Genomic DNA, 50564 nt, shown 5'->3' with positions numbered 1-50564 from the left:
CGCCCGACCCGCCCCATGGCGGGTTGCTCGGCGAGATTGTCCGCGGAGGAAACGATGCGGGCAACAACCCTCGCCGCGGCTGTTGGATTGTCCTTTTCGATGAAAGCGCCAATCTGGTCGAGACGGCGCACGGCGCGCTGGGTCCAGCGGATCCGCTTCATCGTTCGGACTTGACGTATTTCGCTATGACGCCGGCCAAATCCTTCTCACTTGCAAATTCTCCTCGATCGGCTTCATCAAGGCCGGCCTCGATCTCGGCAAGCTGCCATTCTTCCCTGGCGACATAGTCTTCGATCGCTTGAGCAGCGACGTAGGAACGGGAGCGATCCACCTTTTCGGCCAATTGGTCGAGCTTGGCCACGGTCTCATCAGGAAGCCGCACGGTAAAGGCACTCATCATCCTGTCTCCATTCTGGTTCACTCTGAATGTGATGGAACCAAAATGGTTCGTCAAGAACCCGCCTGGACTGCCTGCGTTGCGCGCCGCGCATGGCGGCCATGCAGCCCTTTGTGAACCGACTGTCGTCACCATCTAGGTTGCAGTGCAAAAGAAAGGACGCGCGGTGGCGCGTGAAGCTGATCATATGGACCGTGGATTGTTTTTCGTCATCGGCGATTTCTTCAACACATTCGGCAGCGCGGCAACGGCGGCGCGAGCCGTCGAGGCCGAGCGCAAGCCGCGCCGCAGCGCCCTGAAGAAGCTCGGCATCGATCCGGCCGCTTTCGATCGGATAGGCCACTTCTAGCCTCATAAACGGAAGCCCGACCGTCAACATCTCGCTGAATGGCGGTGGGCGTCCACCAGCGACGCGGCGATTGCCGCGATCGAACGAAATAAGGTGAGCGGATCGTCTCTCGTCGGGAGAAATCCCCCGCGCTGCCAGAACTGCGCCGCTTCCACATCGACTGCAATGATCATCAGCGCACGCCCTCCGATCAGTTCCGCCGCCTGAACGCAGCGCTGAAGGGCATGCTTTACCAAGCCGGTGCCGATGCCGCGCCCAGCCCAACCGGTATCGGTCGCAAGCTGGCCGAGGAGCAGGCACGGCACCGGGTCGGGCGGTTGCCCGTGCGGACTGACCGGGGCAGGATCGAAGGCACGACGGCCGTCGGCGCCAAACCGTAATATCCAATCACGCGGCCGGCTTCGTGGACGACGAGAACGGCCGTGAAGCCCTTCTCCTGATTGGAAAACGCGTGAGTTTTCAGCCAGTGATCAAGCGCAGGCTTCCCACAGGAGAATCCGGACACGCCGTGAGCTGCCGTAAGCGGTTCGGGCGCCGATAAGACCACCAGTCAGCGCTTCGTCGTATAACCAGCTTCCCAAGGCGCTGACCGCTTTGCCAATTCCACCATGTCGGGGACCGGCGCGGCCGGGGCCGACAGAACCTCCATGAACTCCGCGAACCCTTCCGGGCTCATGCGGACAGGACGGTTATCCATCAGCACATCCTCGGCCGCGCGCACGGCGGCATCGCGCACGAAATCCGTGCGGGACCGGCCGCGCGGAGTGGCGGCACGATCGATCATCGCCACGTCCGCTTCCGGCAGGCGCATCGAGATCGGATATTCCTTGCGTTCAACCGAGGCGGCCATAGCTGCCTCCTGCCTGCAATGCAGCGATCTGTAGCGCTATGTGCAATACAGATCGCCGATTACTTCCGGATGAACGTCAGATAGGCGGGTCGCCGCCCCTCGCGGATGGCCTTGGCCTCATAGCGCGTGCCGGGCCAACCTTCATAGGGCCGGTGCCAATCGGCGGCATCCCGCACCTGCCATTCAAAGGTGCCGCTGGCGCGGCAGGCAAGCAGCGTCCAGTTCACATAGCTGTCGATGTCGGAGGCGAAGCGGAACCTGCCGCCCGCTTTCAGCACCCGGGCGAAGCGGCCGAGATTGGCGGCGCCGACGAAGCGTCGCTTCCAATGCTTCTTCTTGGGCCATGGATCGGGATAGAGCAGATCGATGCCGTCGAGCGAGGCTTCCGGTAGCCAGTCGAGCAGGCGCGTGGCGTCGTCGTCATAGACTCTCAGATTGGCAAGCGGCGTCTTGCCAAGCGCCGTCATCATCTTGGCCATGCCGTTGACGAAGGGTTCGACGCCGATGAAGCCGGTTGCCGGCGCTTCCGCGGCGCGATGCAACAGATGCTCACCGCCGCCGAAGCCGATTTCCAGCTGGAGCGCCGAAACCTGTGCCTTGAACAAGGTCCTGAGATCAGCCGGCGCTTGCGCCGTCAGGTCGACCCGGTATTCGCGCAGGCCGCCTTCGAGGGCGATCGCCTGCTGCGGGCGTATAGTCTTGCCGTGCCGGCGACCGAAGAAGCCTTCGGTCGCCCGGCTCGGCCTGTCCTTTGCGTCCGCTGGCGTCAGGCGGCGACGGCGTCCTTGAGCGCCTTGGCGAGATCGGTCTTTTCCCAGGAGAAGGAGCCGTCGCGACCGGCCTTGCGGCCGAAATGGCCGTAGGACGAGGTTTTTGCATAGATCGGCTTGTTGAGGTCGAGATGACGGCGGATGCCCGACGGCGACAGGTCCATGACCTTGCGCAGCGCATCCTCGAGCTTCGATTCGTCCACCTTGCCGGTGCCGTGCAGGTCGACATAGACCGACAGCGGCTGGGCGACGCCGATGGCGTAGGAGAGCTGGATGGTGCAGCGGTCGGCAAGCTTGGCCGCCACCACGTTCTTGGCAAGGTAGCGCGCCGCATAGGCGGCCGAGCGGTCGACCTTGGTGGTGTCCTTGCCCGAGAAGGCGCCGCCGCCATGGGGCGCCGCGCCACCATAGGTGTCGACGATGATCTTGCGGCCGGTGAGGCCGGCATCGCCGTCAGGCCCGCCGATGACGAACTTGCCGGTCGGGTTGATGTACCAGTTGCAGTCCTCGGCGATCTTCAGGTCGCCAAGCGCCTCGCGGATATAGGGCTCGACCACCTTGCGGACCTTCTTGGAGTCCCAGCTCGTATCGAGATGCTGGGTGGAGAGCACGATCTGCGTGACTTCCGCCGCCTTGCCGTCGGCATAGCGCACGGTGACCTGGCTCTTGGCGTCCGGGCCGAGCTTGCCCGCCTCGCCATTGCCTTCATGGCGTGCCGCCGCCAGCAGTTCGAGAATCTTGTGGCTGTAATAGATCGGCGCCGGCATGAGGTCGGGCGTCTCGCGGCAGGCGTAGCCGAACATGATGCCCTGGTCGCCCGCGCCTTCCTCGCCCTGGCGGTCGGCGGCATTGTCGACGCCCTGGCCGATGTCGGGCGACTGGCCATGCAGCAGCACGTCGATCTTGGCGGTCTTCCAGTGGAAGCCGGATTGCTCGTAGCCGATCTCGCGGATCGCCTTGCGGGCAACCGACTTGAACTTGGCCGGGTTGACCACAGGGTGGCCGGATGCATCCTTGAGGACGTTGCCCGCCTTGTCCTTCTTCAAAAGCGTGTCGGGGACGCGGACCTCGCCGGCGATGACGACGCGGTTGGTGGTGGCCAGTGTCTCGCAGGCGACGCGCACCTTCCACGGATCCATGCCCGTCTTCTTGGCTTCGCGATAGACCAGATCGACGATCTCGTCCGAGATGCGGTCACAAACTTTGTCGGGATGACCCTCGGAGACGGATTCCGAGGTGAAGAGATAATTCTGCCGCGTCACGGGTGTCCCCTCTTGAAAAAAGATCGGCAGGCTGCCGATTTTGGCGCGCCACGTGTTAGCGGTGCCGGGCGCCGCTCGTCAAGCGGCGCGACGGATCTGGCATGAATGTAGGTAAGGCCGGCTATGCCACCGGCGGCAGAGCGCCGCCGGTGGCATAGATAAAATCAATCGGCGTCTTCCGCGGAGAGCGCCTTGACCAGATCGATGATCCGGCGGCGCACCTTGACGTCGCCGATCTTGACGAAAGCCCGGTTGAGCTGAAGCCCCTCGGGACTGCCGCAGAATTCGATGGCGAACGCCATCGAGGAGTCTTCCGCAAATCCTCGATTGCCGGCGCCGGCCTCCTCGCCCGGGGCATCCTCGAAGAAGAAGGCGACAGGAACGCTCAGGATGGAGGCGATCGCCTGCAGACGGCTGGCGCCAACCCTGTTCGTGCCCTTTTCGTACTTCTGGATCTGCTGAAAGGTGATGCCGAGATTTTCACCCAGCTTTTCCTGGCTCATTCCAAGCATATTGCGACGCAGCCGGATGCGACTCCCGACATGGATGTCGATCGGATTCGGCTTCTTCTTGTTCTCTTCTGTCATTTTTTCCTCGCCGAATTTTTCCGGCTTTTTCTATTTTGTTCCGCCCATATGAAGCCGGAGCCACCTGCCCCAACAGAACCCTCCAACCGACTTCGAGAAAATTTTAGGCGTTACAGTATGAGTTTCTAATGTGCCGACTGTCAATTCACCCGTAGCCGCTGCCTTACATTCAATGTGAGGGCAATCAGCGCTAACAGCAACATGATCAGCAATCCGTTAATGCGCCGCTGTTTCGCAGACAGGAGGGCGCGCCCAGAAACCGGCACATGCGCGTCGATGGCGCCGCGCGCGTCGACGGCAAGCGCGTCGACAATGCGCCCGCGCGAATCGACGACTGCGGAGATGCCGTTGTTGGCCGCGCGCAGCAGCGGCAATCCATTCTCCACTGCCCGAATCTGCGCCTGCCTGAAGTGCTGATACGGGCCTGGCGTGTCGCCAAACCAGGCGTCGTTGGTGACGTTCACGATTACGTCAGATGACGCAGAGTCGGCGGCGACGAGATCGGGAAAGATAACCTCGTAGCAGATGAACGGCGCGGCACGCAGGCCGCCCGGCACGGCGATCGGATGGCGCTCGTTGCCGGCGGCGAAATTCATCGGTCCGGCGACGAGCTGGCCTATGCCGAAGCGTTCGAACAGGTCGGCGAAGGGCAGATATTCGCCGAAGGGCACCAGATGCACCTTGTCGACGGCATCGACGATCTCGCCCTTGTCGTTGATCGCCACCACGGAATTGTAATAACGGCTGCCGGCATTCGCCGATCCGCCCTCCTCGCGCACGACACCGGCAATCAGCATCTGGCCGTCGGCCAGCATGTCGCCCAGTGCCGTCAGCGCGTCCGGACGCTCGGTGAAGAGAAACGGCACCGATGTCTCCGGCCACAGAATGAGCTGGGGCTTGGCGTGACTTTCTTCGGGTGCTTTCCCCGATATCCCCAGCAAAGTCGCGAAGATGCGGTCGCGCACCGAGGCGTCCCACTTTTCGCTGAGGTCGACCGCGGGCTGGACGATGCGGACGTCGATGGATCGTGTCGCCGGCTCGGCGGGCATGGCGAGCCTGAAATAGCCGAAGCCGACATGGGCGGCGGCGAGGACGACGAACAGGGCAACGCCCAGCCTCAGATGCCGGCGCGCCGCGACCAGCGCCGGCAGCGAAAACAGGAAGACCGCGAGCGCGTTCATGCCGATCATGCCGGTCACCGACACGCTCTGCATCAGAAGCGGCACCGGCATCGCCGCGTAGCCGACGGCGTTCCAGGGAAAGCCGGTGAAGAGGAAGTCGCGCAACCATTCGGCAAGGCCGAACCCGAAGGCAAGGGCGGCGATGCGGCCGATATCGCTGCTCCAGAACAGCCGCGCCACCACGGTGGCAAAGCCGTAGAAAAAGGCCAGCGCGAAGGGGATGCCGACGACAGCGAAGGGCAAGGCCCAGGCGAAATTGTCGGCCTCGACCAGCAAGGCCTGGCCGATCCACCAGAGACCGGCGAGGAAGTAGCCGAAGCCGAACCACCAGCCTGTTGCGAAAGCCGGCCGCAGGCGCCGGAACCAGCCATCGGAAGCCTCGCCGGTGGCGCCGTCGAGCAGCCAGATGAGGACCGGGAACGAAACGAAGCAGACGGCGAAGAAATCGTAAGGCGCCTGGGCAAGCACCGCCAGCGCTCCGGCGGCAAACGCCACCAGCGCCCGCCGCCACCCCCACAGCAGAATTATCCGGCCGGCAAAGCGCTGCATCCAGCTTCCCAAGTCGCGCGAATCAGGGAGCTAGAGGTTTAACAGGCTGGGCCCGGCGTTCCAAACCCAGATAAGCGCGGCCTGACACACGGTCGCGCTATCGCGGGAATCCCGCCATAGCCCTTTGTTTAGCCGCATTTCCGCAACGCCAAGCGGTTCCGCTTGGTTGCAAAAGCTCAGCGGTGCCAGCCCTGGATGCGCAGGCCACTCAGTCGCTCAGCCTCGTCCTTGGGGACAACGCGCACGGTGCGGGTGAATGTCCAGACATGACCTTCGAGGTCACGAGCGCGGTATTGGCGCTCGCCGTAGAAATGGTCGGCGGGCTCCTCGACGATCTGCGCGCCCGCCGCGCGCGCTTGCTCGCAATGCGCGTCGATATCTTGCTGCAGGCGCACATAGACGGCCTGCGTGTTCTTGCCGCCGACGGAGGCCGGGCTGGCGATATGCTCATCCCATTCGGAATCGACGATGATATAGCCGTCGCCAAAACGCATTTCGGCATGCACCAGCCGACCCTCGGCATCGCTCACCAGCATGCTCGGCTCGAAGCCGAAGGCCGCCTGCAGCCAGATCAATGCCGCGCGTGGATCCTTGTAGAAAACACCCGAACCCAGAACCGCGTGCTTGAACGGATCGTCTATCGCCATCGGACCGCGATATCAGGCCTGTTCGGTGCGGGCCGCGCGGCGGCGCTGGCGCTCGCCCTTCTGGCTCTGCACGATGCGCACGCGCTTGACGCGGCGCGGGTCGGCGTCGAGCACGTGGAACTCGAAGCCGGGAATGGCCTGCACGACTTCGCCCCTGGCCGGGACGCGGCCGAGCGTGTTGAAGATCATGCCGCCGATCGTGTCGACATATTCGCCATGCTCGCCGGCGGCGAAATCCTCGCCGATCATCTTGGCGACCTCGTCGATCTCGGCCTTGCCGTCGACGACGAAGACGCCGTCGCCGGTCTGCGTGACCATCGGCTCGTCATCGTCATGCTCGTCCTCGATGTCGCCGACCACCATCTCGACGATATCCTCCAGCGAGGCGAGACCGTCGGTGCCGCCATACTCGTCGATGACCAGCGCCATCTGCGTGCGGTTCGTCTGCATGCGCCCCATCAGGTCGGAGGCAAGCATGGAGGGTGGCACGAACAGCACCGGGCGGATCAGGCTGAGATCGCCGATGGTACGCGCAAGGTCGACCTGGGCAAGGTCGAGCGCGGTCGACGCCGGCGTCTTCGCTCTGCTGCGGCCCTTCTTGACGCGAGCGAGCTTGGTGATGTGGGCGAGCACGTCGCGGATGTGGACCATGCCACGCGGATCGTCCAGCGTCTCGGAATACACCGGCATGCGCGAATGGCCGGACTGCTCGAACAGGCCGAGCAGATCGCCAAGCGTCGTGTTGATCTCGACCGCCTCGATATCGGCGCGCGGCACCATGACATCCTCGACCCGGACTTCGCGCAGGCGAAGGATGTTGTTGAGCATGGCGCGTTCGCCGGGCGAGAAGGCGCCGGCATCGGTCGCCGTTTCCGCGAGCGCGCCGGCAATCTCTTCGCGCAGGCTGGTGCCGTTGCGGTGCCGGAACAGGCCGAGCACGCGGTCGAAGAGCGAAGGACCGGCATGCGTCGGCTCTGCGGCCGCGCTGCCGGCGGGAATACTCGGACTGGAGCCCTCTTCCGTCTTTTCGGAAGGCTTGGCAGCACTGCCGGCGTCCGGACGGGCGGCAGTTTCTGGTGTGTCGTTCATCGCCATCGGGTCAATTGAGCTTTTTTGTTACGCGTAGGGATCGGGAATGGCAAGCCTCGCAAGCGCCGCGCGCTCGATCGCTTCCATCTCCTCCGCCTCGGCGTCGGTCTCGTGATCATGGCCCAAAAGATGCAGCAGGCCATGGATAACGAGATGGGTGATATGGTTTTCAATCGGCTTGTCTTCCAGAGCGGCCTCGCGCGCCACCGTCTCGGAAGCCAGCACGATGTCGCCCAGCATCGGCGGCAGCTTGCCGCCTTTCGGAAAGGAAAAAGCCGGGAAAGACAGGACGTTGGTGGGCTTGTCCTTGCCGCGCCACTCGGCATTGAGCGTCCGGATATGGGCGTCGTCGGAAAAGACGACGCTGAGCTCGGAGGCGCCGCCCGCGTCGGTTTCGGCAAAAGCGGCTGCAACGGCGCGATCGACGAGACGCGTCAGTTCGGCTTCCGCGGGCCAAGCGCCTGCCTCGACGAAAATATCGATATCGACCGGCGCTTCGCCGCCAAATTCCGGCTTCTGAGCCATAGGGCCTATGGTCAGCTTTCGGCGCCCAAGCCTCGCGCCAGCTTGCCGTCGCGGTCATAGGCCTTGACGATCTCGGCGACCAGCGGGTGGCGCACCACATCGCCCTCGTTGAAGCGGACGGTGACGATGCCGGGCACGCCGTCGAGGACGCGCAGCGCCTCGACCAGACCCGACTTGGTGTTGGGCGGAAGGTCGATCTGGGTCGGATCGCCGGTGACGATCATGCGGGAGTTCTCGCCGAGACGGGTCAGGAACATCTTCATCTGCATCGGCGTGGTGTTCTGCGCCTCGTCGAGGATCACCGCCGCATGCGCCAGCGTGCGGCCGCGCATGAAGGCCAAGGGCGCGATCTCGATCACTTCGGCGGCGATCGCCCGCTCGACCTTGTCGGCCGGCATCATGTCGTAGAGCGCGTCGTAGAGAGGCCTGAGATACGGGTCCACCTTCTCCTTCATGTCGCCGGGCAGGAAGCCCAGCCGCTCGCCGGCCTCGACGGCCGGACGCGACAGGATGATGCGCTCGACCATGCCGCGTTCCAGCAGCATCGCCGCATGCGCCACCGCCAGATAGGTCTTGCCGGTGCCGGCGGGACCGATGCCGAACACCATTTCGGAGCGTTCAAGCGCCCGCATATAGGCATCCTGATTGAGCGAGCGGGCATAGATCGTCTTCTTGCGCGTCGCGATCTGGGCGGCCGAAACCTTGCCCTTGCGCTCCATCGTCGGCAGGGTCAGCTGGTCGTCGGCGGCAATCGCCATGCGCACGGCGCCGTCGACATCCGACTGGCCAATGTCGACGCCCTTCTGCAGGATGCCGTAGAGGGTGTCCAGCGCGCGGCGCGCCTGTTCGGCGGCGGCGGCGGAGCCCTTGATCGTCAGCTGATTGCCGCGCGAGCGGATGTCGACGCCGAGCTTCTGCTCGAGCCGGGCGAGGTTCTCATCGAACTGGCCGTAAAGGGCGCTGGCTAGCTTGTTGTTGTCGAAGGTCAGTACGATGTGCGCCATGTCGGAAGCCCCGGACGCCTGGTTCTGGGGCGGATTCTTCAGTTCAGCAGCGCTCAACCGTCTCTCCTCATCTGCCGAGGTCGTCAGACCAATTCGGCGAACAGGCTGTTGTAGCCCGTCCTTGTGATTCGTACGTCGATAATGTCACCGATTCCGCCGGCCTTGTCGTCAACAATAACCGGCTGCAGCCACGGTGAACGGCCTACTTTCTGGCCGGCCTGTCGGCCAGGCTTCTCGATCAGCGTGCCGATGGTCTTGCCGACCAGGCTCGAGCCGAAATCCTGCTGCTGCCTCAAAAGTAGGGCCTGCAGCCGCTGTAGCCGCTCGTCCTTGACCGCCTCGGCCACGTGGTCGCTCATCTCAGCGCCCGGCGTGCCGGGGCGAGGCGAATATTTGAACGAGAAAGCCGAGGCATAGTTCACTTCGCGCACCAACTGCAGCGTCGCTTCGAAGTCAGCATCGGTCTCGCCGGGGAAACCGACGATGAAGTCGCCGGACATGGCGATGTCGGTTCGGGCGGCGCGGATGCGCTCGATAAGCGCGAGATAGTCGCGCGCCGTATGCCTACGGTTCATCGCCTTGAGAATGCGATCCGAGCCGGACTGCACCGGCAGATGCAGATAGGGCATCAGCGCCGGCAGATCGCGATGCGCGGCGATCAGTTCGTCGTCCATGTCGCGCGGATGGCTGGTGGTGTAGCGCAGTCGCGCCAGGCCGGGGATTTCCGCCAGGCGGAACAGCAGGCGGCCGAGCCCCCATTCCTTGCCATTTTCGCCGACACCATGCCAGGCGTTGACGTTCTGGCCGAGCAGCGTCACCTCGCGCACGCCGGCCTCGGCCAGACGCTCGGCCTCGGCGACGATCTGCGCCACCGGCCGCGAAACCTCGGAGCCGCGCGTATAAGGCACGACGCAGAAGGTGCAGAACTTGTCGCACCCCTCCTGCACCGTCAGGAAGGCGGTGACGCCGCGCTTTGCCAATTCGGCGCGCTTGGGCTGCGGTAGATGCTCGAACTTGTCCTCGATGGCGTATTCGGTCTCGACGATCTTTTCGCCGCCGCGGACCCGCGCCAGCACATCCAGCAGCCGGTGATAGGTCTGCGGGCCGATGACCAGATCGACCGCCGGCGCACGGCGGATGATCTCGGCGCCTTCGGCCTGCGCCACGCAGCCGGCGACGCCGATCAAGAGCTCGCGGCCGGCCACGGCGCGTTCGGCTTTCATGTCGCGGATGCGGCCAAGCTCGGAATAGACCTTTTCCGCCGCCTTTTCGCGGATATGGCATGTGTTGAGCAGCACCAGATCGGCGTCTTCGACGGCGTCGGTGGCGACATAGCCGTCGGCGGCCAGCGCATCGGTCATGCGCTGGGAATCGTAGACATTCATCTGGCAGCCATAGGTCTTGACGAAGACCTTTTTCGCCGTGCGGACAGTGCCGGGCGAGTGCTCGGCCGCAGTGCCGATGCCGTGGCTTTCAATCGTGTTCAATTCCATCGGGCGGCTTCTAGCGCCTTTCCGTGACAAAAAACAGACGATTCTGCCCGCGGCGCGTCGCGCCGCCTTGTTCCAAAATCGCTACAGGCCCTTGGGCGACATACCAATCAGCGGCTCTTTGCCGGGTCGGCGAGGATGGCCTGCATCATCTCGCGCACCTTGGCTTCCATCAACCTTGCCGTCTCCTTGCGGTTCGAACCCTTGGAGAACGGCACCGGCTCGCCGAAATGCACCTCGGCATCGATCGCCCCTTCGGCAAGCAAGGTTTTCAGGTGCGGCATCAGATCCTGGTCGCCGATCCAGGCGGTCATCGGCCGATGGCGGCGCCCCATGGGCATGCCGTGCAGTCGCGTGTAGGCGATCGCCACGGGCTGGATGAAGACCTGTTCGGCCGCCCCTTCCGAAATCGCCATGGAGGCCGCGCCGAACAGCGTGCTCTTGAACGGCAGCACGAGGTTGCCGTCGCCGGTCGAGCCTTCGGCGAACAGCACCATGGCATCGCCCTTGGCCATGCGCCTGGCAATCTGGCTTGCTTGGTCGCCGGAAGTGCGCTTGCGCTCGCGCTCGATGTAGACGGTGCGCTGCAGCTTGGACAGCATGCCGATCAGCGGCCAGCCCTTCATGTCGGCCCGGGCGATGAATTTCACATCGACGAAGGAGCCGAGCACCATGATGTCGGTCCAGGAAATGTGGTTGGCCGCGACAAGCAGCGGACGTTCCCTGGCCAGCGCGCCCTTAACATGCACCCGCATGCCGAGCGCCCGCAGGATCATGCTGTGCCAGATTTTGAGAATGAAGGTTTCGGGCCACAGCCCCGTCTTCATCGACAGCATCTGCAGCGGCACCAGCACCAGCGAACAGACGACGACATAGGCGAGCGCCAGGAAAATCCGCAATTTCTTGATCATTCGCTCCGGCCCTATCGCGCGGACTGGCTAGCGAAGATCGCGGCGCATGACAAGCGCGCCGGTCGGGCCGTGCTCGGTCGAGCGATAATAGTTCGGCCGATGGCCGACCTGGCGGAAGCCGAGCCTGCGGTAAAGCCCGATCGCCGGCGTGTTGGTCTCGTCGACCTCGAGGAAGAGCGCCGCGGCGCGCTGCGTATGCAATTCGCGCAGCACCGCGTCCATCAATTGCCAGCCGAGCCCCTGGCGGCGATGCGTGCGGGCGACGGCCAAGGTCAGGATCTCGCCCTCGCCGGCCGCCAGCCGCGCGAGCACGAAGCCGACCGGCGGCTTGGAGCCTTGGCCGGTCTCACGCGCGGCATAGCCGAAGACCGTGTCCTGCTCGAGAAGTGCTGCGAATTCGCCGTCGGTCCAGGGCCGCACGAAATCCTCGCGATGCAGCACCGAAACAGCGGCGCTGTCGGCGACCGTCAACGGTTCCAGCGCATAGTCCCTGCGGCGCGGCTGAAAGAACGGTATGCGCATCAGGAATCGTTTCCCCTGTCCTGCCTTGGCAGAATGAAACCCGCCTGCGGCTTGGCGTCGGCGCCGCGCAGATAAAGCGGTTTGGGCTTTTCGCCCGGTTCCCTGGCCGAGGCCAGCCTGGCATAGGTCGCGATGTCGGCTGTGGCGGCAACCGGACCAGTTTCGAAGGCACGACCCGCCGCCTTGGCAATCTGCGGCGCGGCGGTCCCGACCAGGACCGCGTCGGCGCCGATGGCCATGGTCACTGCATCGGAAAGCGCAGCTACGGAAGGTCCGTAAGTCTCGACTAACGCTTTATCATAGAGCGCCGCATGGATTTCCTCGCGGCCGGCATCGAGCGCGGCAAGCACCGCGCGCCCGGGAAACGCATTCGCAGCCTCCGCCGCCAGGGCTTCCAGCGTCGTCACGCCGATCGCCGGGATTTTCAGCGCCAGCGCCAGGCCGCGCGCTGCCGATACGCCGACGCGCAGGCCGGTGAAGGAGCCCGGTCCGATCGAGACGGCAACAGCGTTGAGGTCAGGGTAACCGACCCCGCCGGCTTGCAGGGCTGTCTCGATGACGGCCATCAGATGCTCCGCATGCCCCTTGCCGAGGTCGCGCACCTCACGGCCAAGCTCCTTCCCCGCGCCTGCATCATAGACGCAGGCAGCGCAGAGACTGGCGGCGCAGTCGATGGCGAGCAGCTTCATATAGGCAACTTCATATGGCCATTAATCAACTGGATCGAAACACAATTCCCTCTGCCCGGCATAGGCCGCCGCCGCAAGAGCCAGGGCGGAGAAATGTTAAGCGGCTTTGCTTTCCGGCAGCGCCAGGACCTTGTTGTCAGGCGGAGACCGCGATGCGCAGCATGTGGTTGTCCCAGACATAGTCCGGCTCGGAACGAGTCGAGCCGGTGCCGCCAACGATCTCGCCGGCGCCGGTCGTTGCCATGAAGCCAGCGCCGTCGGGCGCGAGGCCGCAGACCTCGACCAGCGATCTGGTCGCGACCACGCGTCCGCTGGCGGCGTCGAGGACGGCCAGCGAATTGCCTTCCGGCGAAGTGATGGCGACCGTACCTGTGGCGGCATTGGCGGCGACCGAACCGATATAATTGCGGAAGCCGGAGAGCACATCCTGCGGCATCTCCAAGAGCTCGAGGTCCTTGCCGCGCGCGGCGCGGCCGACCAGCGCGGGGCGGTCGGTCGCCGGCCCGCGATATTGGCAGCCGAACCAGACGGTGCCCGCCTGGTCGCGATCCATGTGGCGGATCGACAGCTGATGCAGCGCCGGCGGCAATTCATGTTTTTCGATGAGGTCGCCGGTGACGCGGTCGACCAGCGTATAGGACGGCTTCATCGTCGCGATGTTGAGCTCGGCCCGGCCATAGTCGGGATGGGTTTCGATGCCGCCATTGGCGATGGCTAAAGTGCGGCCATCGCCGAGCAGGAGCAGCTCATGCGGTCCCATGCCATAGGTCGGGAATTCGCCGATGCGATTGAATTTCTCCCGCGCATCGTAGACACCGACGACACCTGCCGCATTGTCGAAATCGTTCTCGGTCGCATAGAGCAAGGCGCCGTCGGGCGAGAACACGCCATGGCCGAAGAAATGCCGGCCGGCGATGCTGGCGATGGTCAAGGGCTTGTCGCGGCCGGCTTGGTCGAAGACAACCGCGAAGGTGCCGGGCTGACGGGCGAAGACCACCGAACGCTTCGACACCGGATCGAAGGCGACGTCATGGCCGCGATCGGGCAGATCGACCGTATGCAGGATTTTTCCCGCCTCGGAGAGCACGGCGGCGCCGAAGCTGCCGTCACGCTTGACGAAGGCCGTGGCAAACACCGCGTCCGCGGCAAGCGTGTCGGCCCAGGCACGCGGCGCCATGGCGGCGGCAAAGCCCGCGCCCGCGGCCCGCAGGAAATCGCGGCGATCGATGAGCTTTGTACCTGTCCACGCCATCGATCAGTCTCCGTCCAGCGACGAGAAGCCGGCGGTCAGGCCGAACTCGGCGGTCATCCTGGTGCCGATCAAGGTCGACAGGCTCGAGGTTATCAGCGCGAAATGCTCGAGCTTGCCGCGCAGCGCGGGGTCCGCGAGCGCCTTGTCGATCGGACCGGCGATCGACTTCGCCGTCGCCACGCCGTTGCTGAGCTGGATGTGGATGGATTCGGCCATCCATTGCGCATCGGCTGGCAGCGCGTCGCCGAGCTTGGAAGCCTGGAACAGTTGGTCGATGCCGGACAGGTTTGCGGCCAGCGAAGCCGTCGTGTTCCGCGAGCGCCAGTAGATCGCCTGCTTCGGCTTGTCGGCATCGGGCCTGGCGCCGAGAAAACCTTTCAGCCGCACGTCGCGGATCATGTCCAGCTCGTTGATAAAGACACCGACCAGTTCCGTCACCGCTTCGTTGCCGTCTCGGTAGAGCGGGTTCTTCGGTCCTGGGTTGGCCCAGAGCGACGCAAAGCCATCGGGCTTTTGCCAGGCATCGCGTACCTCGCCGGCCATCGCTTCGACATTGCCGGCAACCGCCTCACCATAGGCGCAGCGGTAAGGATCGTCTTTCCCGACAAGCGTTTCGGCGCCGTCGCCGTAAAGCACATATTCGAGTGCGCCGAGGCCCTGCATGGCGACACTCTTTTGTGCCAGTTGCGCCGGATTGGTGGCTGACGGATCCTTGGACGCCAGCGTGGCCTGCACTTGCCTCAGGCCGATGCTCTTGCGGTCCGGCCAATAAAGCATGCGCTCCAGCCGGTTGTTCTCCTTGATCGGCCCGAAGGCGATGATCTCGGCCACCGACCAGGCCTCCACCGTGCCTGAAAACGCCGCGCGCGCCGCTTCGAGATTCTTTTCGGACGGCGTTTCGCAGAGCTGGTGCATCGCCTTGGTCAGGCCCGCCGCATGCTCGTCGAGGCTGGAATAGGCCGGGCGGACGAAACCATCGATCGCGCGGCCGATGACATCGGAAGCCTTGACCGCGGCCGATGCCGGCAGGGAGATCGCCAGGAAAAGCGGAAGGGCAAGGGCGGCGGCCAGGCGTTTCGACATCAAAGCGACTCCAGGAATTTAATCAGCGCGTCACGATCGGCCGCGGCGGCCCCGGCAAAGCGACCGCGCGCCTTCTGGCTTTCGCCGCCATGCCACAGGATCGCCTCGGCAAGCGTGCGGGCGCGGCCGTCATGCAGATAGAAGCTGTTGCCGTTGACTGTCGCGGTGAGCCCAATACCCCAGAGCGGCGGGGTGCGCCACTCGCTGCCGCTCGCTTCGCCTACCCGTTGCCCGTCGGCAAGGCCCTCGCCCATGTCGTGCAGCAGGAAGTCGGAATAAGGCCAGATCAGTTGGAAGGCCTGCGCCTTGTTGGGTGTGCCGCGCATGGTGACGAATTTCGGCGCGTGGCAGGAGATGCAGCCCATTTCGTAGAACTGCTTCTTGCCGGCGAGCACGTCAGGTTTGTCGAGATCGCGCCGCGCCGGCACGGCCAGATTCTGCGAATAGAAGGTGACGAGGTCCATGACAGGGGGCGGCGCCTCGGCCGTGCCGAGGCGTTGCTGCACGCCGCTCGGCATGGCAAGGCAATCCGTCTGCGCCTTGGTGCAATCGCCCCAATGCTTCGGCATTTCCGGCGTGGAGATGCCGATATCGCCGGCAAAGGCATCGGCCGCCTGCTGGCGGATCGAGGCGGTCTGCGCCTTCCAGCCGAAGCGGCCCATGGTCACCGCGCCGCTCAGTTCGTCGCGCACGATGTTCGGCCGGCCCGAAATGCCGTCGCCGTCGCGGTCATCCGCATCGGCATGGGCGAGAATATCGGCCGGCGCGATCTGCTCGATCAGGCCCAGCCCGATCATCGGCGGCGTCAGCCGAGGCGAGAGCGTGGTGCGCGGATCGAGTGGGCCGTAACCGAGATTTTCGACGGAATAGCTTGGCTTGCGCAGCGCAACAATGGCGCCGTCGCCGAGCGTCACTTTTTGCTCCTGGTAATCGACGCGTATCCGGCCTTCGCCTTTGAGGCCCGGAACCGCAAGATCCTGCAGTTGCGCGCCATAGATGGAGTCGGGAAAGTTCAGCACCTTGTGGTCGGCAAGCGCGGCCTTTTCCTCGGCGCTGGCGGCGTCGCGCGCCAGCCGCAGGAACATAGACGTCGATCCGGCATCGCCTTCCGGCGGACGGCCGCGCCCGTCCTTCAAATGGCAATTCTGGCAGGCGCGCTCGTTGAACAGCGGGCCGAGCCCGTCCGAAGCCTGGGTCGAGGATGGCGACGACACCCAGTTCTTGCGGAACAGCGCGTTGCCGAGCTTGAAGCTGCCCTCTTCCTCAAAGGTGATGTTGGCGGAGGATTGCGAAAAGGCATCGCGGTTGACGTCCTTCCGCGACGTGCCGGCGCCGCCCTGCATCAGCTCGAACGGTTCGGGCCTGGTAAAGTCGGTCGTTGGCCTGGTGACTGCCAGAACCCGCGCCTGATCCTTCGGCGTCAGGTCGGTGCGGCTCGTCGGGAGAGCGGCTGGCTCACCGGCCATGGCGGGCGCGGAAAGCATGACCGCCAGCAAAAGCGACGCCCCGCTGCCGATCCGGTATCGTGGGGTCTTCCGAAGCGGCAGGCCGTCGATTGCTGCCCGCAGCGCGCGGCGCGAAAAATGATCTACGGGGCGCCGCATTCCCGCATGTCCTTACTCCGCCTCGTTGGCCGAGTCGGCGTTGAGCTGGCCGTACTTTTCCTCGCCGATCGAGGCAAGCAGGTCGAGCTGCGTTTCCAGGAAGTCGATATGTCCTTCCTCGTCGGTCAAAAGGTCCTCGAACAGCTTCATCGAGACGAAATCGCCTTCCTCGTGGCAGATCTCGCGCGAGCGTTTGTAAGCGGTGCGCGCGTCATATTCGCCGGCCAGATCGGATTCGAGCACTTCCTTGACGTTCTGGCCGATGCGCAACGGCGCGACGGACTGCAGATTGGGATGGCCTTCGAGGAAGATGATGCGCGCGATCAGCCTGTCGGCGTGATGCATTTCCTCGATCGATTCCGCCCGCTCCTTCTTTGCCAGCTTGGTGTAGCCCCAATCCTCGAGCAGACGATAATGCACCCAGTACTGGTTGACGGCTCCAAGCTCCAGAAACAGAGCTTCATTAAGCCGCCCGATGACCTGCGGTTCGCCTTTCATGGGGTCTGCTCCCGTATTGAACGCGCAAGCCTCTCACGCGGTCCAGGTGTGAAACGATATCCACGCCGCCCACCTCTGAGCGGGCGTGGTAGTTCTCGGTGACCCGAATGATCGTTTCCACCACATTTGGGAAACAGCCGCAACAGCGACCGCGCTTGCGCATCGCATGATAGACCTTCGCGGGCACGATCAGCTGCCAGGGATCCTCATCCAGCAGGCCGACGATCGTCTGCTCGATCTCCTTCTCGGTGATGATGTTGCAATGGCAGATCAGCATTCACTTGCTCTGGCTGACGGCGCCGGCCACGGCGCCGCTTGGCTGGGATGTGTCTAGTCCTACTTGAACACCTTGTCGGGGGCGTCCAGGCTGTCGGAGCCCTCGAAGGCGATCTGGTTCAGCTTGAGCGAGCCGACGGCGCGTTCGATCGACTTGGTCTGGTCGATCAAGGCGTCGATTGCCGCCTGGACGGTAGCGTTGCCTTCGGTGTTGCCCTCGGCGATCTGCTGGTCATAGGCCTCGCCGGCCAGCGCGCGTGCCTGGATGGCTTCCATCTTGGCGACGGTGGTGTCGAGCTTGCCCGACAGTTCCTTGTCGATCGCCGGATCGGCGGCCTTCACCATGTCGGACACCGACGGACCCGAAACCACGGAGCCGTCGAGCCGCTTGTAGCTGGCACGGTAGGCGTCGCGGATGCCGACCGCGTCATAGAGATGCGAGATGTAGGTGTTGTCGGAGAAGCAGTCGTGCTCCTCTTCCGGATCGTGCAGCAAAAGGCCGAGCTTCATGCGCTCGCCGGCCAGCTCGCCATAGGAGAGCGAGCCCATGCCGGTGAAGATGGTGGAGATGCCGGCATTCGCATCGCCGTCGGTCAGGTTCTTGCGCGCGGCGCCGTCCTCCTTCCAGTTGCCGACCATTTCCTGCAGGTCGGACACCAGAAGATCGCTCGCCGACTTCAGATATTCGGCGCGACGGTCGCAATTGCCGCCCGTGCAGTTCTTGAGATCGTAGTCGGTAAAGGGCCGCTCGCCGGCGCCCGGGCCTGTGCCGTGCAGGTCCTGGCCCCAGAGCAGGAATTCGATGGCATGATAGCCGGTCGCGACATTGGCCTCGACGCCGCCGGCCTCCTGCAGCGTGCCCGAAAGGAACTCCGGCGTCAACTTCGAGGCGTCGACCTTCTTGCCGTTGATCTCGATTTCCTTGTTGGCGATGACGTTGGCCGTATAGAGCGCGTTTTCGTCGGACTCGGTGCCATAGCTCTTGGCGACATAGTCGATCAGGCCCTCATCCAGCGGCCACGAATTCACCTTGCCTTCCCAGTCGTCGACGATCTTGTTGCCGAAGCGGTAGACCTCGGTCTGCTGGTAGGGAATGCGCGCGGCCTTCCAGGCTTCGCGCGCGGCGTTCAACATGTCGGCCGAGGGGCTGGCGATGAGTGCGTCCACCGTCTTGTCCAGCGCCTGCGCCGTGGTCAGCGAATCCTCGTATTTGGCCAGTGCGATGTCGGCATAGGTCTTGATCACCGCCTTCGCGTCGGTCTCGGCCTTCGCCGGCAACACGAAAACCGCCGCCGTCAGTGCAGCCGTGGCGCAGATCGCAGCCAGCCTGCCGCCATTACGTGCCGTCATTATCCTTCTCCAGTTCCTTGGAAATTCAACAATAGGCGCATGTGTCCACCCGCGCCGAGGCATGAGCATGCCCGGAAAAATGGTGGCCGCGCCGATGCGCGGTTCGCGATAAAAAGACACCCACTTGCCTCCAATCGAAAGGGTTCAAGGCCCAGCCATCAAAGGGATGCGCTTCGCGCGCAGCTCTCCATAAAGCGATGGAGAGGCCGGGAGTCAACTGGCGCGGCAGAAAAAATTCAATTGAAACAATAGTTTAGAATTATTCTAAACTAGGATTATCAACTTTAACACGATCGCCCGACCGGGAGACAGGATTGACAGGCAGCCGTTCTGGGTGCGACCCGAACGCCTACCCTTGCGGCGGTGGCAGACAATCGCCACTTGGCGCAAGAGCCTAGATTTCCAAGACAAAAGGATTGCGATGACGAACGGGGTTGTGATTGTCGGTGCCGGCCATGCCGGCGTGCAGGCGGCAGCCAGCCTGCGCGAAGAGGGCTATGAAGGGCCTGTCGTCCTGATCGGCGACGAGAAGGAATTGCCCTATCACAAGCCGCCGCTGTCCAAGACCTTCATCAAGGACGCCGAGGCCAAGCCGCAGCCCCTGCGCGGCGAAGCGTTCTACACCGGCAACAACATCGATTACCGGCCGGGCGTGCGCATCGAGAGCATCTATGCCCGCGCGGGCCAGCTGAATGTCGCAGGCGGTGGAACGCTCGGCTTCGACCGGCTGGTGCTTGCAACCGGCTCGCGGCCGCGCCTGCTTAAGCTCGACGGCACGGGCCTTGCCGGCGTGGTCTCGCTGCGCTCGCTGGCGGACGCGCGGGCGATCCGCGAGCTCAGCGCGCAAACCGAGGACGTGGTCATTCTCGGCGGCGGCTTCATCGGCCTGGAGATCGCGGCGACGCTGAGAGCCGCTGGCCGCAACGTCACCGTCGTCGAGGCCGTCGGACGGCTGCTTGGCCGCGCCGTGGCGCCTGTCATCGCCGCGCATGTGCGTCAGCGCCTGGAAGCGATCGGCGTGCGCATCCTGACCGGCACCACCATCGTCCGCCTGGAGGGCGAAAACGGCCGCGTCTCGGCCGCGATCACGTCCGGCGGCGAGCGCCTGCCGGCGCAGATGGTCATCATCGGAATCGGCGTGGTGCCCAATGTCGAACTGGCCGAGGCCGCCGGAGTCACCACCGCCAACGGCATCCGCGTCGACCAGCATATGCGCAGCTCAATCCCCGAAATCCTCGCCGTCGGCGATGCGGCCTCCTACCGGCACTGGTTCACCGGCGGCGACGTGCGGCTGGAATCGGTGCAGAACGCCACCGACCAGGCGCGGCTTGCGGCGCGCACGATCGTTGGCCACGCGGAGCCTTTTTCGGCCGTGCCGTGGTTCTGGTCGGATATCGGCGACATGAAGCTGCAGATGGTGGGGCTGACGCAAGGCGGGGACAGCCACGTTGTGCTCGGCGATCTCGCCGACAACAAGTTCTCGATCTACCATTATGCTGGCGACCGGCTGCTCGGCATCGAATCCGTCAACCGTCCGGCCGACCATGTGCTCGGCCGCAAGATGCTCGGCGGCGGCTTCTCGCCGACGCCGCAGACGGTGGCAGGCGGGCCAGATGCGCTGAAGGCGGCTCTCGCGGACTTCAGTCAGGACGAACCGACCAGGGCGGCGGGCTGATTGTTCAATCCACTATGATGATAACAACGCTCGGGGGCGCGAAAGGACGCACCCACCAAGCCTTGGCAAAAGGCCATCGCCGAATTATCATAAATTGATAATTTCGGATAAAGCGAAAGATTTGCTCCGTGCCTGCAAGCTACAGCATTGGCTCCCGCTACGAGGCATTCGTGCGCGAGCTTGTCGAGAGTGGCCGCTACGCCAGTGCAAGCGAAGTCGTGCGCGATAGTCTGCGCCTGCTGGAGGAGCGTGAAGAGCACCGGCAGGCTAAGCTTGCTGCACTGCGTGAAGACATCCGCAAGGGTGTAGAGAGCGGACCAGCTATAACAGCCGATGATGTTTTCGATCGGCTGGAGAAAAGATACGCGGCGGAAAGCCGCAAATAATGGCTCTCAGTTTCGCGCCTGCCGCCGTGCAGGACATCGAAGAGATTGGCGATTACATCCAAGCTGAAAATCCGGCGGCCGCCTGCCGCTTGATAGCGGCACTTCGAGTGCGATGCGACACCATCTTGGATGCACCACGTGGTGGCGCTCCCCGTTCCGAACTCTGGCGCGGCCTGCGTTCCGTCGCGTTCCAGAGATATGTCATCTTCTATACCGTCGAGCGTAACAATGTGCGCGTTGAGCGCATCCTGCATGGCTCGCGCGACATCCAGGGCATTTTCGATGAAAGGAAAATGCCCAAGGATAGTTGAAGCCGACACTCTGACAACTTCGATCAGGCCGCCCGTGCGTCGCGGATCGAGGTTTCCAGGATATCCAGCGCCTCGGTCATGACTCCGTCCTGGATGGTGATCGGCGACAGGAAGCGGATGACATTGGCGTAGACGCCGCAGGTGAGCAGGATGAGGCCCTTGTCCAGCGCCTTCAGCCTGACCGCGTTGGCGAACTCCGCCGACGGCAGGCCCTTCTTCACGTCGTTGAACTCGACGGCGTTCATGAAGCCCGGACCGCGGATGTCGACGATCTCCGGCACGTCGTCACGGATCGAGTCCAGCCGCTGCTTCAGCCTGGCGCCGAGCGCGTTGGCGCGGTCGCAGAGCTTTTCCTCGTCGATGACGTCGAGCACGGCGTGCGCCGCGGCGACGCCGATCGGGCTGCCGCCATAGGTGCCGCCGAGCCCGCCGGGGCCGGGCGCGTCCATGATCTCGGCGCGGCCGGTGACGGCCGAGAGCGGAAAGCCGCCGGCGAGGCTCTTGGCCATGGTGGTGAGATCGGGCGCCACGTCATGATGATCCATGGCAAACATCTTGCCGGTGCGGGCAAAGCCGGTCTGCACCTCGTCGGCGACAAGCAGGATGCCATGCTGGTCGCAGATCTTGCGTAGTGCAGCCATGAAGTCGCGCGGCGCTTCGTAGAAGCCGCCCTCGCCCTGCACCGGCTCGACGATGATGGCGGCGACGCGGTTCGGATCGACATCGGCCTTGAACAGCTTGTCCAGCGCGGCGAGCGAATCCGCGACCGAAACGCCGTGCAGCGCGACCGGGAACGGCGCGTGGAAGACATCGGCAGGCATGGCGCCGAAGCCGACCTTGTAGGGCACGACCTTGCCGGTCAGCGCCATGCCCATGAAGGTGCGGCCATGGAAGCCGCCGGAAAAGGCGATGATCGCCTGACGGCCGGTGGCGCTGCGGGCGATCTTGATGGCGTTCTCGACCGCCTCGGCGCCGGTGGTGACGAAGATCGTCTTCTTGTCGAACTTGCCGGGCAGCATGCCGTTCAGCCGCTCGGCGAGATGCACATAGCTCTCGTAAGGCACGACCTGGTGGCAGGTGTGGGTGAAGCGGTCGAGCTGCGCCTTGACGGCCTCGATCACCTTCGGATGGCGATGGCCGGTGTTGACCACGGCGATGCCGGAAGAGAAGTCGATGTAGCGGCGGCCCTCGACGTCCCAGATTTCCGAATTCTCGGCGCGATCGGCATAGATCTGCGTCGTCATGCCGACGCCGCGCGAGATCGACTGGTTCTTGCGTTCGGAAATGGCTGAATTCTTCATCTCATCCCTCAATCGGGCCATCCTTCATAGAGACTGGCCCGTTCTTGTTGGTGCCGCTGCAGGCCTCTTCTGACCTTATTTCACGTTTTGCTCAAGTCGGCACCATGGCCCAGTCGATTGGGCCTGCACCAGACCCCGATAACACCTGGGCAGGAACGCGGCTTGGCAATTGAGAGCTAGACCCTCACAAACCCTTCACTCGCCCTGAGCAGATTGCGCGTATAGTCCGCACTGACGCGATGCCCGATCAACTGGCTCGCGGTCAGCGTCTCCACCGCCTCGCCATTCTGCATCACCATCAGCCGCTCGCACATATGGGTGATGATGGCGAGGTCGTGGCTGACCATCAGGAAGGTCAACTTGCGCCGCCGCCGCACTTCTTCCAGAAGGTTCAGTACCTCGGCCTGCACCGAGGCGTCGAGCGCCGAGGTCGGCTCGTCGAGCAGCAGGACCGAGGGTTCGAGGATCAGGGCACGGGCAATCGCCACGCGCTGGCGCTGGCCGCCGGAGAGCTGGTGCGCGTAGCGGAAACGGAAGCCAGTGCCCAGACCGACCTCGTCCAGCGCGCGCTCGATGCGCTTCTCGCCGTCGGCAATGCCATGGATCGCGAGGGGCTCCTGCAGCAGGCGGTCGACCGTCTGGCGCGGATGCAGCGAGCCATAGGGATCCTGGAACACCATCTGCACATCGCGGTAAAAAGCCTTGTCGCGGGTCTTGCCAAGGGGCTTGCCGTTGACAGAGATGGTGCCGGAAGAAACCGGCGCCAGGCCGGTGATGGCCCTCAGCAGCGTCGACTTGCCGGAACCGCTCTCGCCGACGAGACCGTAGGATTCGCCTTCCCTCACTTCGAGGCTTACGCCCTTCAGCGCGCGAAATCGGTCGAAGACCACTTCCAGCCCTTCGACAGCGATGGAAGCCGTCATGCTGCCCACTCCGGCTTGCGGTCGAGCACCGGCAGCGGATGGCGCTCGAAGCCGATCCTCGGCATGCAGTTGAGCAGGCCGCGCGTGTAGGGATGGCGGGCGTCGCGGAGTTCGGAAGCCTTGATCTGCTCGACCACCTTGCCGGCATACATGACGACGACGCGGTCGCAGAAGGAGGAGACCAGGCGCAGATCGTGCGAGATGAAGATCAGCCCCATGCCGCGCTCGGCGACGAGCTTGTCGAGGATCTTGAGCACGTCGAGCTGCACGGTGACGTCGAGCGCCGAGGTCGGCTCGTCGGCGATCATCAGCTCCGGCCCGGCGATCAGCATCATGGCGATCATGGCGCGCTGGCCCATGCCGCCGGAGACCTCGTGCGGGTAAAGGTCGAAGACGCGGGCCGGATCGCGAATCTGCACCGCCCGCAGCATCTCCAGCGCGCGCTCGCGCGCCTCGGCCTTGGAGACCTTTTCATGCGTGCGCAGCGTCTCGACGATCTGTCGCCCGATGGTCATCACCGGATCGAGCGAATATTTGGGATCCTGCAGGATCATGGCGATGCGGTTTCCCCGCAGCGCGCGGCGCTGGCGGGGCGATATGGAGAGCAGATCGATGCCGTCGAAGGCAAGCTTCTTCGCCGAAACCTCGGCCTGCGGCGGGGTGAGGCCCATGATGGCGCGACCGGTCTGCGATTTCCCGGAACCACTCTCGCCGACGATGCCGAGACGCTCGCGGCCGAGCGAGAACGAGACGCCGCGCACGGCCTGCACGAGGCCGGTGCGGGTCGGGAAGGTGACGCGCAGGTCGTCGACTTCGAGGAGCGTGTCGCCGCTCATTGGTCACCGCTCCGGGGGTCGAGCGCGTCGCGAAGGCCGTCGCCCAGCAGGTTGAAGCCGAGGCTGACGACAAGGATCGCGGCACCAGGTGCGGCGGCAACCCACCACTGATCGAGGATGAAGCGGCGGCCGGACGCGATCATCGCGCCCCATTCCGGCAGCGGCGGCTGCGCGCCGAGGCCGAGGAAGCCGAGACCCGCGGCGGTCAGGATGATGCCGGCCATGTCGAGCGTGACGCGGATGATCAGCGAGGAGATGCAGAGCGGCATGATGTGGCGCAGCACGATGCGGAAGGGCGAGGCGCCCATCAGTTGCACCGCCTTGATGTAGTCGGAGTTGCGCACCGTCAGCGTTTCCGCACGGGCAATGCGCGCGTAAGGCGGCCAGGAGGTGATGGCGATCGCGATTACCGCGTTCTCGATGCCGGGACCGAGCGCCGCGACGAAGGCGAGCGCCAGCACCAGCTTCGGAAAGGCGAGAAAAATGTCGGTGATGCGCATCAGGATCGTGTCGGTCCAGCCGCCAGCGTAACCGGCGATCGTGCCGACCAGCAGGCCGATGGGCGCGGCGATGATGGCGACGAGGATCACCACATAAAGCGTCCAGCGCGAGCCATAGACGATGCGCGAATAGATGTCGCGGCCGAGGTCGTCGGTGCCGAACCAATGCTCGGCGCCGGGCGGCAGCAGGCGGGCGTTCTTCAGATCGCCGATGGTGGGCGAATAGGGCGCCAGCACATCGGCAAAGGCGGCGACCACCAGCAACGCGATGATGATCAGCATGCCGACCAGCGCCAGGCGATTGGCGGAGAAGCGACGCCAGGCGACATAGGCGCGGCCGAGCCTTGCCTGCAGGCGCGAGGCCGGCCGGTCGCTGAGCAGCCACGCGCGCCTGGATTGGATGGCTTCAGCGCTCATCCGGCCTTCGTCCTTGGATCGAGCAGCCGGTAGAGCAGATCGGACAGAAGGTTGATGGCGATGAAGACCGAGCCGATGGCGATGGTGCCGCCGAGCACGGCGTTCATGTCGGCGTTCTGCAGCGAATTGGTGATGTAGAGGCCGATGCCCGGCCAGGAGAAGACGGTCTCGGTCAGCACCGAACCCTCGAGCAGGTTGGCGTAGGAAAGCGCGATCACCGTCACCATCGGCACGGCAGCGTTGCGCAGCGCGTGGCCCCAGATGATGCGACCTTCCGACAGGCCCTTGGCGCGCGCCGCGACGATGTATTCCTGCGCCAGCTCGTTCAGCATGAAGGAGCGGGTCATGCGGCTGATATAGGCGAGCGACAGATAGCCAAGCAGCGCGGCCGGCAGGACGATGTGGCGCCAGGCGTCGTAGAAGACGTCCCACTGCCCCTGGATCGCGGCATCGAGCAGGTAGAAGCCGGTGATCGGCGTGAATGTGTATTCGTAGACGACGTCGAGCCGCGCCGGAAAGGCGATCCATTGCAGCTTGGCGTAGAACAGCACCAGCCCGAGCAGGCCAAGCCAGAAGATCGGTACCGAATAGCCTATGAGACCGACGACGCGCGCGACCTGGTCGATCAGGCTGCCGCGTTTGACCGCGGCCAGCACGCCGAGCGGCACGCCGATGACGGCGCCGATGATCGTGCCCAGCGTCGCCAGCTCGATGGTCGCCGGGAAGACGCGGCGGATATCGGACATCACCGGATTGGTGGTCAGCACCGAAGTGCCGAAGTCGCCGCTCAGCGCATTTTTGACATAGATGTAAAACTGCTCGATCCAGGGCAGATCGAGGCCCATTTCGCGGCGCGTGCGCTCGACGACGGCCGTGGGCGCACGGTCGCCGAGGACGGCCAGAACCGGATCGATCGGGATGACGCGGCCGATGAAGAAGGTCACCGCGAGAAGACCGAGATAGGTCGTCACCGCGATGACCAGGAAGCGGCCGAGCGACGATAGGACGGCGACGGCGCGGGCGCTGCCGCGCCCCGCCGTCACCTGATTGTCAGTTACGCTCACGCGGCGGATCCGCCGACGCTATTCCTTGGAAACCGCGCCGACAAAATTGGTGTCGAAGCTCGGGCCGAGCGCAAAGCCCTTGAGGTTCTTGCGCAGCCCGGCCACTTCCAGCTGCTGATGGATGATGACGAAGGGGCTGGTGTCGAGGATCTTCTGCTGCAGGTCCTTGTACATATCGGCGCGCTTGCCCGAATCCTTCTCCAGCAGCGCCGCCTCGGTTTCCTTGGTCAGATCCGGGATGTCCCAGGCGTTGCGCCAGGCCAGCGTCTTGATCTTGGCGTCGTCGGAATTGTCCGGGTTCGAGGCGAATGTCTGGGCGTTGGAGTTCGGATCGAAATAGTCCTGGCCCCACTGGCCGATATAGATGTCGTGGTTGCGGGCGCGGTATTTGGTCAGCGTCTGCTTACCGTCGCCGGGAATGATCTCCAGTTGGATGCCGCCCTGGCCGAGCGTCTGCTGGATCGATTCCGCCATGCCCGTGGTCGGCTGTCCGGTGCGCACGTCCATGGTCACCTTGAAGCCATCCGGCACGCCCGCCTTGGCGAGCAATTCCTTGGCCTTGGCGACATCGAACTTGAAGGGATTGTCATCCATGGCGCCGAGGTCGCCCCTGGGCAGGAAGGATTGGTGGATTTCGCCGATGCCCTTGAGGATGGTCGAGCCCAGCGCATCGTAGTCGACCAGATATTTGAACGCCTGCCGCACCTCCGGCTTGGCAAGCGTCGGGTTCTTCTGGTTGAGGCTGATGTAATAGACCGTACCCTTCGGCGCACTGGTGGTGGTGAGATCGGCGTTCTTGGCGATGGCGTCGAGATCGTTCGGCTCGAGGTTGCGGGCGACGTCGATATCGCCGGCCTCGAGCGCCAGGCGCTGCGCCGAGCTTTCCTTCATGTTGCGGTAGATGATGCGGGCAAGCTTGGCCTTCTCGCCATTGTAATTGTCGTTGCGCTCCATGACGACGGCCTCGTTGGCGCGCCACTCACGCAGCTTGTACTGGCCCGAGCCCGCATAGCCGGTCTTCAGCCAGGCATTGCCGAAGTCGTTGTCCCATTTGTAGTCGGCGCTCGGCGTGACGGCGGCGACATGTTCCTTGACCAGCTTGGCGTCGACGACCGAGGCGACCGTGGCCGACAAGCAGTTCAGCACGAAGCTCGGTGCGTAGGGTTTGTCGACGACGAACTGGAAGGTAGTGTCGTCGACGGCCTTGGCTTTTTCGGTGACATTGTCGCCGGTGATGCCGAACTGGTTGATGATGAAAGCCGGGCTCTTGTCGAGCTTGATGGCGCGTTCGAAGGAATAGGCGACATCGGTCGCGGTTATCGGGTTGCCGGACGCGAACTTCATGCCGGGCTTGAGCTTGAATGTGTAGGTCAGGCCGTCGTCGGAAACGGTCCAGCTCTCGGCAAGGTCGCCCTTGACCTTGGACGTGTCGCTGAGGTCGAGACGAACCAGGAGATCATAGGTGTTGCCGGTGACCTCGGCCGTCGACAACTCGAACGCTTCGCCCGGGTCCATCGAGATGATGTCGTCGATGGCAAAGCCCTCGACCAGCGTATCGGCGGGCGTGACCGCGAAGGCGGGCGCGACGAGCAGCGCGGACAGCGCGGCGCCCGCAAGCAAGGCGCGAGAGCGGAGAGCAAACTTTTCCAGCATCATGGTGATCGTTCCCTGTCTTGTTGACCTGAGTTCCCGGCTCAGGGCTGTATTGTTCTTTGCAAGGCCAGCAGCGGCTTTGACCGCTTACCGTCGTGTTTTTTGTCCAGTTGGTCAACTCCCTATTCGACGGCGCACCAAAGCGGCAACGCGCCTGTGCGAGACACCCTATCGGACCAGACGGGCCGCCATGAGTCGACCCATGCGCCAGCCGATTGAAGCCGCCGATCCGCAAAAATCTGCCAGGGGTCGCGCTTTCGGGAGACAGCCGCTATTTCAGTTGCGCGACCATTGCGGCATCGGGAAAACAGGTGGCGGGCCTGCCGTTCTTTGCCTGCCAGATGCCGATTGAGCGGCGGGTCTTGAAACCGGGCAGGCCGTCGGCGCTGCCGACATCGTAGCCCTTGGCCTCCAGCGTCCGCTGCAGAGCCGCGATATCGGAGCGATGGAGATCGCCGACCGCGCCCCAGGTGCCGACAAAGGCGGCGTCGCCTTTGGCGATGCGATCGGCGGCATGGCCGATGAACAGGCCATAGAGATCGCTGTTGTTGTATTGCTTGATCACATAGAAGTTCGGCGTGACGACGAAGGCCGGGCCACTGCGCCCGGCCGGCATCAGCAGGAAACCTTCCGCCTTCAATTCGCTCGCCGGAAACGCTTTGCCGTCGACGCGCCTGATGCCCATCGCCACCCAATCGGAGATCTTCTTGCCCTGGTCGGGTCCTTCGAGCGAGCACGAGACATTTGCCGGAACCGTCACCTCGGTCCCCCAGCCGCGCCCCCTCACCCAGCCATAATGGACGAGGTAGTTGGCGATCGAGGCGAGCACGTCGGGCGTCGAGTTCCAGATGTCGGGCCGGCCGTCGCCGTCGAAGTCGACGGCGTGCTTCAAGAACGATGTCGGCATGAATTGCGGCTGGCCGAGGGCGCCGGCCCAAGACGACTTCATCGCATTGACCGGCGCCAGCCCGCGCTCGACGATTTCGAGCGCCGCCAGCACCTCGGTGCGGAAGAAGTCCTTCTTGGTCGACATGAACGCCTTGGTGCCCAGCACCTCGAACGCGTCGTACGGCATCTTGGCCGCGCCGAAGCCGGTCTCGCGGCCCCAGATCGCCAGCACGATCTCGCCCGGAACGCCGTAGCGCTTCTCGATCAGCCCGAGCGTCCGGGCGTTGGCGCTCTCGCGCGTCCTTCCGCCCGACGTGACGGCCCGAATGATCTTCTCGGCGAAGTAGTTGGCCGGCGGGCCGAACTCGGCCTGATGCTGCTTCTCAGGTGTCGTCGGCTTCTCGCCGGGCAGGACGAGATCGGGCAACTTGAGGTTCGGCTTCACGCCGAGGAAGGCAGCGTCGAAGGTTTTTTTGGAGATGCCTTTGGACTTGGCTTCGGCCCAGAGGTCGGTTTGGAGCCAAGCCTGGAACTGGTCGTCGATGGGAGCGGCGGAGGCGGGGGAGGCGAAAAGCCCGATCAACGCGACCAGCAGGAATGCGAGGGCAAGCATGCAAAAGCCGCGTTCTGTCGCGCGACAGAATGCTGTCATTTCCAAGGTCCCCTCCCCGCCAACTTCAAAACGCCGTCCTCGATCGCAGCGCAGCGGCCAGCGTGCCTTCGTCGAGGTAATCGAGCTCGCCGCCGACCGGCACGCCATGCGCGAGCCGCGTCACCTTGACCTCGAAGCCAGACAGCTGGTCGGTCAGATAATGCGCTGTCGTCTGCCCCTCGACGGTGGCGTTGACGGCAAGGATGACTTCCTTCACCTCGCCGCCGGCGACACGGTCGACCAGCGAGCGGACGTTGAGCTGGTCCGGACCGATGCCGTCGAGCGGCGACAGCGTGCCGCCAAGCACGTGGTAGCGCACGTTCATGGCCGCGGCGCGCTCCAGCGCCCAGAGGTCGGAGACGTCCTCGACGACGATCAGCGTGCCGGCGTCGCGGCGCGGGTCGGTGCAGATCATGCAAGGGTCGGAGGTATCGACATTGCCGCAGGTCGAGCAGATGCGCACCTTGTCGACCGCTTCGCCCATGGCGGCGGCCAGGGGCTCGAGCAGCTGTTCCTTCTTCTTGATGAGATGAAGCGCGGCGCGCCTGGCCGAGCGCGGCCCAAGCCCCGGCACCTTGGCCAGGAGTTGGATTAGGCGTTCGATTTCCGGACCGGCGATTCTCTTCGACATCGCCTTGATCTAGGATTTTTCAGGACAGCCAGCAACGGCACAAGCCCCGCCATGCTGCCATGGCGGGCCTTGCGTTGGGTGCAATCGGGTTCAGTTGGCTTCGAGCGGCCGGTCCTGGCTGACGATCATCGCGCCAATGGCGTCGGTGTTCTCAGGCGTCGACTGGAAGCCCATCGCCGCTTCCTGCGGCGCATTGGGCACCGAAGTGATGTAGCGGCCCTTGAGGGTGCCGCCGAAACGCGAGGCGTCCGGTTCGGCCATGGGCTCCTGCATCGCCACGACCATCTGCTTCTGCGCCAGACGGCCGGACTTGGCAGAAGGTGCAACAGAAGCCGTCACATAGGTCTGTTCGGCGGAAGCATCTTCGGTCCGCGCGGCCGCGGCCAATGCGGCCTGCTTTGCCGGGTCCGGACGGACGATCGTCTTGACGATCGGCTCGGCGGAAGCCACGAGCACCGGAGCGTCGGCCGCCGGTTTCTGCCGGTCAGACTTCTGCTGGCCGTCCACGTTCATGGCGACCATCGGCTCGTCCGGCAGCGGCTGCCAGTTGCGGCCGCGCTTCTCATAAAAGGCGTTGCCGCCGGCAACCATGGTGTAATGCATGTTCTTGTAGGGGAAGCGCAGGCCGGCGGTGTGGAAATACATCGTGTTCTTGAGCTTGGCCTTGCGTTCGCCTCTCAGCACCGCATCGGCTGCCTCCTCGACATCCGGCAGGGCCTTCGAGTTCATCGGCCGAGTCATGACGCCCGGAGCAAACTGGCCTGGCTCGCCGACAACCTGACAGATGGTGTTGCCGTGCTGGCCCGAGCGAAGCCGGTTCATGACGACCGTGCCGACCGCGATCATGCCGTCGCGGCTCGACCGGTTGGACTCGAAGAACATTGCCCGTTGCAAGCATTCCTTGTCCTTCAGCGAATGGCTGGAGGAACGCGTGAGGAAGCTCGGCGTAAGGGCATCGGTCAGACCCGACACCGACATGCCATGCGAGGAAGTGGTCTGGCTGCAGCCGGCCAGGAGCAAGGGGGAAGTGACGATGCCGATAAGCAGCAGCGGCGTCTTCCATCGCGTCGCGATCACCAAAAAAGCCTCATGTCCAGATGCCAGCCCGCCCCGAGATGTGGCAAGAATGAGACTCTTTCGGGCAAAAAGATGGCTAGAAGGTTAGCAACTTCTGGACTTGGGTAAAACTTTATGAATGTCGCGAAATGTGCCCGTGAGCATTGCCGGCAAAATAGTTAATATTGCAGCCTGGACTCAATTTCCGTTCATAATCAATTAACTGGCGGACACGGCCTCAGAACGGCAATTTCATTCCGGGCGGGATCGGTAAGCCTGCCGTGAGCGCCTTGGTCTTCTCCTGCATGATCTGCTCAATCTTATTTTTGGCGTCATTGTGGGCGGCCAGGATGAGGTCCTCGAGGATCTCGGCTTCGTCCGCCTTGATCAAGGACGGATCGATCTTCAGCGTCTTCATTTCGAACTTGCCGGAAAGCGTGATGCTGACCAGACCGCCGCCGGCCTGGCCGGTGGCTTCAAGCGTGGCGATCTCGTCCTGCATGGCCTGGAACTTGGCCTGCATTTCCTTCGCCTTGCCCATAAGGCCGAGAAGATCTTTCATCGGTTGGTCCTCTAAAAATGTTTCAGGTCTCGTCGTCATCGGCCGCCGGCTCGACCGGCAGGTCGGCCTCGGCTTCTTCCACGTCCGGCACGTCCGGGATGCGCACATCGATGATCTTGGCGCCAGGGAAACGGGCGAGTATGGCCGCGACAGTCGGGTCGCTCTTGGCGTCGGAGAAGGCGTTCTCGCGCTTCGTCGTCTCCATCTCGGCCAATGTCTGGCCGCCCTCTTCCTTCGACAGCGACACCAGCCAGTTGCGGCCGGTCCAGGCGCGCAGCTTGGCGGTGAGGTCGTTGAGCAGCATCTTCGGCGCGTCGTCGGTCAAGGTAACATCGAGCCGGCCGGGCTCGATGCGTACCGGCCGCACGCAGCGTTTCAGCAGCACCTTGAAGGCCATGTCGCGATTGGCGTCGGCAAGCGCGACGATGTCGGCCAGCGATTTGACCGGAACGACGGGCGCCTCGGCGACCGGCTCCGGCGCCGGAACGAAGGCGGCGGGCGCCGGCTGCGTTTCGACCAGGCGCATCGTCTGGGCACCGCCACCGGTGGAAGCAGGCATCCGGGTCTGCGCGACGGGGCTCGCGCCGCCGCCATTGCCGGCCGGCGCTCCGTTGGCGCGCGGTGCACCATTCGGCAGCGGGCCCGCGCCCTCCAGCGATTTCAGCGCCTCGTCCAGCGTCGGCAGGTCGGCGGCGTGCGCCAGCCTGATCAGCACCATTTCGCCGGCGCTGACCGGGCGGTTGGAGGACTGCACCTCGGGAATGCCCTTGAGCAGCATCTGCCAGGTCCGCGACAGCACGCGCACCGAAAGCGTGCCGGCGAATTCGGCGCCGCGCCGGCGCTCGTCCTCGGAAAGCGACGCATCGTCAGCGGCTGCCGGCACGAAGCGCAGGCGGGTGACGAGGTGGTTGAACTCGGCAAGATCGGTAAGCACGGCGGCCGGATCGGCGCCGGTGTCGTATTGCGCGCGGAACTCGGCGAGCGCCGCCGCCACGTCGCCCTTCATGACATGCTCGAACAGGTCGATGATGCGGGCGCGGTCGGCAAGGCCGAGCATGGCGCGCACCGCCTCGGCGCTCATCGTGCCGCTGCCGTGGGCGATCGCCTGGTCGAGGATGGAAAGCGAATCGCGCGCCGAGCCTTCGGCGGCCCGCGCGATCATCGCCAGGGCCTCGTCGTCGACGGCAATGCCTTCCTTGGCCGCGATCGAGGACAGATGCCCGACCAGCGCGCTGGCATCGATGCGCCTCAGATCGAAGCGCTGGCAGCGCGACAGCACCGTTATCGGCACCTTGCGGATCTCGGTGGTGGCAAAGATGAATTTGACGTGCGGCGGCGGCTCTTCCAGCGTCTTCAGCAGGCCGTTGAAGGCCTGCGTGGAGAGCATGTGCACTTCGTCGATGATGTAGACCTTGTAACGTGCCGAGACCGGCGCGTAGCGGACGCGGTCGATGATGTCCCTGATGTCGTCGATGCCGGTGTGAGAGGCGGCATCCATCTCGATGACGTCGACATGGCGGCCTTCCATGATCGCCTGGCAATGCTCGCCGGGGATCGAAAGGTCGACGGAGGGCTGATCGACGGTCGCCGTTTTGTAGTTCAGTGCCCGCGCCAGGATGCGCGCGGTCGTCGTCTTGCCGACACCGCGCACACCGGTCAGCATCCAGGCCTGGGCGATACGGCCGGTGGCGAACGCATTGGTCAGCGTGCGGACCATCGGCTCCTGGCCGATCAGCTCGGAGAAATTCGAAGGGCGATATTTGCGCGCCAGGACGCGATAAGCGGCGGCCTTACCTGTTTCCAGGCTTTCTGGCCCCAAATTTGCGGCTTCGCTCATTCGCCGTCAAAAGCTCCCAGGACCGCGACGGAAGGCGGCCGATTCCTACGCATAGTCTCACCCGCACGGCTCGGGGCCGTCAATGTCGCGGGAGAGAGGCGAAGAGGTGGGAGGCTGGAACAATGACCCGTTCCGGGCTCGTTAGGGCTGCTTCCTTCCGGACCTGACCCGGTTGGCGAGTGGATCGTCCACCACCAACCTCCCGCGTTCCATATCGGCAATTCGGCGGCGAAATGCAAGGGCCGAGCCGGAACCCATGACCACATCGAAGACGGAAAGTCCTTCAAATCGATGGCGGCGGTCAATGAATCGCTTGCAGCCACCTTTCCGCCGCTCTAGCGTCCCGGGTTTGGAAAATGCTCACAAATAACAGAAGTGAAGGAAACGCCGATGCTGCCTGGCCTCAAGGCCGGATTCACGCTGGACGCCCGGCTGGAGGCGGATAGCGAGCAGCTTATGTGGCTTGGCCTTTGTGAGCTCAGGCTGATGAACGACCGCCGCTGGCCATGGTTGGTGCTGGTGCCGCAGCGGCCGGGTGTCGAGGAAAGCCACGAAATGACGCCGCTCGACCAGGCGATGCTCACCTTCGAGACCAATATGGTGGCGCAAGCGCTGAAGCGGGTGACCGGCTGCACCAAGATCAACACTGGCGCTTTGGGCAACATCGTGCGCCAGCTGCATGTCCATGTCGTCGCCCGCTCCGAGGGCGATCCCGGCTGGCCGGGACCGGTCTGGGGGCACGGCATGCGCGAGCCCTACCAGCGCTCCGATATGAGGCGGTTTGCCGAAACGATCAAGGCGGCGCTATAAGCTGACGAGTGTCCATTCCGCACCCCCGAGTCCTCAGCCCACCCGAGTCCCCCATGAGCTTTCGCCTGTTCGACGCGTCCTTGCGCGAGCCCAGTCAATTCGTCGGTTTCGCCGGCAACCGGATCGACCGGCAGTCCGAGAACCGTGCCGACGACGCGGTCGAAAAAGCGCTGGCCGACCGCACCGCGCGGCTGATGCTGATGCATGCCGGGCGGCTTTACCTCAAACTCGACGACGGCAAGTTCGACCCCTGGTTCAAGGCGGATGAAAGCCAGGCCTTCGAGGTTTCGCTCGGCCAAGGCGTGCTGCTCGGCTTTTCCGAGGAAGGCCCTGTGCTGGCGGCGCCCGCTGGCGTCGAGCCGGAAAAGCTGCCCGAGACGATCAAGGCGATCGACTACCGCTCCGTCTATATGCAGGGGTTGGTTGACGAGGCGGCGGCCGGCGCGCTGGCGCAAGGCGCGGCGCTGCTCGCCTGGCACGCCAGCCATGCCTTCTGCTCGAAATGCGGCAACCGCTCGGAAATGCGGGCCGGTGGCTACCGGCGGCATTGCCCGGTCTGCGGCACCGACCATTTCCCGCGCACCGACCCGGTGGCGATCATGCTGACGGTGACGCATGAAAAATGCCTGCTCGGGCGCGGCAAGCATTTCGCGCCGGGCATGTATTCCGCGCTTGCCGGCTTCATCGAGCCGGGCGAGACGATCGAGGCGGCGGTGCGGCGCGAGACGCTTGAAGAGGCCGGCATCCGGCTCGGCCGCGTCGTCTATCACGCCAGCCAGCCCTGGCCGTTCCCCTATTCGCTGATGATCGGTTGTTTCGGCGAGCCCCTCAACGAGGAAATCCAGGCCGACCTCAACGAACTGGAGGACTGCCGCTGGTTCTTCCGCGACGAGGTGCGCACCATGCTGGACAGGACGCATGCCGACGGCTTGATTACACCGCCGAAAGGGGCGATCGCCCATCACCTCATCCGCGCCTGGGTCGACAGCGAATAGGAGCAGAAGAATGATCCGTCACACCGTCGTGTTCACGCTGAAGCACCCGCTGCAGTCGCTGGAGACGAAGCGCTTCCTCCACGACGCGAAGAAGATCCTGACCGGGATCAAGGGCGTCGCGCATTTCGAGCAGCTGCGGCAGGTGAGCCCGAAGAACGACTACCAGTTCGGCTTCTCGATGGAGTTCGCCGACCAGGCGGCCTACACGCGCTACAACGAGCACCCGGACCATGTCGCCTTCGTGCGCGACCGCTGGGTGCCCGAGGTCGATAAGTTCATGGAGATCGACTACGTGCCGCTCGGCTGGGGGTGATATCGGGTTGAGTGCAAACGTCGGAGATTGGCGAAGGCCTTCGTGCTTCGTCATCCACGGGCGAAGCAAGGAGCGAAGCGACGCGCGCAGACCCGAGGATCCATGCCTTGACTTCGACGCGTTGCGACGGTCCAGAATTCTGCTCCGCTGCTCTCTATGATCAAGGTTACGGAATGGGTCCTTGGGTCTGTGCTCCGCTTCGCGTCGCTCCGCCCGCGGATGACGAAGTCGCGAAGGCTCCCCCAATCTCGAAGGTCGTGAGCTCCGACTAACTGGTCAATCCGCCACCTTCCACTCATCACGCGAGGCGCTCGCCGGATAGACGCCGAGGATGCGCATTTCGCGCGAGAAGAAGCGCAACTCGTCGAGCGCCAGCTTGACCAGCGGATCGTCCGGGTGGCCCTCGATGTCGGCGTAAAACAACGTCGCGGTGAAGGCGCCGAGTTGGTAGCTTTCGAGCTTGGTCATGTTGATGCCGTTGGTGGCGAAGCCGCCCATCGCCTTATAGAGCGCGGCCGGCACGTTGCGGACACGGAAGATGAAGGTGGTCATCATCTTGGCGTCCGGCGCGGGACGTTCCACCCATTGCTTGTTCTTGGTCAGCACGACGAAGCGGGTGACGTTCGAATCGGTGTCCTCGACATTCTTCTCGATGATATCGAGCCCATAGAACTCCGCGGCCAAAGCCGGCGCCAGCGAGGCCATGGTGCGATCCCTGACCTCCGAGACCATCTTGGCCGAACCCGCCGTGTCGCCGGCGATCACCGGCTTCCAGCCGTTCTTGCGGATATATTTGCGGCACTGGCCGAGCGCATGGATGTGGCTGTGCACGGTCTTGATCTCTTCGCGCTTCACCCCCGGCAGCACCATCAGCTGGAAATGGATCGGCAGGAAATACTCGCCGACGATGTGCAGCTTCGATTCCGGCAAGAGGTGGTGGATGTCGGCGACGCGCCCGGCGATCGTGTTCTCGATCGGGATCATGGCGAGCTCGGCCTTACCGGTCTCGACCGCGTTGAAAGCATCCTCGAAGGTCGGGCAAGGCAACGGTTCCATCGACGGGAACATGTTGCGGCAGGCAGTGTCGGAGTTGGCGCCCGGCTCGCCCTGGAAGGAAATTCTGTTGGTCTTTTCAGCCATCACGGATGTCTCAGTTTGAAAGGATTTTTCGTGCCCGCTCCAGGTCGTCGGGGGTGTCGACGCCAAGCGGCAGCGATTTGACGATCTCGGCGTCGATGCGCATGCCGGCTTCCAGCGCGCGCAGCTGCTCCAGCCGTTCGCGCCGCTCCAGCGGCGACGGCTTGAGCGCCACGAAGCGTTCCAGCGCCGCACGGCGATAGGCGTAGAGGCCGATGTGGTGGTAGAGCGGCCCATTGCCCCAGGGCGCGGTGGCGCGGGTGAAATAGAGCGCTCTCAACCGTGTCGCCGAAAGCGGCGAGCCGACGATCTTGACCACGTTCTGGTTGGTCTTCTCCTCGTCGCGCACGATCTCGACGCCCAGCGTGGCGATATCGACCGATTTGTTCTCAAACGGCCGCAGCGACGCGCCGATGATCTCGGGATCGATGGTCGGCAGGTCGCCCTGGACGTTGACGATCGTTTCCACCTGCTTTTCGGGGTCGAGGGCCGTCAGCGCCTCGAAGATGCGGTCGGAGCCCGATTCGTGATCCGCGCGGGTCATGACGGCCTCGAAGCCATGCGCCCGCACGGCTTGCGCGACGGCTTCGGTATCGGTCGCCACCACCACGCGGCCAAGCCCGGCCTCGGCGGACCGGCGGGCGACATGGACGATCATCGGCGCGCCCGCAATGTCGGCCAGCGGCTTGCCCGGCAGACGCGTCGAGGCCATGCGGGCGGGGATCAGGATCAAGGTTGACATCGGATTTCAGGGCGGTCGAAAAAAGCGGATGGAAAGTGGCAAAAGGTCTCACTGGAAGCGCCCTTATAGGTGTTGCAACGCCTGAGCAAAAGACCTAGTTTCCGCCCGATTTGACTGGCCTTTCGAGGCAGTTCGCGATACCGACGGACGGAGTGGACGGGACGGTCCGCCGGAAAAGGGAGCAAGGGGCGTATGGATTCCAACGAAGTCAACAAGCTGCTCGGCGGATTTCTGGGAACCTGCTTCCTCGTCTTTTCCATAGGCCTCGTCTCGGACGGATTGTTCGCCTCGCCGGCGCCCGAAAAGCCCGGCTTCGCCATCGAAGCGCAGGAACCGACCGAAGGCGGTCCGGCTGCTCCCGCGGCGGAAGCCAAGCCGATCGCCGACCTGCTCGCCACCGCCAATGCCGAGGCTGGCGCCGCGATCTTCAAGAAATGCCAGGCCTGCCATTCCGGCGAAAAGGGCGGTCCGAACAAGGTCGGCCCGGATCTCTGGGATATCGTCGACCGCCCCGTCGCCGAGCATGAAGGCTTCGCCTATTCGGCCGGCATGAAGGATTTTTCGAAAGGCGGCCAGGAGCACTGGACCTACGACAATCTCAACCACTTCATCACCTCGCCGAAGAAGTTCGTGAAGGGCACGGCGATGGGCTTCGCCGGTCTGCCGAAGGATGAAGACCGGGCCAATGTGATCGCCTATCTGCGCACGCTGTCGGACAACCCGAAGCCGCTGCCGCAGCCGGGCGCTTCGGCCGAGGCCAAGCCCGCCGAAGGCGCCAAGCCGGCGGAAGGCGCCGCGCCGGCCAAGCCGGCCGAGGGAGCCGCTCCGGCCAAGCCCGCGGCGCCCGCTCAATAAACAATTTGTCGCAGAGACTTCCTTGGAAAAGCCGGGTTCGTCCCGGCTTTTCTGTTGGGAAAGCTGCATGGGCGGCGACAAAGGCGGCACTTGCGGTTCCCACCGGCGTCAAATGATCTAGATTGCGGGTGAGCAAAGTTCGCGACGAGGAGAACGCATGAAGGTTGGCCGCTTCCGCACGCTTTTCGCATCGGCGTTCGCGCTCGCCTTCGCCGCCAGCCTGCAGGCCGGCTTCGCCGATGAGTGGCACACGACGTCGTCGCTGATCGGGCCTTCAAAATACGGCGAGAATTTCCAACGTTACGACTACGTCAATCCCGATGCGCCGAAAGGCGGGACCTACAACTCCGTCGTCACCGGTACGTTCGACAGCTTCAACCCCTATATCGTGCAGGGATCGCCGGCCGCGGGGCTGGTCGGCTTCGGCGGCGGGCTGCTCTACGACACGCTGATGGACCAGGCGACCGACGAGGGCAGCGTCAGCCACCCGCTGGTCGCCGATGCCTACAAATACCCTTCCGACTATTCGTCCGCCACCTACCGGCTCGATCCGCGGGCAAAATGGCATGACGGCCAGCCAATCACCGTCGATGACGTGATCTGGTCCTTCCAGGTGCTCAAGGCCAACAGCCCACAATACAGCCGCTATTTCGAGAACGTCACCGACGCTGTGGCGATCTCCGACCAGGAGGTCGAATTCCATTTCAACCAGAAGGGCAACCGCGAGCTGCCCAAGATCCTCGGCGATCTCGTCGTTTTGCCGAAGCACTGGTGGGAAGGCACCGATGCCAGCGGCAAGAAGCGCGACATCACCAGGCCGACGCTGGAGCCGCCGCTGGGCTCGGCCGCCTACAAGATCGCCAGCTTCAAGCCGGGCTCGGAGATCGTCTGGCAGCGCGTGCCGGACTATTGGGGCGCCAAGCTGCCGGTGAAGGTCGGCCGCGAGAATTTCGATACCCAACGCTTCACCTACATACTGGACGACAACGCCGCCTGGCAGGCCTTCACCAAGGGCGGGCTGGACGACATCAAGCCGGAAAACAGCTCGAGACGTTGGGCCACGGCTTATAATTTTCCCGCCATCGGCGCCGGCGACGTGATCAAGAAGGAATTCAAGACCACCTCGCCGGAGCCGATGCAGGCTTTCATGCTCAACCAGCGCCGGCCGCTGTTCCAGGATCGCCGCGTGCGCGAAGCGCTGACCTATCCTTACGATTTCGAGACGATGAACCGCACGCTGTTCTTCAATTCCAACACGCGCACCAAAAGTTATTTCCAGGGCACCGAATTGGCGTCGAGCGGGCTGCCGCAAGGCAAGGAGCTCGAGATCCTGGAGAAGTATCGAGACAAGCTGCCGCCTGAATTGTTCACCCAGGAATTCAAGCTGCCGATCTATGACTCGCCGCAGGCGGAACGGAAGTTTCTGAAGCAGGCGGTGGACCTCTTCGCCCAGGCGGGCTGGGTGATCAAGGGCGGCAAGATGGTGAACGCCAAGACCGGCGCGCCGTTCAAATTCGAGATCCTCGGCACGTCCGACACGGACCAGATCCTCTCAGGCAATTATATCGCCAACCTGCGCAAGATCGGCGTCGACGCGACGCTGCGGATCATCGATCCCAGCCAATACGTCAACCGCGTCAACAATTTCGACTACGACGTCATCACCAACCTGCTGCAGCAGTCGGAATCGCCGGGCAACGAACAGCGCGATTTCTGGAGCTCGAAGGCCGCCGACGCGCCCGGATCGCGCAACTATTCCGGCATCAAGGACCCGGTTGTCGATGCATTGGTCGACCGCATCATCTTCGCCACCGATCGCGACGACCTCGTCGCGGCCACCCACGCGCTCGATCGGGTGCTGTTGTGGAACTACTATGTGGTCCCGCAATTCTACCGCGCGGTGGTGTGGCTTGCCTATTGGAACAAGTTCGGCATGCCGGAAAAGCAGCCAAGTTACCGCGGCGCCGATATCGATTCCTGGTGGATCGACCCCGAGAAGGAAAAGGCGCTGGCCGCCAAGTACAAGGGCCTCAATTGATGAGGCGGCGGATTTTGCTTCCTCGCCGCGACTTCCTGGCGCTCGGCGCCGCGGCCACAGCCGCCGCCCTGCTGCCCGGCCGGGCCTTTGCCGACACCCCGGCCGGTGTCAAGCTGCACGGCCTGTCGGCCTTCGGCGACCTCAAATACAAGCCCGATTTCACCCATTTCGACTATGTCGATGTCGATGCGCCGCAAGGCGGCATCTTCAACTTCTCGCCGCCGAACTGGGGCGCCAACCAGAGCCCGCAGACCTTCAACACGCTGAACTCATTCGTCGCCAAGGGCGATTCTCCGCAGCGCATGGAAATGTGCTTCGATTCCTTGATGGTGCGGGCACTCGACGAGCCAGACGCGGTCTATGGACTGATCGCCGACGGAGTCACAATCTCCGACGACCGCAACGGCTTCACATTCTCGCTGCGCCCGCAGGCGCGCTTCCATGACGGCACGCCGCTCACCGCCGACGATGTTGCCTTCACCTTCAAGCTGCTGAAAGACAAAGGGCATCCGGACTACGCGCTGTCGCTGACGCATCTGGAAGATGCCGAGGCGAAGGACACTCACACCGTCGAGCTCAAATTCTCCGGCAAGCAATCGGCCCGCACCATCCTCAACGTCGTCGGATTTCCGATCCTGTCGAAGGCCTTTTACACGGCCAATCCATTCGATTCCTCGCAGCTCAATCCGCCGCTCGGCTCTAGCGCCTATAAGGTCGGGCGCTGGTCGGCGGGCGCCTGGATCGAATATGAGCGCGTGGCCGACTACTGGGGCAACGACCTGCCGGTCAATCGCGGCCAGAACAATTTCGGGCGCATCCGCATCGAATTCTACCAGGATCGCACGGCCGGGTTCGAGGCCTTCAAGAAGGGCGAGATACTCTACCGCGAGGAATTCACGTCGCGCGTCTGGGCGACGGCCTACGACTTTCCAGCCTTTACCGCCGGCAAGGTGATCAAGCATGAGTTCCCGGCTGAAACCACGCCTTCCATGCAGGCCACCGCCGTCAACCAGCGGCGGGAGCAATTCAAGGACCCGCGCGTGCGGCAGGCGATCGCGCTCTGCTTCGATTTCGAATGGACGCGGCGCAACTTCTTCTATGGTTCCTATGAGCGTTCGCAGTCCTGCTTCGAAAAGTCCGACTTCCGGGCCGCGGGCATGCCAACGCCGCAGGAGTTGGCGCTGCTGGAGCCGCTGCGCGACCAGCTGCCGCCGGAGACATTCGGCGAAGCGGTGACGCAACCGCCGTCCGACGGTTCAGGGCGGGACCGCAAGCAACTGAGCGCGGCGCTGAAATTGCTCGCTCAGGCGGGCTGGAAGCGCTCCGGCGACTTCGCGGTCAATGACAAGGGCGGGCGGCTGGCCGCCGAATTCCTGGTCGACGACGAGACCTTCGTGCAGGTCTATTCGCCCTGGGTCGCCAACATGAAAGCCATCGGCATCGATGCCTCGATCCGCCTGGTGGATTCGGCACAGTACCAGCTCAGGCAATCGACATTCGATTTCGACCTGCTCTCGGCCGCCTTCAATTTCAGCGCCACGCCGACCCGCGACGATCTGGAAATTTTCTTCCACTCGCGCAGCGCCGCCGTATCGGGCTCGCGCAACCTGTCGGGCATTGCAAGCCCGGCCATCGATGCGTTGATCGATGCCGTCGGCGCCGCCAAGGACCGTGAAAGCCTGACCACCGCCATGCGCGTCTTGGACCGGGCCTTGCGCGCGCGGCGCGATTGGATTCCAAGTTGGTATCTGGCGAATCACCGAAGCGCCTATTGGGACATGTTCGGCTTCCCCGAACAGAAACCCGATTTCGGCTTTCCGGTCGAGGCGCTGTGGTGGGTCGACAAGGGCAAGGCGGCAAAGATTGGCAAAGCCTGACATGAACGTTTGCGCGGGGCCGGACGCCTGATGGGCGCCTATATCCTGCGCCGCATTCTTCTCATGATCCCGACGCTGTTCGGCATCATGGCGATTTCCTTCGCGGTCATCCAGTTCGCGCCGGGCGGCCCGGTCGAGCAGGTGATTGCACGGCTGACCAACCAGGGCGGCAACGACCGCCTCGGCAGCGGTGGCGGCGACGCCGGTGGCGCCAATTTCGACGTGGCCGGCGATGTCGGCTCGAAATACCGCGGCGCGCAGGGGCTCGATCCCGAATTCATCAAGAAACTGGAGAAGCAGTTCGGCTTCGACAAGCCGCCGCTCGAGCGCTTCGGCATGATGCTGTGGAACTATAGCCGCTTCGATTTCGGCGACAGCTATTTCCGCGATATCTCGGTGCTGAACCTGATCCTGGAGAAGATGCCCGTCTCCATCTCCATCGGCCTGTGGATCACGCTTTTATCCTACCTGATCTCGATTCCGCTCGGTATCCGCAAGGCGGTGAAGGACGGCTCGACCTTCGACGTATGGACCAGCGGCGTTGTCATCGTCGGCTATGCCATTCCAGGCTTCCTGTTCGGCATCATGCTCATGGTGCTGTTCGCGGGCGGCTCGTTCTGGGACTGGTTTCCGCTGCGCGGTATCGTTTCGGACAATTGGGACCAGCTGTCGTGGCCGGGCAAGATCGCCGACTATTTCTGGCACATGACGCTGCCGCTGACGGCGCTCGTGCTGTCGGCTTTCGCGACGACCACCCTTCTCACCAAGAACTCCTTCCTTGAAGAAATCCGCAAGCAATATGTGGTGACGGCGCGCGCCAAGGGGCTGTCGGAGCACAAGGTGCTCTACGGCCATGTCTTCCGAAACGCCATGCTGATCGTGATTGCCGGCTTCCCCGGCGCCTTCATCTCGGCCTTCTTCACCGGCTCGCTGCTGATCGAGAACATCTTCTCGCTCGACGGCCTCGGCCTGCTCGGCTTCAAGTCGGTGATCGACCGCGACTATCCGGTGGTGTTCGCCACCCTCTACATCTTCTCGCTGCTTGGCCTGTTCGTCGGCCTTTTGTCCGACCTGATCTACACCTGGGTCGATCCGCGCATCGACTTCGAGCGGAGAGACATCTGATGGCCGAGGCCGCGATCGAAAGCGCGCCGGCGCGGCCTCGCAGGCCATTTCTGTCGCCGCTCAACCAGAGGCGGTTGCAGAATTTCAAGGCCAACCGGCGCGGCTACTGGTCGCTCTGGATCTTCCTGTTGCTGTTCGTGCTGTCGCTGTTTTCCGAGCTGATCGCCAACGACAAGCCGATCATCGTCTCATACAAGGGCGAGATTCTGTTTCCGGTTCTGGTCGCCTATCCGGAAGAGAAGTTCGGCGGTTTCTACGCCGTCACCGATTATCGCGATCCGGTGATCCAGGACGAGATCAATTCCAATGGCTGGATGATATGGCCGCCGGTTCGCTACTCCTACCAGACGGTCAACAACGCCATTCCGGAACCGGCACCGGCAAAACCGTCCTGGCTTTACGACAAGAAGACGCGCTGCAGTCAGTACCCGAAGGGAGAGGCCGACGAGAACTGCGTCGCCGGCAACTGGAACTGGCTGGGCACCGACGACCAGGCGCGCGACGTGCTGGCGCGCGTGCTCTACGGCTTCCGCATCTCGGTTCTGTTCGGCCTGATCCTGACGCTCGGCTCGTCGCTGATCGGCGTCGCGGCCGGCGCGGTGCAAGGCTATTTCGGCGGCTGGACCGACCTCCTCTTCCAGCGTTTCATCGAGATCTGGTCGGCGATCCCGGTGCTTTACCTGCTGCTGATCGTCTCGGCCATCCTGCCGCCGGGCTTCTTCATCCTGCTCAGCCTGATGCTGCTGTTCTCCTGGGTGGCGCTGGTCGGCGTGGTGCGGGCCGAATTCCTGCGCGCGCGCAACTTCGAATATGTCAACGCGGCGCGGGCGCTCGGCGTGCCGAACCTCACCATCATGTTCCGGCACTTGTTGCCGAACGCCATGGTGGCGACGCTGACCTTCCTGCCCTTCCTGCTCTCGGGCTCCATCTCGACGCTGACCTCGCTCGACTATCTCGGCTTCGGCCTACCGCCCGGTTCGGCCTCGCTCGGCGAACTGCTGAAACAGGCGCAGCGCAACCTCAACGCCCCCTGGCTCGGCATCTCCGGCTTCATCGTCATTTCGCTGATGCTGTCGCTGCTGGTCTTCATCGGCGAGGCGACACGCGATGCTTTCGATCCGCGCAAGACGTTCAAATGAGCGAAGCCCTGCTGTCCGTCCAAGATCTGAGTGTCGCCTTCGCGCAGGGCGGCAAGCAATCGATCGCCGTCGACCATATCTCATTCGACATCGCCAAGGGCGAGACGGTTGCCCTGGTCGGCGAATCCGGGTCGGGCAAATCGGTCTCGGCGCTGTCGGTGTTGAAGCTCCTTCCCTATCCCGCCGCCAGCCATCCCTCGGGCAAGATCCTGTTCAGCGGCGCCGACCTGCTCGCCATGAACGAGAAGGCGTTGCGCGGCGTGCGCGGCAACAAGATCACCATGATCTTCCAGGAGCCGATGACCTCGCTCAACCCGCTGCACACGATCGAGCAGCAGATCGTCGAGGTGCTGCAGCTGCATCAGGGCATGCGCGATCAAGCCGCCCGCTCCCGCACGCTGGAGCTGCTCAACGAGGTCGGCATTCGCGATCCGCAGAAACGCCTCGACGCCTATCCGCACCAGCTCTCCGGCGGCCAGCGCCAGCGCGTCATGATCGCCATGGCTTTGGCCAACGAGCCGCAGCTTCTGATCGCCGACGAGCCGACGACGGCGCTCGACGTCACCGTGCAGGCGCAGATCCTCGAATTGCTGGCGAAGCTCAAAGCCCGCAAGGGCATGTCGCTGCTGTTCATCACACACGATCTCGGCATCGTGCGCAGGATCGCCGACCGCGTCTGCGTCATGACCAAGGGCAAGATCGTCGAGAGCGGCCCGACCGGGGAAATCTTCGCCAATCCGCGGCATGACTATACAAAGCATCTGCTGGCGGCTGAGCCGAAGGGCAAGCCGCCCGCGGCAGACCCGGGCGCCAAATCCGTCATGACCGGCAAGGACATCAAGGTCTGGTTCCCGATCAAGAAGGGCTTCTTCCGCAAGACCGTCGACCATGTGAAGGCCGTGGACGGCATCGACGTCACGGTGCGCGCCGGCCAGACGCTGGGCGTGGTCGGCGAATCCGGCTCGGGCAAGACGACGCTGGGCTTAGCGCTCGCCCGGATGATCTCCTCGACCGGCACGATCAGTTTCAACGGACGCGACATCAACCAGCTCTCCTTCAGCGCCATGCGGCCGCTGCGGCGCGAACTGCAGATCGTCTTCCAGGATCCGTTCGGATCGCTCAGCCCGCGGCTGTCGGTCTCGGAGATCATCGAGGAAGGGCTGAAGATCCACGAGCCGAAGCTCTCGGCCGACCAGCGCGACGACAAGGTGGTCGCCGTGCTGAAGGAGGTCGGCCTCGATCCCGAGACGCGCCACCGCTACCCACACGAGTTTTCCGGGGGCCAGCGCCAGCGTGTCGCCATCGCCCGCGCCATGGTGCTCAACCCGCGCTTCGTTATGCTCGACGAGCCGACCTCGGCGCTCGACATGAGCGTGCAGGCGCAAGTGGTCGACCTTCTGCGCGGCCTTCAGGCCAAGCACAATCTCGCCTATCTCTTCATCAGCCACGACCTCAAGGTGGTCCGCGCCCTTGCCAACGACGTCATCGTCATGCGCAATGGCCAGATCGTCGAGGCGGGACCTTCCGCGCAGATTTTCAGCAGCCCGCAAACCGACTATACGCGGGCGCTGATGGCGGCGGCCTTCAAGATCGAGACGGCACCGACCGGCGTGGTCAGCGAGTAATCGGACCCGCACCGGCGAAACAGGGAAGAAAAATCCGCAAATGGAAAAAGGCAAAGTCCTGCTTGCCCTCACGGGCATCCACCCGCAGCGCTGGCATGAGTTGCTCTCGGCCGAGCGCGAGGTCGTGTTGGAGCCAAACGGCGCCAACGATCCGTCGATCACGTATGCGGTGGTGTGGAAGCAGAAGCCCAACCTTCTCAAGTCGCTGCCCAATCTGCGCGTCATCTTTTCGATCGGCGCCGGCGTCGACCACATCTTTGCCGATTCCGGCCTGCCAGACGTGCCGATCGTCAGGATCGTCGCCGACAATCTCACCCAATACATGACCGAATATGTGGTGTGGCGGGTGCTCGACCATCACCGCCAGAGCATGCTCTACCGCGGCCAGCAGGCGAAGAAGACCTGGCACGAGCCGCCGCAACGGCCGGCCGGCGACATCTCCGTCGGCATCATGGGCCTCGGCCATCTCGGCCGCGCCGCGGCTTCGGTGCTGCTTTCGCTCGGTTTCGCCGTCAATGGCTGGTCGCGCAGCGAGCGGCCGATGAAGGGCGTTTCGACCTATGCCGGCGAGGCCGGGCTGATCCCGTTCCTCAATGCCACCGACATCCTGGTCGTGCTGTTGCCGCTCACGCCGCAAACCCAAGGCATCGTCAATTACGGGCTGCTCAAGGAACTGCGCCGGCGCAACGGGCTTGGCGGCGCCGTGCTGATCAATGCCGGGCGCGGACGCCTGCAGAAGGACGCCGACATCGTGCGCGCGCTGGACGACGGCACGCTGAAGGAAGCAAGCCTCGACGTGTTCGAAGTCGAGCCGCTGCCGAAGACCAGCCCGTTATGGAGCCACCCGAAAGTATTCGTCACGCCGCATGCGGCGGCGACCTCGGACCCGGCCCATCTGGTACCGATCATGCTTCGCCAGATGGCCGCCTTCGAGCGCGGCGAAAAGCTGGACAACCTGGTCGACAGAGAGGCGGGGTATTAGTCGGGAGTCAAACCCCATTCCCGGAAGCACTGTTTGATCGCCCGCAGCGAAGACAGTTGCAGTTTCGGCAGATCGATATCTTCGAACATTGCCCGGTATTTCCGTCGGTTTCGCTGCGTGGTGACGGCGATGTGGTGGATCATGTCCCATTTGACGCTGTCGCGCCCGCCTTCCAGGGCACCAAGCCTGCCGGTCTCGAACAGCGTTCGCCGAAAGTAGCGCAGCAGGCTCATGGGCGTGGAGATATCCAGCAGAATAAGGCCGGTTGCCCGCCGGAAGCGTTGCGGCATGCAAACTGAATAATTTCCGTCCATCACCCAGCGCTCGCCGGCGATGGCTGCATCGTGCAGGGCAATGAATTCGTCCCTTGGACGCTGCTGCCAATCCGTATTGGGCAGGTGAAAGAGCTGATCGAGGTGAACGGCTTCCAGGCCGCGCTTGCGGGCGATCGCATTGGCAAGAGTGGACTTGCCGCTGTTGGACGGGCCCAGGATGCAGATGCGGTTGCCGAGATCCGAGAGACTCATGGCGGCTTTCAAACACGAAAGCTCGACGAACCGACCGATCGCAAAGCGGAATATCGAATATCGGATACTCAGGAAGGCTTCGAGCCCGGCAGCCCGAACGTCTCCTTCTTCTTCGGCTTGCCGCAGTCGCGGCGGTCGATCGAGCGGTTCATGGCGTCGATCTCGCCGCTCGCCTTGTTGCTGTCGCGCGAAGCCTTGGAGCGCATGTCCGGCGTGAACGGGCCGAAGCCCATCGCCGGATTGGAGAAGCTCGGCTTGGCGGTGACAGGCAGATTGTTCTGCTGCGCCAGTTGATTGCGCTGCGCCAGCAATTGATCGCAAGGCACATCGTCATACTGCAATGAGGATTGGACGTCCTCGTCCTGACGCTCCGCCATCGACGTGCCGCCGACACAGCCGGCCACCGCGAGGCAGGACGCCAACGCAATCATGATCCAGCGCATGGATATCTCCTCGTGGTATCCGCCCCGCGCAACCCGGACCATGCCATTCAGGCTTTTTCGCAGCAAGGTCGACTCATGCCGTTGCCGGATTCCCCGCCTCGGCAGCTGTAGCAGGGAAGCCAGCCACGATGGCCAGGCCCTCGACTGGATCGCGCCGGTCGTGACGGATAACCATGCTTTCCAGCGACAGGACCGAAAGCCCGTTGGCACAAAGCACGTGCCGCGCATAGGCCTCGGAATGGGCATAACGCCGTGACGGCAAAAGGGCGAAATCGCCGCCGCCGACAAGCGTCTCGAGCGAAAAGGCGAATATGCCGCCATCGGCAAGCATGTTCGCAACCGCGCCGACGATCCGGTCGAGCGCGCCGACATAGATGAACACGTCGGCCGCGACCACGAGGTCGGCTCTGTCGCCGGTGTGGGAGAAATGCTGAAGGTCGGCCTTGGCCAGCCGGTCGTAGATGCCCTTGGCCCTCGCCTTCCTCAGCATGCCGGCCGAGATGTCGTAGCCCTCCAGCCGGTCGACGAAAGGGCGCAGCCTTTCGCCCATCAGGCCGGTGCCGCAGCCAAGGTCGAGGGCCAGCCCGAACCGGCCGGGCCTTGCCTTGCCAATGGCGTGCCCGAGACAATCCGGCAGCCCGTAGCCGAGCTTGCCGACAAGCGAGTCCTCGAAACTGTCGGCGTAGTGGTCGAACAAGGTCTCGACAAAGGCGCTGGGCGGCGCCGCCGCGGCGGGCGCCTTGCCGATCAGCTGCAGCTTGAGCGCGGCGCCCAGGCGATCCGCGGGGTCCAGCTTCAGCGCCATGGCCCAGGCTTGCGCGGCCTGGTCGGGCAGGCCGGCCGCTTCCTGCATCTCGCCGAGGCGAAACCAGCCGGCGGCCCAGCGCGGCGCCAGCTCCAGCGCGCCAAGCAAAAGCTCCGCCGCCTGCGCAGGCTCGCCCGAGGCGAGAAGCATCTCGGCGAAATCGGCGCGACGGTCGGCATTCAAATCGCCCGACGAGGCCTGGAGCGGTTTCATTCGTGAAGGATCCCACCGGCGAGGCGGGCCGGCGGCTGGCTCCATAGCATGATCCCGAACCAAAGGTCAGCGAAGCAAAAAGTGGGAACCGGTTTTCGGAGAGAGATCTTGCTCCAACAAAGAGCTGGATCGTGATGGCGTTTCAACGAAACGCGATTGGGATCCAGGACGAGTCAGCAGTCTCTTGCAACGGGCTTCCCGCGGCAAATTTAGCTACTATGTTCAAAGCCATGCACGCCAGCGACCTGCTCAAATCCCGGCCGGAGGGCCTCTACTGCCCGCCCGGCGATTTCTTCATCGATCCGGTGCGGCCCGTCGAGCGGGCTCTGATCACGCACGGCCACTCCGACCATGCGCGATCCGGCCACCGCTCGGTGCTTGCGACGCAAGAGACGCTCGACATCATGGGACTGCGCTATGGCGAGGATTTCGCCGGAACGACGCAAGCGGCAACTCTCGGTCAGACGATCGACATCAACGGCGTCGCCGTCACCTTCCATCCGGCCGGGCATGTGTTGGGCTCGGCGCAGATCTGCGTCGAGCATGGGGGCATGCGCATCGTCGCCTCCGGCGACTACAAGCGGCAGAAGGACGCGACCTGCCTGCCGTTCGAGCCTGTTCGCTGCGATGTCTTCATCACCGAAGCGACCTTCGGCCTGCCGGTGTTCCGGCATCCGCCCGACCATGAGGAGATCGCGCGCGTGATCAAATCGGCGGCGCAGTTTCCCGAACGCTCGCATCTGATCGGCGCCTATGCGCTCGGCAAGGCGCAGCGCGTGATGCGGCTGTTGCGCGACGCCGGCTATGACAGGCCGATCTATATCCACGGCGCGCTGGCCAAGCTCAGCGAATATTATCAGAGCCAGGGCATCGATCTCGGCAGGCTCGGGCCGGGAACCGTGGAGAGCGGCAGCAAGGCCGATTTCGCCGGCGCGATCGTCGTCGGGCCGCCATCGGCCTTCGCCGACCGCTGGGCGCGGCGTTTTCCGGACCCGATCTCGTGCTTTGCTTCCGGCTGGATGCGCATCCGCCAGCGCGCCAAGCAGGGCGGCGTCGAGCTGCCGCTGATCATTTCCGACCATGCCGACTGGGACGAGCTGATCATCACCATCAAGGAAACCGGCGCGGAGGAAATCTGGGTGACGCATGGCCGCGAGGAGGCGCTGGTGCGCTGGTGCGAGCTGGAGGGCATCGCCGCGCGGCCGCTGCATCTGGTGGGATATGAGGACGAGGGCGATTGATGGCGATTCTTGATGCGGGAATTGGCAACGCCGCGATCCTTCACACCCCCCTCTGGCCTGCCGGCCATCTCCCCCGCACGGGGGGAGATTGGCAGTTTCGGCCCTGCCGCACATCCTGCA

General features: G+C 63.9%; 52 protein-coding genes, 1 other RNA gene and 1 pseudogene. 14 read left to right on the top strand and 40 right to left on the bottom strand.

The genetic code is table 11. The features are described 5' to 3' along the window. From FJ424_RS29150 to FJ424_RS29040, 23 genes and pseudogenes are all read right to left on the bottom strand, one after another. Window positions 1-161: type II toxin-antitoxin system RelE/ParE family toxin (locus tag FJ424_RS29150; protein ID WP_140786389.1), on the bottom strand; the 161-nt coding region annotated here is incomplete at its 3' end. Beyond that, on the bottom strand, window positions 158-400 hold the full coding sequence (locus tag FJ424_RS29145; protein WP_176476948.1) for a CopG family ribbon-helix-helix protein: 243 nt from the start codon (window positions 398-400) through the stop codon (window positions 158-160). The genes FJ424_RS29150 and FJ424_RS29145, both read right to left, overlap by 4 nt. Next, window positions 369-740 (bottom strand): hypothetical protein, encoded by a 372-nt coding sequence (locus tag FJ424_RS33730; protein ID WP_181182105.1) that lies wholly within the window; start codon window positions 738-740, stop codon window positions 369-371. Before FJ424_RS33730 ends, FJ424_RS29145 begins: the two co-directional genes overlap by 32 nt. A 29-nt stretch (window positions 741-769) precedes the next feature. Then, window positions 770-1293: pseudogene (locus FJ424_RS29135) on the bottom strand (GNAT family N-acetyltransferase). A 3-nt stretch (window positions 1294-1296) separates the two neighbouring features. Then, the gene (locus FJ424_RS29130; RefSeq protein ID WP_140656219.1) at window positions 1297-1596 is read right to left on the bottom strand and encodes a DUF1778 domain-containing protein; all 300 of its coding nucleotides are present in this window, start codon (window positions 1594-1596) and stop codon (window positions 1297-1299) included. A gap of 59 nt (window positions 1597-1655) precedes the next feature. Beyond that, window positions 1656-2366 carry a tRNA (guanine(46)-N(7))-methyltransferase TrmB gene (locus tag FJ424_RS29125; RefSeq protein ID WP_140656215.1) on the bottom strand — a complete coding sequence of 237 codons (711 nt, stop codon included), beginning with the start codon at window positions 2364-2366 and terminating at the stop codon, window positions 1656-1658. After that, window positions 2363-3628, bottom strand: a complete 1266-nt coding sequence (metK, locus tag FJ424_RS29120; RefSeq protein WP_140645344.1) for a methionine adenosyltransferase — start codon at window positions 3626-3628, stop codon at window positions 2363-2365. The genes FJ424_RS29125 and metK overlap by 4 nt, the downstream gene beginning before the upstream one ends. 164 nt (window positions 3629-3792) lie before the next feature. Beyond that, window positions 3793-4215, bottom strand: a complete 423-nt coding sequence (locus tag FJ424_RS29115) for a helix-turn-helix transcriptional regulator (protein ID WP_140656212.1) — start codon at window positions 4213-4215, stop codon at window positions 3793-3795. Between the two features lie 140 nt (window positions 4216-4355). Next, window positions 4356-5945, bottom strand: a complete 1590-nt coding sequence (gene lnt / locus FJ424_RS29110; RefSeq protein WP_140656209.1) for an apolipoprotein N-acyltransferase — start codon at window positions 5943-5945, stop codon at window positions 4356-4358. A gap of 176 nt (window positions 5946-6121) precedes the next feature. Continuing rightward, the gene (locus tag FJ424_RS29105; protein ID WP_140656206.1) at window positions 6122-6592 is read right to left on the bottom strand and encodes a VOC family protein; all 471 of its coding nucleotides are present in this window, start codon (window positions 6590-6592) and stop codon (window positions 6122-6124) included. Window positions 6593-6604: 12 nt separating this feature from the next. Beyond that, window positions 6605-7681, bottom strand: a complete 1077-nt coding sequence (locus tag FJ424_RS29100) for a hemolysin family protein (protein WP_140656203.1) — start codon at window positions 7679-7681, stop codon at window positions 6605-6607. Between the two features lie 27 nt (window positions 7682-7708). Beyond that, window positions 7709-8206 (bottom strand): rRNA maturation RNase YbeY, encoded by a 498-nt coding sequence (gene ybeY, locus FJ424_RS29095; RefSeq protein ID WP_140656201.1) that lies wholly within the window; start codon window positions 8204-8206, stop codon window positions 7709-7711. An 11-nt stretch (window positions 8207-8217) separates the two neighbouring features. Further along, window positions 8218-9210 (bottom strand): PhoH family protein, encoded by a 993-nt coding sequence (locus tag FJ424_RS29090; RefSeq protein WP_226892268.1) that lies wholly within the window; start codon window positions 9208-9210, stop codon window positions 8218-8220. Window positions 9211-9293: 83 nt separating this feature from the next. Further along, entirely contained in the window at window positions 9294-10703 is a 1410-nt protein-coding gene (gene miaB / locus FJ424_RS29085; RefSeq protein ID WP_140656198.1) for a tRNA (N6-isopentenyl adenosine(37)-C2)-methylthiotransferase MiaB, read from the bottom strand. Between the two features lie 107 nt (window positions 10704-10810). Continuing rightward, on the bottom strand, window positions 10811-11611 hold the full coding sequence (locus FJ424_RS29080) for a lysophospholipid acyltransferase family protein (RefSeq protein WP_140656196.1): 801 nt from the start codon (window positions 11609-11611) through the stop codon (window positions 10811-10813). Between the two features lie 27 nt (window positions 11612-11638). Beyond that, window positions 11639-12133: an N-acetyltransferase gene (locus FJ424_RS29075; RefSeq protein ID WP_140645353.1), complete on the bottom strand. Its 495-nt coding sequence runs from the start codon at window positions 12131-12133 to the stop codon at window positions 11639-11641. Next, entirely contained in the window at window positions 12133-12822 is a 690-nt protein-coding gene (tsaB, locus tag FJ424_RS29070; RefSeq protein WP_140656193.1) for a tRNA (adenosine(37)-N6)-threonylcarbamoyltransferase complex dimerization subunit type 1 TsaB, read from the bottom strand. Before tsaB ends, FJ424_RS29075 begins: the two co-directional genes overlap by 1 nt. Window positions 12823-12958: 136 nt before the next feature. Then, the gene (locus FJ424_RS29065) at window positions 12959-14074 is read right to left on the bottom strand and encodes a DUF1513 domain-containing protein (RefSeq protein ID WP_140656190.1); all 1116 of its coding nucleotides are present in this window, start codon (window positions 14072-14074) and stop codon (window positions 12959-12961) included. A 3-nt stretch (window positions 14075-14077) separates the two neighbouring features. Beyond that, on the bottom strand, window positions 14078-15157 hold the full coding sequence (locus FJ424_RS29060) for an imelysin family protein (RefSeq protein ID WP_140656187.1): 1080 nt from the start codon (window positions 15155-15157) through the stop codon (window positions 14078-14080). Beyond that, window positions 15157-16761, bottom strand: coding sequence for a di-heme oxidoredictase family protein (locus FJ424_RS29055; RefSeq protein ID WP_140656184.1), 1605 nt, complete (start codon window positions 16759-16761; stop codon window positions 15157-15159). The genes FJ424_RS29060 and FJ424_RS29055 overlap by 1 nt, the downstream gene beginning before the upstream one ends. Before the next feature lie 12 nt (window positions 16762-16773). Beyond that, window positions 16774-17259, bottom strand: a complete 486-nt coding sequence (gene bfr / locus FJ424_RS29050) for a bacterioferritin (RefSeq protein WP_140645358.1) — start codon at window positions 17257-17259, stop codon at window positions 16774-16776. Further along, the gene (locus FJ424_RS29045) at window positions 17225-17536 is read right to left on the bottom strand and encodes a (2Fe-2S)-binding protein (protein ID WP_140645359.1); all 312 of its coding nucleotides are present in this window, start codon (window positions 17534-17536) and stop codon (window positions 17225-17227) included. Before FJ424_RS29045 ends, bfr begins: the two co-directional genes overlap by 35 nt. A 59-nt stretch (window positions 17537-17595) precedes the next feature. Continuing rightward, a complete protein-coding gene (locus FJ424_RS29040) occupies window positions 17596-18885 on the bottom strand; it encodes an imelysin family protein (protein ID WP_140656181.1) in 1290 nt (429 codons plus the stop codon). Window positions 18886-19306: 421 nt separating this feature from the next. Here FJ424_RS29040 and FJ424_RS29035 point away from each other — a divergent pair, with 421 nt between their 5' ends. The 3 genes from FJ424_RS29035 (at window position 19307) to FJ424_RS29025 (ending at window position 21257) form a co-directional block, all read left to right on the top strand. After that, window positions 19307-20560: an FAD-dependent oxidoreductase gene (locus FJ424_RS29035; protein WP_140656178.1), complete on the top strand. Its 1254-nt coding sequence runs from the start codon at window positions 19307-19309 to the stop codon at window positions 20558-20560. Window positions 20561-20688: 128 nt separating this feature from the next. Further along, complete coding sequence (locus tag FJ424_RS29030; RefSeq protein WP_140645362.1) at window positions 20689-20946, top strand: type II toxin-antitoxin system ParD family antitoxin; 258 nt, start codon at window positions 20689-20691, stop codon at window positions 20944-20946. Next, on the top strand, window positions 20946-21257 hold the full coding sequence (locus FJ424_RS29025; protein WP_140656175.1) for a type II toxin-antitoxin system RelE/ParE family toxin: 312 nt from the start codon (window positions 20946-20948) through the stop codon (window positions 21255-21257). Before FJ424_RS29030 ends, FJ424_RS29025 begins: the two co-directional genes overlap by 1 nt. A gap of 23 nt (window positions 21258-21280) precedes the next feature. On the opposite strand, the gene FJ424_RS29020 is transcribed toward FJ424_RS29025, so the two are convergent. The 12 genes from FJ424_RS29020 to ffs all read right to left on the bottom strand — a co-directional run bounded on the left by FJ424_RS29020 (window position 21281) and on the right by ffs (window position 33780). Then, complete coding sequence (locus FJ424_RS29020; RefSeq protein ID WP_140656172.1) at window positions 21281-22558, bottom strand: 4-aminobutyrate--2-oxoglutarate transaminase; 1278 nt, start codon at window positions 22556-22558, stop codon at window positions 21281-21283. Between the two features lie 176 nt (window positions 22559-22734). Beyond that, window positions 22735-23481: an ABC transporter ATP-binding protein gene (locus FJ424_RS29015; RefSeq protein ID WP_140656169.1), complete on the bottom strand. Its 747-nt coding sequence runs from the start codon at window positions 23479-23481 to the stop codon at window positions 22735-22737. Beyond that, entirely contained in the window at window positions 23478-24317 is an 840-nt protein-coding gene (locus tag FJ424_RS29010) for an ABC transporter ATP-binding protein (protein ID WP_140656164.1), read from the bottom strand. Before FJ424_RS29010 ends, FJ424_RS29015 begins: the two co-directional genes overlap by 4 nt. Next, entirely contained in the window at window positions 24314-25234 is a 921-nt protein-coding gene (nikC, locus tag FJ424_RS29005; RefSeq protein WP_140656161.1) for a nickel transporter permease, read from the bottom strand. The genes FJ424_RS29010 and nikC overlap by 4 nt, the downstream gene beginning before the upstream one ends. After that, window positions 25231-26298: an ABC transporter permease gene (locus FJ424_RS29000; RefSeq protein ID WP_140656158.1), complete on the bottom strand. Its 1068-nt coding sequence runs from the start codon at window positions 26296-26298 to the stop codon at window positions 25231-25233. The genes nikC and FJ424_RS29000 overlap by 4 nt, the downstream gene beginning before the upstream one ends. An 18-nt stretch (window positions 26299-26316) precedes the next feature. After that, window positions 26317-27951 (bottom strand): ABC transporter substrate-binding protein, encoded by a 1635-nt coding sequence (locus FJ424_RS28995; protein WP_181182104.1) that lies wholly within the window; start codon window positions 27949-27951, stop codon window positions 26317-26319. A 271-nt stretch (window positions 27952-28222) separates the two neighbouring features. Next, on the bottom strand, window positions 28223-29452 hold the full coding sequence (locus tag FJ424_RS28990) for a lytic murein transglycosylase (protein ID WP_246677372.1): 1230 nt from the start codon (window positions 29450-29452) through the stop codon (window positions 28223-28225). A 64-nt stretch (window positions 29453-29516) separates the two neighbouring features. Next, window positions 29517-30122, bottom strand: a complete 606-nt coding sequence (gene recR / locus FJ424_RS28985) for a recombination mediator RecR (protein ID WP_140656147.1) — start codon at window positions 30120-30122, stop codon at window positions 29517-29519. A 90-nt stretch (window positions 30123-30212) separates the two neighbouring features. Continuing rightward, entirely contained in the window at window positions 30213-31199 is a 987-nt protein-coding gene (locus FJ424_RS28980) for a cell wall hydrolase (protein WP_140656144.1), read from the bottom strand. Window positions 31200-31416: 217 nt separating this feature from the next. Further along, window positions 31417-31740, bottom strand: a complete 324-nt coding sequence (locus FJ424_RS28975; RefSeq protein WP_140656142.1) for a YbaB/EbfC family nucleoid-associated protein — start codon at window positions 31738-31740, stop codon at window positions 31417-31419. 22 nt (window positions 31741-31762) lie between these two features. Then, on the bottom strand, window positions 31763-33577 hold the full coding sequence (locus FJ424_RS28970) for a DNA polymerase III subunit gamma/tau (RefSeq protein ID WP_140656139.1): 1815 nt from the start codon (window positions 33575-33577) through the stop codon (window positions 31763-31765). 106 nt (window positions 33578-33683) lie between these two features. Then, window positions 33684-33780, bottom strand: an RNA gene (ffs, locus tag FJ424_RS28965) — signal recognition particle sRNA small type. A gap of 187 nt (window positions 33781-33967) precedes the next feature. On the opposite strand from ffs, the gene FJ424_RS28960 reads away from it, so the two are divergent. Genes FJ424_RS28960 through FJ424_RS28950 form a run of 3 tightly spaced genes read left to right on the top strand, consistent with a single transcriptional unit; the run spans window position 33968 to window position 35695 of the window. Next, the gene (locus tag FJ424_RS28960) at window positions 33968-34387 is read left to right on the top strand and encodes an HIT family protein (protein WP_140645375.1); all 420 of its coding nucleotides are present in this window, start codon (window positions 33968-33970) and stop codon (window positions 34385-34387) included. A gap of 53 nt (window positions 34388-34440) precedes the next feature. Next, window positions 34441-35382 (top strand): NAD(+) diphosphatase, encoded by a 942-nt coding sequence (gene nudC, locus FJ424_RS28955; protein ID WP_140656137.1) that lies wholly within the window; start codon window positions 34441-34443, stop codon window positions 35380-35382. Window positions 35383-35392: 10 nt separating this feature from the next. After that, window positions 35393-35695, top strand: coding sequence for a Dabb family protein (locus tag FJ424_RS28950; protein WP_140656134.1), 303 nt, complete (start codon window positions 35393-35395; stop codon window positions 35693-35695). A 276-nt stretch (window positions 35696-35971) separates the two neighbouring features. On the opposite strand, the gene FJ424_RS28945 is transcribed toward FJ424_RS28950, so the two are convergent. After that, window positions 35972-36835 (bottom strand): prephenate dehydratase, encoded by an 864-nt coding sequence (locus FJ424_RS28945; RefSeq protein ID WP_140656131.1) that lies wholly within the window; start codon window positions 36833-36835, stop codon window positions 35972-35974. Between the two features lie 10 nt (window positions 36836-36845). Continuing rightward, complete coding sequence (locus FJ424_RS28940; RefSeq protein WP_140656127.1) at window positions 36846-37574, bottom strand: 3-deoxy-manno-octulosonate cytidylyltransferase; 729 nt, start codon at window positions 37572-37574, stop codon at window positions 36846-36848. A gap of 192 nt (window positions 37575-37766) precedes the next feature. On the opposite strand from FJ424_RS28940, the gene FJ424_RS28935 reads away from it, so the two are divergent. The 7 genes from FJ424_RS28935 to FJ424_RS28905 all read left to right on the top strand — a co-directional run bounded on the left by FJ424_RS28935 (window position 37767) and on the right by FJ424_RS28905 (window position 47215). Then, the gene (locus FJ424_RS28935; RefSeq protein WP_140656124.1) at window positions 37767-38429 is read left to right on the top strand and encodes a cytochrome c family protein; all 663 of its coding nucleotides are present in this window, start codon (window positions 37767-37769) and stop codon (window positions 38427-38429) included. A gap of 157 nt (window positions 38430-38586) precedes the next feature. Continuing rightward, window positions 38587-40467 (top strand): extracellular solute-binding protein, encoded by a 1881-nt coding sequence (locus tag FJ424_RS28930; RefSeq protein WP_140656121.1) that lies wholly within the window; start codon window positions 38587-38589, stop codon window positions 40465-40467. Continuing rightward, window positions 40467-42344: an extracellular solute-binding protein gene (locus FJ424_RS28925; protein WP_140656118.1), complete on the top strand. Its 1878-nt coding sequence runs from the start codon at window positions 40467-40469 to the stop codon at window positions 42342-42344. The genes FJ424_RS28930 and FJ424_RS28925 overlap by 1 nt, the downstream gene beginning before the upstream one ends. A 30-nt stretch (window positions 42345-42374) precedes the next feature. After that, window positions 42375-43469: a microcin C ABC transporter permease YejB gene (locus FJ424_RS28920; RefSeq protein WP_140656115.1), complete on the top strand. Its 1095-nt coding sequence runs from the start codon at window positions 42375-42377 to the stop codon at window positions 43467-43469. Next, window positions 43469-44608: an ABC transporter permease gene (locus FJ424_RS28915; protein ID WP_140656112.1), complete on the top strand. Its 1140-nt coding sequence runs from the start codon at window positions 43469-43471 to the stop codon at window positions 44606-44608. The genes FJ424_RS28920 and FJ424_RS28915 overlap by 1 nt, the downstream gene beginning before the upstream one ends. After that, window positions 44605-46233, top strand: coding sequence for an ABC transporter ATP-binding protein (locus tag FJ424_RS28910; RefSeq protein WP_140656109.1), 1629 nt, complete (start codon window positions 44605-44607; stop codon window positions 46231-46233). Before FJ424_RS28915 ends, FJ424_RS28910 begins: the two co-directional genes overlap by 4 nt. Window positions 46234-46273: 40 nt before the next feature. After that, on the top strand, window positions 46274-47215 hold the full coding sequence (locus FJ424_RS28905; RefSeq protein WP_140656106.1) for a glyoxylate/hydroxypyruvate reductase A: 942 nt from the start codon (window positions 46274-46276) through the stop codon (window positions 47213-47215). Here the strand turns inward: FJ424_RS28905 and FJ424_RS28900 are convergent. The 3 genes from FJ424_RS28900 to FJ424_RS28890 all read right to left on the bottom strand — a co-directional run bounded on the left by FJ424_RS28900 (window position 47212) and on the right by FJ424_RS28890 (window position 49203). Next, a complete protein-coding gene (locus FJ424_RS28900; protein WP_140656103.1) occupies window positions 47212-47742 on the bottom strand; it encodes an AAA family ATPase in 531 nt (176 codons plus the stop codon). The genes FJ424_RS28905 and FJ424_RS28900 overlap by 4 nt on opposite strands. A 68-nt stretch (window positions 47743-47810) precedes the next feature. Next, entirely contained in the window at window positions 47811-48185 is a 375-nt protein-coding gene (locus FJ424_RS28895) for a hypothetical protein (protein ID WP_140656100.1), read from the bottom strand. A gap of 73 nt (window positions 48186-48258) precedes the next feature. Further along, window positions 48259-49203 carry a methyltransferase domain-containing protein gene (locus tag FJ424_RS28890; protein WP_140656097.1) on the bottom strand — a complete coding sequence of 315 codons (945 nt, stop codon included), beginning with the start codon at window positions 49201-49203 and terminating at the stop codon, window positions 48259-48261. 230 nt (window positions 49204-49433) lie between these two features. On the opposite strand from FJ424_RS28890, the gene FJ424_RS28885 reads away from it, so the two are divergent. After that, window positions 49434-50444, top strand: coding sequence for a ligase-associated DNA damage response exonuclease (locus FJ424_RS28885; RefSeq protein ID WP_140656315.1), 1011 nt, complete (start codon window positions 49434-49436; stop codon window positions 50442-50444). Window positions 50445-50564: the final 120 nt, after the last annotated feature.

The organism is Mesorhizobium sp. B3-1-8, from assembly GCF_006439495.1.
Taxonomy (GTDB): domain Bacteria; phylum Pseudomonadota; class Alphaproteobacteria; order Rhizobiales; family Rhizobiaceae; genus Mesorhizobium.
Note: the sequence above shows the minus strand (reverse complement) of the source record. Positions and strands in the feature narration are given on the sequence as shown.

Excerpts from the sequence above, each read along its gene's own strand:
- FJ424_RS29145 (WP_176476948.1), bottom strand. The coding sequence starts at position 400 with ATGATGAGTGCCTTTACCGTGCGGCTTCCTGATGAGACCGTGGCCAAG.
- FJ424_RS29130 (WP_140656219.1), bottom strand. The coding sequence starts at position 1,596 with ATGGCCGCCTCGGTTGAACGCAAGGAATATCCGATCTCGATGCGCCTG.
- FJ424_RS29115 (WP_140656212.1), bottom strand. The coding sequence starts at position 4,215 with ATGACAGAAGAGAACAAGAAGAAGCCGAATCCGATCGACATCCATGTC.
- lnt (WP_140656209.1), bottom strand. The coding sequence starts at position 5,945 with ATGCAGCGCTTTGCCGGCCGGATAATTCTGCTGTGGGGGTGGCGGCGG.
- FJ424_RS29105 (WP_140656206.1), bottom strand. The coding sequence starts at position 6,592 with ATGGCGATAGACGATCCGTTCAAGCACGCGGTTCTGGGTTCGGGTGTT.
- FJ424_RS29100 (WP_140656203.1), bottom strand. The coding sequence starts at position 7,681 with ATGAACGACACACCAGAAACTGCCGCCCGTCCGGACGCCGGCAGTGCT.
- ybeY (WP_140656201.1), bottom strand. The coding sequence starts at position 8,206 with ATGGCTCAGAAGCCGGAATTTGGCGGCGAAGCGCCGGTCGATATCGAT.
- FJ424_RS29090 (WP_226892268.1), bottom strand. The coding sequence starts at position 9,210 with ATGGCGCACATCGTACTGACCTTCGACAACAACAAGCTAGCCAGCGCC.
- miaB (WP_140656198.1), bottom strand. The coding sequence starts at position 10,703 with ATGGAATTGAACACGATTGAAAGCCACGGCATCGGCACTGCGGCCGAG.
- FJ424_RS29080 (WP_140656196.1), bottom strand. The coding sequence starts at position 11,611 with ATGATCAAGAAATTGCGGATTTTCCTGGCGCTCGCCTATGTCGTCGTC.
- FJ424_RS29075 (WP_140645353.1), bottom strand. The coding sequence starts at position 12,133 with ATGCGCATACCGTTCTTTCAGCCGCGCCGCAGGGACTATGCGCTGGAA.
- tsaB (WP_140656193.1), bottom strand. The coding sequence starts at position 12,822 with ATGAAGCTGCTCGCCATCGACTGCGCCGCCAGTCTCTGCGCTGCCTGC.
- FJ424_RS29065 (WP_140656190.1), bottom strand. The coding sequence starts at position 14,074 with ATGGCGTGGACAGGTACAAAGCTCATCGATCGCCGCGATTTCCTGCGG.
- FJ424_RS29060 (WP_140656187.1), bottom strand. The coding sequence starts at position 15,157 with ATGTCGAAACGCCTGGCCGCCGCCCTTGCCCTTCCGCTTTTCCTGGCG.
- FJ424_RS29055 (WP_140656184.1), bottom strand. The coding sequence starts at position 16,761 with ATGCGGCGCCCCGTAGATCATTTTTCGCGCCGCGCGCTGCGGGCAGCA.
- bfr (WP_140645358.1), bottom strand. The coding sequence starts at position 17,259 with ATGAAAGGCGAACCGCAGGTCATCGGGCGGCTTAATGAAGCTCTGTTT.
- FJ424_RS29045 (WP_140645359.1), bottom strand. The coding sequence starts at position 17,536 with ATGCTGATCTGCCATTGCAACATCATCACCGAGAAGGAGATCGAGCAG.
- FJ424_RS29040 (WP_140656181.1), bottom strand. The coding sequence starts at position 18,885 with ATGACGGCACGTAATGGCGGCAGGCTGGCTGCGATCTGCGCCACGGCT.
- FJ424_RS29035 (WP_140656178.1), top strand. The coding sequence starts at position 19,307 with ATGACGAACGGGGTTGTGATTGTCGGTGCCGGCCATGCCGGCGTGCAG.
- FJ424_RS29025 (WP_140656175.1), top strand. The coding sequence starts at position 20,946 with ATGGCTCTCAGTTTCGCGCCTGCCGCCGTGCAGGACATCGAAGAGATT.
- FJ424_RS29020 (WP_140656172.1), bottom strand. The coding sequence starts at position 22,558 with ATGAAGAATTCAGCCATTTCCGAACGCAAGAACCAGTCGATCTCGCGC.
- FJ424_RS29015 (WP_140656169.1), bottom strand. The coding sequence starts at position 23,481 with ATGACGGCTTCCATCGCTGTCGAAGGGCTGGAAGTGGTCTTCGACCGA.
- FJ424_RS29010 (WP_140656164.1), bottom strand. The coding sequence starts at position 24,317 with ATGAGCGGCGACACGCTCCTCGAAGTCGACGACCTGCGCGTCACCTTC.
- nikC (WP_140656161.1), bottom strand. The coding sequence starts at position 25,234 with ATGAGCGCTGAAGCCATCCAATCCAGGCGCGCGTGGCTGCTCAGCGAC.
- FJ424_RS28995 (WP_181182104.1), bottom strand. The coding sequence starts at position 27,951 with ATGCTGGAAAAGTTTGCTCTCCGCTCTCGCGCCTTGCTTGCGGGCGCC.
- FJ424_RS28990 (WP_246677372.1), bottom strand. The coding sequence starts at position 29,452 with ATGCTTGCCCTCGCATTCCTGCTGGTCGCGTTGATCGGGCTTTTCGCC.
- recR (WP_140656147.1), bottom strand. The coding sequence starts at position 30,122 with ATGTCGAAGAGAATCGCCGGTCCGGAAATCGAACGCCTAATCCAACTC.
- FJ424_RS28975 (WP_140656142.1), bottom strand. The coding sequence starts at position 31,740 with ATGAAAGATCTTCTCGGCCTTATGGGCAAGGCGAAGGAAATGCAGGCC.
- FJ424_RS28970 (WP_140656139.1), bottom strand. The coding sequence starts at position 33,577 with ATGAGCGAAGCCGCAAATTTGGGGCCAGAAAGCCTGGAAACAGGTAAG.
- FJ424_RS28960 (WP_140645375.1), top strand. The coding sequence starts at position 33,968 with ATGCTGCCTGGCCTCAAGGCCGGATTCACGCTGGACGCCCGGCTGGAG.
- nudC (WP_140656137.1), top strand. The coding sequence starts at position 34,441 with ATGAGCTTTCGCCTGTTCGACGCGTCCTTGCGCGAGCCCAGTCAATTC.
- FJ424_RS28950 (WP_140656134.1), top strand. The coding sequence starts at position 35,393 with ATGATCCGTCACACCGTCGTGTTCACGCTGAAGCACCCGCTGCAGTCG.
- FJ424_RS28945 (WP_140656131.1), bottom strand. The coding sequence starts at position 36,835 with ATGGCTGAAAAGACCAACAGAATTTCCTTCCAGGGCGAGCCGGGCGCC.
- FJ424_RS28940 (WP_140656127.1), bottom strand. The coding sequence starts at position 37,574 with ATGTCAACCTTGATCCTGATCCCCGCCCGCATGGCCTCGACGCGTCTG.
- FJ424_RS28935 (WP_140656124.1), top strand. The coding sequence starts at position 37,767 with ATGGATTCCAACGAAGTCAACAAGCTGCTCGGCGGATTTCTGGGAACC.
- FJ424_RS28930 (WP_140656121.1), top strand. The coding sequence starts at position 38,587 with ATGAAGGTTGGCCGCTTCCGCACGCTTTTCGCATCGGCGTTCGCGCTC.
- FJ424_RS28925 (WP_140656118.1), top strand. The coding sequence starts at position 40,467 with ATGAGGCGGCGGATTTTGCTTCCTCGCCGCGACTTCCTGGCGCTCGGC.
- FJ424_RS28920 (WP_140656115.1), top strand. The coding sequence starts at position 42,375 with ATGGGCGCCTATATCCTGCGCCGCATTCTTCTCATGATCCCGACGCTG.
- FJ424_RS28915 (WP_140656112.1), top strand. The coding sequence starts at position 43,469 with ATGGCCGAGGCCGCGATCGAAAGCGCGCCGGCGCGGCCTCGCAGGCCA.
- FJ424_RS28910 (WP_140656109.1), top strand. The coding sequence starts at position 44,605 with ATGAGCGAAGCCCTGCTGTCCGTCCAAGATCTGAGTGTCGCCTTCGCG.
- FJ424_RS28905 (WP_140656106.1), top strand. The coding sequence starts at position 46,274 with ATGGAAAAAGGCAAAGTCCTGCTTGCCCTCACGGGCATCCACCCGCAG.
- FJ424_RS28900 (WP_140656103.1), bottom strand. The coding sequence starts at position 47,742 with ATGAGTCTCTCGGATCTCGGCAACCGCATCTGCATCCTGGGCCCGTCC.
- FJ424_RS28895 (WP_140656100.1), bottom strand. The coding sequence starts at position 48,185 with ATGCGCTGGATCATGATTGCGTTGGCGTCCTGCCTCGCGGTGGCCGGC.
- FJ424_RS28890 (WP_140656097.1), bottom strand. The coding sequence starts at position 49,203 with ATGAAACCGCTCCAGGCCTCGTCGGGCGATTTGAATGCCGACCGTCGC.
- FJ424_RS28885 (WP_140656315.1), top strand. The coding sequence starts at position 49,434 with ATGCACGCCAGCGACCTGCTCAAATCCCGGCCGGAGGGCCTCTACTGC.